Origin of the sequence: Streptomyces sp. NBC_01190 (assembly GCF_045039895.1) — a bacterium.
Lineage (GTDB): Bacteria > Actinomycetota > Actinomycetes > Streptomycetales > Streptomycetaceae > Actinacidiphila.
This window is the reverse complement of sequence record NZ_CP108580.1, coordinates 1380900-1438570: the sequence shown is the minus strand read 5'-3', so window position 1 is coordinate 1438570 and position 57671 is coordinate 1380900. Positions and strand designations below refer to the sequence as shown.

The following is a 57671-nucleotide window of genomic DNA, read 5'->3' as shown; positions in this document are numbered from 1 at the left end:
CGGGCGACTACTCGCTCTACGCGAAGGCGTACGACAGCCTGGGCGCCTCGGCCGAGTCCACCCCCGTGGGCCTGCACGTGGCCGCCGGGCCCTCGGTCGTGGCCAGTCCCTCGTCGGTCGCGGTGCAGCAGGGCAAGACCGGCACCTTCGCGGTGAAGCTGTCCGGCGCGCCCGCTTCGAGCACGACCGTCACGGTGGCGCGTACGGCGGGCAACAGCTCGCTGTCCGTACAGTCCGGCGCGAGCCTGACCTTCACCCCGGCCAACTGGAGCACCGCGCAGACCGTCACCGTGGCGGCCGCGGCCACCGGCACCGGGGCGGCCACCTTCTCGGCGACCGCCACCGGCTACGCCGCGGCGAACGTCACGGTCACCGAGATCGCCGCGACCAGTGACTACGACGCCCGGTTCCTCACGCTCTACGGGAAGATCACCGACCCGGCCAGCGGGTACTTCTCCCCGCAGGGCATCCCGTACCACTCGGTGGAGACGCTCATCGTGGAGGCCCCTGACTACGGTCACGAGACCACCTCGGAGGCGTACTCGTACATGATCTGGCTCCAGGCGATGTACGGCCAGGTCTCCAGTGACTGGTCGAAGTTCAACGCGGCCTGGGCGACCATGGAGAAGTACATGATCCCCCAGCACGCCGACCAGCCGACGGGCGCTTCCTACGACCCGAGCAAGCCGGCCACCTACGCCCCCGAGCACCCGCTGCCGTCGGACTACCCGTCCAAGCTGGACAGCAGCGTCACCTCCGGCGTGGACCCGATCGCCAACGAGCTGAAGACGGCCTACGGAAACTCCGACATCTACGGCATGCACTGGCTGGAGGACGTCGACAACATCTACGGCTTCGGCGACACCCCCGGCGGCGGTTGCGAGGCCGGTCCGAGCGCGGCCGGCCCCTCCTTCATCAACACCTTCCAGCGCGGTGCGCAGGAGTCGGTGTGGGAGACCGTGCCGCAGCCGACCTGCGACGCCTTCAAGTACGGCGGCAAGAACGGCTACCTCGACCTGTTCACCGGCGACTCGGCCTACGCCAAGCAGTGGAAGTACACCGACGCACCCGACGCCGACGCGCGGGCGATACAGGCCGCGTACTGGGCGGACACCTGGGCCAAGGCGCAGGGCAAGAGCGCGGACGTCGCGGCCACCGTGGCGAAGGCCGGCAAGATGGGGGACTACCTGCGGTACTCCTTCTTCGACAAGTACTTCAAGAAGATCGGGAACTGCACCAGTCCGTCCTGCCCGGCGGGCACCGGCAAGGACAGTGAGCACTATCTGCTGTCCTGGTACTACGCCTGGGGCGGCTCGAGCGACACCTCGGGCGGCTGGTCCTGGCGGATCGGGGACGGCGCCTCGCACTTCGGCTACCAGAACCCGCTGGCCGCCTACGCACTCACCACCGACTCGGCCATGGCGCCCAAGTCGGCCACCGGCAAGGCGGACTGGACCACCAGCCTGAGCCGGCAACTGGAGTTCTACCGCTGGCTCCAGTCGAGCGAGGGCGCGATCGCCGGCGGTGCCACCAACAGTTGGAACGGGGCCTACGAGCAGCCGCCGTCCGGCACGCCCACCTTCTACGGGATGGCGTACGACTGGGAGCCGGTCTACCACGACCCGCCGTCGAACCAGTGGTTCGGCATGCAGGCGTGGTCGATGGAGCGGGTCGCGGAGTACTACCAGCAGACCGGTGACGCCAAGGCCAAGGCGGTCCTGGACAAGTGGGTGACCTGGGCCATCTCGAAGACCACCATCAACGCGGACGGCACCTTCCTGATCCCGTCCGACCTGCAATGGAGCGGCGCGCCCGACACCTGGAACGCCTCCTCACCGGGCGCCAACACGGGTCTGCACGTGACCGTCTCCGCTTACGGCAGCGACCTGGGCGTCGCGGCGGCCTATGCCAAGACGCTCGCCTACTACGCCGCCAAGTCCGGCAACACCCAGGCGCAGAGCACGGCCAAGGCGCTGCTCGACGGCATGTGGAACAACTACCAGGACCCGCTGGGCATCGCCGCGCCCGAGACCCGGACGGACTACAGCCGGTTCAACGACCCGGTCTACGTCCCCTCCGGGTGGACCGGCACCATGCCCAACGGCGACAAGATCAGCTCCGCGTCCACCTTCGCCGAGCTGCGCTCCTTCTACAAGAACGACCCCAACTGGTCGAAGGTCCAGGCGTATCTGAACGGAGGCACCGCGCCGTCCTTCACCTACCACCGCTTCTGGGCACAGGCGGACATCGCGATGGCGATGGGCGCGTACGCGCTCCTCTTCAACGCCTGACCCCCTCACCCTCCGGGGCACCCGGCTGAAGAAGTCGGGTCCCCCGGTCCACCGCGCGGCCGGGTCCAGCCTGTTCCCGGCCGCGCGGCCATGGCCGGGGTGCCACGCAGCTTGGGCCCAAGGGTTTGCGTACAGAGTTCACGTCTCCGATCAAGAGCCGCAATCCTGCCTGCCATCGCTCATAACCGGACATCAACCCGATTATGGGACCTGGCGGGAGGTTCGCGTTCATATGGTGATCCAGAGCGTTGGCTTCGGCGGGCGCCGCGCCGCTGTCCCGCGCACCCCGGATCCCCTGGAGACTCCTTTGGAAGCACGGTCCACCAACCCTTTCCTCGCCCGGCGCGAGGAAATTCCGCCCTTACCTGACACCGGCACGCCCCGTGCGACAACCTCGTTGCTACCACCGGCACATACGTCGGCAACGGGATTATTACTCGACGCGTTCGACGCCCAACTGTTCCGTGAGAACGCCGGGACGGCCGCGGCCAAACTGCACGACCATCTCTCCGAACTCTCCATCAGGGGACTCGACCTCATCGACCCGGCCACCTTGTCCGAGGCGGCCAGGGCCCTGATGACCGAAGAGCGGGAGGAGGCGGCAGGACTCGACGAGAAGAAACTCGCGGCGATCATCGATCTGTACGTCAGGACCGGAATCCCGGTCCACTCGCCCGGTTACATGGGCCGGCAGTTCTCCGGAGTCGTACCGCTCGGCGGGGTCATCGACTTCGTCAGTTCCGTGGTCAACCAGCCGTCGTCCTTCTACGAGGCGGCCCAATTGCCCAATGTGGCCGAACGCATCATGGCCGACGAGCTGAACAGGTTCATCGGCTGGGATCCCGACCGCTTCGCCATGGTGACCACCTCCGGCGGGTCGCTGGCCAATCTGACCGCCCTGCTGGCGGCGAGGAACCGGGCCTTCCCCGACTTCTGGGCGGCGGGCAACCCGGCGCTCGACGGAGCGCCGCGTCCCGCCATCGCGACCGGAGCCGACGCGCACTACAGCGTCTCCCGGGCGGCAGGCATCATGGGCATCGGCGAGGCGCAGATCGTCCGGCTGCCACTGGACGCCGAACAGCGGATCGACCTCGACCAGGTGGGTCCGGCGCTGGCGGCGGCCGAACAGCGGAACCTGAAGGTCTTCTGCCTGGTCGCCTCGGCCGGCAGCACCGCGGTCGGAGCCTTCGACCGGATCGACGCGCTCGCCGACCTGGCCCGGGAGCGGGGCCTGTGGCTGCACGTCGACGGCGCGCACGGCGCGAGTCTGCTGGTGTCGGACAAGCTCCGGCACAAGCTGAAGGGCATCGAGAAGGCCGATTCGCTGGCCTGGGACGCGCACAAGATGATGTTCGTGCCGGCCCCCTGCACGCTCCTGTTCTACCGGGACAAGGAAGCCGGCCTCGGCGCGTTCCGGCAGAACGCCAGCTATGTGTTCGACGAGAAAACCGACCCCTATACCGAACTGGACAGCGGGGACAAGAACTTCGAGTGCACCAAGCGCCCGATGATCATGCCCCTGTGGTCGCTGTGGGCCCTCTACGGCCGAGGTCTGTTCGCCAAGAAAATCGAATACCTCTGCCGGCTCACCGACGACGCGCACCGGATTCTCTGCGCCGAGCCCGACTTCGCCGCGGTGCACCGCCCGGAGGCGAACATCATGTGCTTCCGCTATCTGCCGTCCGGCCTCCCCGACGGGAATGTGCACGGCCTGCAGAAGGCGATCAGGGACCGGATCAAGCGGCAGGGGAACTTCTTCATCTCGAAGGTGGATATCGACGGCGTCGCCGCACTGCGCGTCGTGATGATGAACCACCGCATCACGACCGACCACTTCACGGCGCTGCTCAGCGAGATTCGCAGGGTCGGCGCGGAAGTGCTCAGCGGCGATTCCGGCGCCGGGCTCTGACCCGCCGGGCCGCAGCGGGCCGGAAGAAAGCCGCCGTGAATCTGAAATGAATCCGCCCTGAAATCCGCCATGAATCCACCAGAAATTCGCAAGAAGGCTGCCCGAAAGCCGGCAGAAGCCGAGAAAAGAGAACCGTACATGACGTCGACGATCGTCCCGCAGGCCCGGATCTCCCCGCACGCGGCGGCCGAACTGGCCGCCCATCTGATCCCGGAGGCGGAGCTGGCGCCCGGATCGGTCTCCGCGGTCGCACATCTCCCCTCCTTCGCCGACAAGATGCGCGAGAGCGAGCGCGTCTACGGCACTCCGTACAGCGAGCTGGCACACGAGATCCAGGACGCGCTCGTGCTGCGCCGGCTCCAGCAGATGGTCAACACGGTGCTGCTCAACCCCCTGTGGCGGGACCGGCTGAAAGCCGCCGGAGTGACGGGTGCGCCGCGGACCATGAAGGACTGGCAGCGTATTCCGCTGTCGGACAAGGACGTTCAGCGTGACTTCTTCATGGAGTCGCGTCCCGGCATGGTGGTACCCCTGAGCCGGGGCGGGTTCGAGATCGTGGCCAGCGGCGGCACCAGCGGAGGCCGGCCGCTGGAGACCGTCTACTCGCTGCGGGAGCTGCGGGACACCTATGAGGTGGCCGGCCGCTTCATGGGCACCTACCAGCTCGGCCGCTTCCTCACCGGCACCGACCCCAAGTGGCTCTGCACCACACTGGCGGACTACCAGATGTGGAGCAGCGGCACCATGGTCGGCGGCGTGCTGCAGAACGTGCCGGGCGTCAACTACATCGGCGCGGGACCGGTCACCGCCCCGGTGCTCGAGCACATGTTCAGCTACCCGGGTCCCAAGGCGCTGATGGGGATCTCGGCCGGTATCGCCATTCTCAGCGACCTCGGCGCCGGCATGAGCCAGGAGGCCAGGGAGAGCTTCCGGGTCGCCCTCTACGGAAGCGGGGTGCTTCCGCAGCGCAAGCGGGCCGAACTCCAGGCGCTGTACCCAAACCTGGTCGTCCTCAGCTATTTCGCGGCCACCCAGGCGGAGACCATCGGGCTCCAGCTCACGCCTGACTCCCCTTACCTGACCTCGGTACCCGGCCTGCACCTGGTGGAGATCGTCGACGAGCAGGGCCGCCCGACCGCCGAGGGCGAGGAGGGGGAGCTGGTCGTCACCCGGCTGCACGCGCACGAGACCCCGCTGCTGCGCCTCAAGCTGGGCGACCGGATGATCCGGCGGCCGGCGCTGAGCGGCCCCGGCCTCAACGCGCAGCAGTTCGAGTTCGCCGGTCGCACCGGTGACGTACTGCACCTCAACGACAGTCAGTACTCGGCCAGTCGCGCGTACGCCTCGCTGCGCGACGAGTTGCGGGCGGCGCGGGCGCTCGACCTGGACGAGGTGGCCCACGAGGTGCAGTTCGTGAACCACCGCGAGAGCCGGACCATCACCCTGCTCGCCTCGGTCGACGACGTGCCGGGCCTGACGTTCCACCTGGAGAGCGCGCTGGGTCCGCTCGGCCTCCGGCGGGTGTTCGTCAACGCCCTGCCCGCCTCGCTGTCGTTGTTCAACCACGGCGAGGCGAACGCCGCTTCGATCGAGAAGACCGGCTACAGCTTCCAGGTCCGGCTGGTGCACCGGCTGTCGCCGGAGATCGAGCGGACGGACGTGGGAAAGGTGCCGCTGGTACGGGACCGGGGCTAGCCGAGCCGAATCCGGGCCGGCGGCCGCTATCGGGCGGCGTGCCTGCCACCAGCAGAACAGGAGCGGGAATGAAGGAAAAAGTGAACATCGTCGTCATCGTCGACGTCATCGGGGCGCTCTCGGACGGCTCATTGCTCAACGGCAATCTCTCCCTGGTCGACGACGGCTCGTTCGACAGCACGGGACAGGGAACTCCGGAGCTGTGCACCGTCGTCCAGCCCGGCCAGGTCGTCGAGTGGTCGGCGCTGGCGATCGACCTGCAAACGCCGGTCGAGATCAAGAACGTCACCTTCCTCGGCGCGGCCGAGGAGCCGCCGGACGCGGCCGGGAGCCCCGCCGACGACGGGCGGCTCGACCTCAACGTGTGGTCCGGCGTGGTGCCTTGTATGGCGCCGGGCATCCCCTTCCCGTACCGGCTGGAACTCCAGATGTACGAAGGCGGCCACAGCGTGCTGGGCGTCGAGTCCCCCGCGTTGATGTGCCGGTAGCCCGGCACCCCCACGAGCGAGTCCATCAGGAGGCAGGCCCATGGGCCAACAGCTGGCGATCATCGTGCTCGTGGACACCGGCAACGCGCTGGAGTCCAGGACGCTGGAAGGCAACACCTATCTGTTCGACAACATGAAACTGCAGGGATCCGAGGGCGAGGGCACCGGTGACCTGGTGACCGCCGTCAACAGCTCAACCTGGAGCGACGGTTCACAGGCCAGTGAGGCGGTGCTCAACTGGCTGCCGTACAGCCTGGGTTCGATCCCGCCGACGGTGCCGCGGAGCTATCAGGCGGACCGGGCCCGGCAGAGCGACCAGCAGGCGCTCGACGCCCTGTCGACCCTCGCCGACCGGCCGGCGACCTCCACCGCCGAGACCGCCTCCGAACTCAGCCGGATCCAGCGGACGGCCGGCACCCGGGTCAGGTCGACAGCCCGCTCCCGGAACCCGTCCGGGCACAAGCTCCTCGATGTCACCGGCAACATCGTCACCGACCAGGGCGCGGGCGCGCACAGCTATCCGCCCCCGGTGATCACCGACATCACCGGCGAGGCGGTGGATCTGAAGATCATCTACCCGGCCGAGTACGGCTCACCCGATCTGGTGACCGACGGCTGGTACTGGTCCGCGACCGTCGACACCTCGCGGCCGGGCACCTACGCCTACACCATGCACATCCAGCTCCATGAGCTGGTGCACCGGGCGGAGGACTGGCTCTGGGAGCCGGTGACCCTCCAGGTCGACTCCAATCTCAAGATCACCTCGGAGCCGAAGCGCAACGCGTTCACCAAGGCGGGCCTGGGTCTGCTGCCGCTGCCGCTGCCGCTGCCGCTGCCCGCCCCGCCCGGTCTCGCGTAAGCAACCGGCGACTCAGCCGGCACGAGGAGGAAGAAGATGACCGCCAAACCGAGGCAGTCGCGGACGGCCGCGGCCGCCGCCACGACCGCGAAGCGACCGATCTCGATCACCGCCGTCGTGGACTGCGTGGGAGCGCTGGCCGCGCAGGACATGCACGGCAGTCTCTACCTGTACGACACCAACAAGGCCGGCGGTTCCACCGGCTTCGGCACCGACGAACTGCGGACGCGGGTGCGCGGTGGCGACCAGTTGCTGTGGACCGCGCTGGCGCTGGAGTGCGAGGCGTTCGTCAGCATCGACGCCGTCGTCATCGACACCGACGTCTGCGAACCGGAGCGGAAGGTGTTCCCGGGCACCGATGTCTCCTACTGGATCGGAACGGTGAAGAAGGACACCGCCGACGCCGTCCCGTACCAGCTCAGCTTCCGGCTGGGCACCCGGACCGAACCGATCACCACCACGGTGCCGCTGATCCTGGACGCCGACGGCGCCGGACCTGCCTGACCCGCGGCGAGCGCGCAGAGGAGCGTTGATGAGCGCAACGACGACCACGACGGCGACCACGTCGACCCAAACGACCAGGGCGACTAAAACGAACACGGCGACCAGGGCGAACCCGGCGACCGCGAGTACTGAGGAAAAGCAGAATCCAGGACAGCTCAACTCCGTCCAGCTCAACGTCGTCACCCTGGTGAACATGGAGCGGGCGACGGCCTCCGGCTCACTGACCGACTCCATGTACATGATGGACAACAGCATCGGCGGCTCGGGACAGGGCACCTCCCGGCTGGAGACGGTCTGCAAGCAGGGACAGGTGATCAACTGGATCATCCGCCCCATCGACATGGAGAAACGGCTGGACGGCAGCTGGCCGCCCATGCCCAAGATCAACAACATCGTCTTCCTCGACACCGAGGCGGGCGACGACGAGGACGTCGCCGAGCACAAGCTCTGCACCGAACTCAAGATCTACGGCATGCCCGACCGGATGCGTTCGCCGCTGACACCGGTCTACTACTACTGGGCCGGCGTCGTCCTGAGCACGGCGAAGCCCGGTCTCTACCACTATCGCCTGCTGCTTGAACTGGAGCAGGAGCACAGCAAGGAGAAGGTCTACCTGAACACGGTCCAGCACCCCGCCCTGCGGGTGATCGGCATCTGACGCCAACGGCCGCGGTGCGGGGCGGCGCCGATCGGCGCCGCCCCGCACCGCGCCTCCCGTTCGACCGGGCCACCCGGCTCAGGAGGGGGTGGTGACTACCGCGTCTCGTAGCCGTTTCGTCCTGGACGGCCGCCGCCGCGGCGCTGGCCCTGGCGGCGGCACCCGCGTCGGCCTACGGCCCGTCGTACCGCAACGCCTCGACGTGCAGCCTGTCGATCTCGTCGAACACGGGCGGAATCTACTTCGAGATGCCCCGGCTGACCGCGGTGAGCATGGTCTGTTGGACCGACAGCCAGCAGTGGAACGGCACGAACCGCTGGTTCAAGGTCAACTCGGGGTACGGCACCGGCTACCTGATCGCGACGCAGGTGTCGAACCAGACCTCCGTAGGACACTGCTGATGTGACGGGGCGGCGCCCGCATGAGGGCCCTCCCCGCGGCCGGGGCCGGGTGCCTACGGGGGTTCAGGCGCCGGCGCCGCGGTCCGCGGGGAGGGTGCGGGCGAGGAGCAGGGCGGTGTCGTCGTCGGTCGGTCCCTTGGGCACCATCGTGTCGATGACCGACGCGCACAGGTCGTCCAGGGCGGCGAAGGGGCGGCCGAGTGCCGTGCGCAGGCGTTCCATTCCCTGGTCGATGTCGCTTGTGCGGGTCTCGATCAGGCCGTCGCTGTACAGCGCGAGGACACTCCCCTCCGCCAGCTCCATCTCGGTCGACTCGAAGTCCCCCAGACCCACGCCGATCGGCGCGCCCGGGGACAGCCGGGCGAAGTCGACGGAACCGTCCGGGGAGACGATCGCGGGCGGGGGGTGGCCGGCGCTGGCCAGGGTGCAGCGCCGGGTGGCCGGGTCGTAGACGATGCACAGGCAGGTGGCTCCGACGCTGACCTTGGTGAGGTCGGTGTCGTCGGCGGGGTCCTGCTCAAGTTCCAGGACGAGTCCGTCCATCCGGGTGAGCAGCTCGTCGGGCGGGATCTGGAGGGTGGCGAGGGTGCGGACCATCGTGCGGAGCCGTCCCATGGTCGCCGCCGCGTTGATGCCGTGGCCGGCGACGTCTCCGACGACCAGGGCGACCCGGCCGCCGGACATCGGGATGACGTCGAACCAGTCGCCGCCGACGCCGCCGTGGGTGTCGGAGGGCAGGTAGCGGAAGGCCACCTCGACCGCACCCTCACCGGTCAGGTGGTGCGGCAGCAGATCGCGCTGGAGCGCGAGGGCGGCGGTTCGCTCACGGGTGTAGCGAAGGGCGTTGTCGAGGCTCAGGGACGCCCTTTTGGCGAGCTCCTCGGCGAGGACGAGGTCGGCCCTGGTGAACGGGGCCGGGTTCTCGGTACGGACGAGGACGACGACGCCGAGCATCGATCCGCGGGCCTGGAGCGGGACGATTATCAGGGAGTGCATCCCCGTGGCGTGGATGACCCGCGCCCGGTCCGGGTCGTTGTCGAGCCAGGTGCCGGGAGAGGTGTCGAGGACCGGTTCGAAATGGGAGGTCCGGCTGTGCAGCACGGCGGTGAAGGGGGACGTCGGCGGGACGAAGACCGGTGTGCCGCGGGCCCAGAGCGACTCGCGGAGATCGGCGTGGATCGACGCGACTCCGGCGCGGTAGAACCCCGGAATACGGGTGTCGGGGGACTTCAGGTGTTCCAGCGGCTCCCGCCCGAGCGGAATGGCATCGGCCAGGTCGATCGTGGTGTAGTCGGCGAGGTACGGCACCATGGTCTCCGCCAGTTCCTGCGCGGTGGCCATGGGGTCCAGGTTGGCGCCGACGCGGCTTTCCGCCTCGGTGAGCAGACCGAGCCGGCCGCGCACGCCCACGCCTGGGACGTCCACCGGCGCCGAGCACGGCCCGAGCGGCCGGCCGTCCGGCCCCTCAGTCCGGGGGTCGGGCGCCGCCCAGACCAGCCAGCCCGCGCTCCCGTCCCCGCCGTGCAGGGGTGTGACCCGCAGGGTGGCGACCGCTTCCCGGCCGTCGCCACGCCTGATCGGCACCCGTCCCGACCAGGAGGTGCTCGCGAAGAGGTCGCCCACGGCAGGACCGCCCGCGGCCAGCAGGCGCGCGGCAAGTCGACGCCGCACCTCCTCGGCCGGATGGCCCCACAGGCGCTCGGCGGCTCCGGTCCAGGCGGTCACCCTCAGGTTTGAGTCGATCACCAGGAGTATGTCACTGGGCTCCGGCCCGGTCTCCGTCTCCTCGGGTGTCATGAAGACAGCTTTGCGCATATCTCGTATATTCCGCATATCATGCACATGCGCTGGATGCCGTGGCTGCTGATGACGCCTTACGCCATCGGTGAGCCGTCCCGGCCGGAGGTGAGCCGTCCCGGCCGGAGTGGCACCGCACCCGCCACACCGCGCGCCTGATCCGGCTGAGGACGTCCGAGGAATCGGCGGCTCCGCCGAGGTGATCGGGTACCGGTCGGGACCGGGAAGCCGTACGGGCGCGGATCACGTAGCGTGGTGAGTGCCCGTACTCTCTCGTCGCCTGCGGGGAGCTGCCATGGATCTGCCGGTCGCCGGCCTCGGTGAGCAGGGCTTCGTCCTGGGCGCGCTGGCCGTCGCCGTGGTGGACGGCCGGGGTGTGGTGACCGGATGGTCGCCTCAGGCCGCCCGGCTGCTCGATCAGCCGGCTTCCGCTGTCTTCGGCCGCCCCTTCCGGGACCTGTACGTCCCGGCGGGGCGCGACCCCGCCGGCGCCGTGACCCCGGGGACGGTACCGACCGAGGGCAGGGTGACACTGCGCCGCGGGGATCAGGGAAGCATCGAGGTCGACCTCTGGGCGGTGCCCCTCACCGATGACGACCGCGCGTACGCGGTGATGTTCGCCGACGCCGCGGCGACGGGCGAGTGGGGGCAGGCGATATCCCTGCTGCGGACGGTCCTCGCCCAGCGGCACTTCGGTCTCGCCGTCCACGCCATGGACCTCAGCCTCGTCTTCAGCAACACCGACCCGGAGACGTTCGGCGCGTTCGGCAGCCGGCTGGACACGATCCTGTCACCGCAGGACGCACGGGACGCGGACGAGACGCTCCGGCGCGTGCGGGACACCGGAATCCCCGTGATCGCGGAGATCCGGCACGTGCGCTTCCGGCAGGTGCCCCATGCTCAGCGCACCATCTCCCTGACCGTGTACCGCCTACAGGACGCCCGCGGTGATCCGAGCGGAGTCGTCGCGATCGTGCACGACGTCACCGAGGAGCAGCGGGCCGGCGCCCATCTGGACCTGCTGCACTACGCCGCCGAGCGCATCGGCTTCTCCCTCGACATCGAGCGCACCGCGCAAGCGCTGGCGGATGTGGTGGTCAGCGGATTCGGCGACCTGTGCACGGTCGACCTCTCCATCTCCGTCATGCGGGGCGACGAGCCCGCGCCGATACGCGGCGGCGGCGACGTGGCGCTCCGCAGGATGGCGACCGGCTCGTCGACCGGGGTGTGGCCGGAGCCGGTGCTGCCCGTCGGATCGCAGTACCCCGTCCTCCCGGACAGCCAGCCGCTCGTGCGGATCCAGCGGGGCGAGACCGTCGTCATGAGCCGGGATGAGGTCCTCCAGGCCGTCGGCGAGGGCCCGAACATCGCGTTGATGGTCCCCGAAGGCGCCCACTCACTGGTCGTCGCCCCCCTTTTCGCCCGCGGCCTGCTCCTGGGCACGGTGACCGCCTGGCGGGTGGCCCAGCCGCGCCCCTTCGACGCATCCGAGGCGGGCCTGCTGACGGAGATCGGTTCGCGGGCCGCCCTCGGCATCGACAACGCCCGCCGCTACACCCGCGAACGCAATGCGGTCCTCACCTTGCAGGAGAGGCTGCTGCCCCGGGCCGTCACCGAATCGCTCGCCGCGCAGACGGCCGGGGTGTACCGTCCGGCCGGCGGAAGCTCGGAGCCCAGCGGTGACTGGTTCGACGTCATCACACTGCCCTCCCTCAGAGTGGCCTTCGTCGTCGGCGACGTGATCGGACACGGACTGCGCGCGGCGGCGGACATGGGCCAGTTGCGGACAGCGGTGCAGACCTTCGCCAATCTGGAGCTGGAGCCCGGCGAAGTCCTGGCCCACATGGAAGACCTCGTGCAGCAGCTCGCCGCCGGATCCCCCGAGGACCGGACCGACTCCATCGGGGCGACCTGCCTCTACGCCGTCTACGACCCGACCACCCGTCAGTGCGCCTTCGCCAGTGCCGGACATCCGCCGCCGGTCATCGTCAACCCGGACGGCACCTCGCGGCTGGTCGGCGTCGAGCCGGGACCGCCGCTCGGGGTCGGGGGAGTGCCCTTCCAGTCCAAGAGCGTGCACGTCACACCGGGCAGCATGATCGCCATGTTCACCGACGGCCTGCTGGATCTGCGCTCGCTGCGGGACGACGGGGCCGACACGGCCGCTGGGAACGGTGGGGATGGCGGGGCCGCCGGGGACGGCTTGGAGCGACTGCAGGAGAGGCTGCGGGTCCTGTCCACCCCGGAACGGCCGCTGGCGGAGATCGGCAACGCGCTGGTGGCCGAGGCGGCCGAGCAGCCCCCGCGCGACGACATCGTGCTGCTGCTGACCAGAACGCGCGTGGTCCCCTCCCGCAACGTCGCGTCCTGGGAGTTCCCGGCCGACCTCTCGGCGGTGGGGGAGGCCAGGGCGGCAGCCGCCCGCCAGCTCGCCGACTGGGAGCTGGACGACCTGGTGTTCACCACCGAGCTGGTGGTCAGCGAACTGATCACCAATGCGGCACGCTACGCCGGCGGCCCCGTCCAACTGCGGCTGATCAGGAACTCGGTGCTCATCTGCGAGGTGTCCGATCCGAGCAACACCCAGCCCCGGGTGCTCAGGGCAAGCTCCATGGACGAGGGAGGCCGCGGCCTGTTCATCGTCGCGCAGTGCACCACCCGCTGGGGCTGCCGCTACGGCCAGCAGGGCAAGACGATCTGGACCGAGCAGCCCCTCAGCGGGCGGACGGCCCAGCTGGCGCCGGTGTACGAAACCCCCTGACCCCCGCCCGGCCCGGCTCACCCCGCGCCCCGTCGTCGTTCGCCGGGCTGTGTGCGGGGGCGCGAGGTATTGGTGACCGGTAGCGCACGGTCAGCAGGTAGGTGCCGCCGGGCGCGGCGTCCGCGGGCTTCGCCGAGGCGGCGGGCGCGGACAGGGCGCCCGCCGCGACCCGGCTCCGCGAGCCCCGTGCGGAGATGGAACCGGCAGAGACTAGCGGCCCATGATGCCGCTCATCCGGCGCATCATCGCCGTGCCGCGGCTGAAGGGGCGCTGCTGCTCGCCGTGCAGGGCGTTGAGGATCACCAGGCCCGCGGTGAGGGCGGGGACCACCCATTGCATGACGCTGAGCTGGCGCTTCGCCTGGTCGGGGTCGCCGGGGGCCTTGGCGGACATCTCGCGCTTCTCGGGGTCGTCGGAGCTGGCGAGGTCCACCTTCTTGCCCAGCACGCGGGTGTAGGCGGTCGCGGCCAGCGCGGCGCCGGTGAGGAGGGTCTTGGCCGCGGTCGAGGCGGTGACCGCCGCCTGGTTCCTGACCCGGTCCTTGTTGGCGTTGAGGAGCCCGGCCCCTCCGACGAGGTGCGCTCCCACCGCGGCGGCACCCAGCGGTGCCCACTTCCCCCAGCCGGTGCTGGCGATCCGCGCGGTGTCCCGGTCGGTGCTCCCCATCTGCCGTGCGGCGCCGTTCACACCGACCGCGCCCATCAGGGCGCCGCCGAACCAGGCGGCCAGGCCGAGGTCATGGACGCTGCGCAGGACAGTGTTTCGCTCAGACATGTCGATCCTCTTCTTGACGTGGGGCAGCCGTGGCGGCGCCGGGCTCTCCGGATCAGTCTTCGCGAGGACGCGGTACCGCGCGAGGCGGGTGGTACGTCCGGGCACCGCCGCGACCGTACCGGCGAGTGCCCCGTCACGGTTCGAGCCGTTCCTCCAGCTGCTCCCGCTCCTTGTCGCTCCACGAGCGGGTGTCCCGCGGCCTGACGTACGGCTCGGCGTCCGCGGGCAGGCCGCCGGCGATCGCGCGCTGGCGGGCCAGTTCCGCGTCGAACTCCAGACCGAACAGGATCGCCAGATTGGTCAGCCAGAGCCACACCAGGAAGACGATGACGCCGGCCAGCGTGCCGTAGGTCCGGTTGTACGAGCCGAAGTTGGCCACGTACAGGGCGAAGCCGGCCGAGACCAGCAGCCAGAGGAAGAGCGCCAGCAGACTGCCGGGAGTGACCCAGCGGAAACCCCGGCCCTTGGCATTGGGGGCCGCCCAGTACAGGATCGCGATCATGATCACCACGATCACCACCAGCACCGGCCACTTGGCGATCGACCACACCTTCAGCCCCGCGTCGCCGACGCCCAGCAGGGTGCCGGCCTGATCGGCGAGCGCGCCGGTGAAGACCACGATCAGGGCGCTCGCGGCGGTGAGCACCATCAGCACGATCGTCAGCAGCAGCCGCAGCGGGGTGACCTTCCACACCGGCCGGCCCTCGGGGATGTCGTAGACCGCGTTCGACGCGCGGATGAACGCCCCCACATAGCCCGAGGACGACCAGACCGCGCCCAGCAGCCCCACCACGGCCAGCACCGAGCCGGTGCCGCCGCTGTTCTGGAGCTGCTGCACCGCGTGGGTGATGATCTCGCGGGCGGACGCCGGGGTGAGCTGGCTGAGGTTGTCCAGGATCTTGTGGGTCGCCGTCTCCCCGGCCGCGCCCAGCAGCGACACCAGCAGCAGCAGGGCCGGGAAGATCGACTGCACGGCGTAGTACGTGAGCGCCGCGGCCCGGTCGCTCAGCTCGTCCTGCTGGAACTCGGACACGCTGCTGCGGATCGCCGCCCACCACCGCCGGCCGCGCAACTGCGTCGGCTGATCGGGCCCGGCCTCCGTCGCCGCCTTGATCGTCTGCCGCCGCGTATGTCCCTCAGATCCCCCACTGCCGATACTCATGCTGCTCGGCTTGCCGCGATCCCGCCAAACGAACCGATCCGCCGCCCCGGGGTTCCGGCCCGATCGTCGCCACTTCCGCGGGGCGCGCCCGGCGAGGGTCCCTTCGGGTGCCGGCGGAGCACGTCCCGCCTGCCACCGAGGACCGGGCCGGCCTCTTCCGGACACTGCTGGACCAGCGGCGGTTACTGGGGGCCCGAGGCGCGGGTCGCGGCGTAATAACTGACCGACCCGAAATCCCCGATCACCAGGTCCGCGGCGATCAGTGCCTGGCGCCAGCCGGCCAGCGGGTCCACCAGCGCCAGGCCCGCGCGCCGGGCCCTGTCCAGCCAGAGCCGCACCTGCCCGGGGCCGTGCCCGGCCCAGATGTTCGGGTGCAGCACGGCCGCGGTCCGGTACTCGTCGATGGGCAGCTCCGACGTCAACCGCCGCAGGATCAGGGGCAGTACGTCGTCAGATCCGCGGTCGCCGAACAACGACGAGGGGTTCCAGGTGGAGTTGAGGAGGATCAGCCGCTGCCGAGCGTGCACACCGAGCCCTGCGGTACCGCTCCCGGTGGCGCCGGGCCGCCAGGATCCGGTCGAACCAGGGGTCACCGCCGAGCACGGCCGTCGGCACCGCCTCGGGACAGGCGACGCCCAACCGCTCGATCTGCTCGGGGTGCGAGAAGACCAGCGCGTCGGCGATCGGCGCGCCGTCGGCCAGTAACCAGCCCGGCGCCAGACCGAAAACGGCCGGCTGCCGGGCCCCGGCGGTCGGCGCCACCGTCTTGTTGTATCCGATTCCGTGCGATATGACGGCCAATGTGCCCTTGATGCCCGGAAGTCCACTGCCCAGGCTGGCTGACAGCGCGAGGTCCACCGGGGTGTTCACGGCCTGGTCCCAGGGAAGCACCGGAACACCCGCCGCGTCGAGCAGTTCGGCCACGCCCGCCTGGAAGGGCGAGGATCCCGTGCAGGCCGCGAGCAGTTGGACGCGCAGGTCGTCCCGGAACAGCGGAAGCACGTCGAGGAGGCGGGTCGCCGCGGTGACGTTGTGCACCACGAGCAGGACACGTCGGCACCGCCACCGAGTACCCACCGGCTCGCGTCCGCGCCCACCGGTACCCGCACCCAGCCGTCGCCTGGCTCCGCCACCCCGCCCACGCCCACCCCCTCCACCACGGTCCGGTGCCGCCGGCTCGACCTATCCGTTGCCGCCGGGAGCCTTCATCGGATCTGGCCGGGGGCCGTTGGGCCGCGCCTCGTTGTCAGTGGTCCTTGCGATGATCGACGGGCACCTCACCACCGTACGACCGCCCAAGTCCGCCGCCCGGAGGCCCCCATGGACGTAGCGCTACGCGAAGTGGAAGACAGCGATCTGCCGGTCTTCTTCGCTCAGATGAACGACCCCGCGGCGATACGGATGGCCGCGTTCACCGCCGAGGACCCGGCGGACCGGGCCCGTTTCGATGCCCATTGGGCGCGGATCAGCCACGATCCGGTGATCATTCAGCGCACCGTGGTCGATGGGAGCGGCCGGATCCTCGGCCATGTGGGCGTCTTCGGGCCGCCCGAGGAGCGTGAGGTCACCTACTGGATCGGCCGTGCGCACTGGGGCCGTGGCGTGGCGACGGCCGCGTTGCGGGAAGTGCTCGCCGTCGAACCGCACCGCCCGCTGCGCGCCCGCGCCGCCGCGGACAACGCGGGCTCCGTCCGCGTCCTGGAGAAATGCGGCTTCGTGGTGACCGGCACCGGGCGGGGTTTCGCGAACGCCCGCGGCGAGGAGATCGACGAGGTGACCCTCCTGCTGCCCCGCTGAGATGCCCGGCCCGGGGCGGTGGTGGCGCGGGGTCGCCCGCCGCCACCGCCCCGGGCCCCGCGACCGTCGTCCGTTGCCGCGGTGCCGCGGTGTTCTTCTGCTCAGCTGGGCCGTACGGGGTCGGTCGGCGGCGGGTTACCAGGTGCCGCTGGCGCCCCCACCGCCGGAGCTGCCGCCGGCGCCCCCGCCGAACCCGTCGGAATCGGCGGCGGCCGGTCCGGCCAGCAGCGCCAGCCCGGCGACCGCGGCGCTCAGCGTGATGGCCGCGGTTCCGGCGAGGCGGAGCAGCCGCCGGCTCAGAGTCCTCTTGCGCATGAATGCACTCCCTCGGCTATGACCGGTGGGTACGCGCCCGCCTTTGACGCCTGCGATGGCGGGCGGCGGGTGCGCACACGGTTCCTTGTGCCGAGGATTCTTCCGCAACCCGACCTTCGTGGGTATCGGGAAACCACGCATCCGCCCCCACGCGATTCCCCGGCCCCAACCGGGCCACCCCGTACGGCCGAGGCACAAGGGGGCACAGCGCGGCCGCCGGCTGCCTCTGGGAAGCGGACGGGGCGGACCTGGCCTGACAAGGGCATCGCCTGGCCGGGGCGCCGCCGATGACACGGATCACACCCGGCCGCGGGATGTCGATAATTTTGGTTGGCATGGCCGGTGTGAAGGGGGGCAGACGGCTGCTCGGAGGTTGATAACTATGGGACCGTTGCTTCTTGTTCTTCTGCTCGCACTCATCCTTTTCGGCGCGGGTTTCGCGCTGAAGATTCTCTGGTGGGTCGCTGTCATCGTTCTGATCGTGTGGGTACTCGGCTTTGTGATGCGGGGCACCCACTCGAGTGGCGGCCGCAACCGCTGGTATCGCTGGTAACACATACGCCCAGCTCAACTGGTGCCCCGCCGGAATCCCCGGCGGGGCACCCCGCATTGCGTCATCGCGTCATCGGGGCCCCGGACAGCGGCACCACGGCGCGGGCCGGAAACGGATAGCGCGCGCCGAGGGGGGTAGACGCGTCAAGGCCGGGATGGCTCCGGAATTGCAGCGGACGTGCAACCTCCAACCGGGGTCATCCCGGCCCCGACCGGTCGCACGGGAATGCGCGGCCGGAAATCCGGCACCCACCCCCTGCTTTCCCGCCCCCTTCAGGCACCAACGCGCGGGTTTCACCGCCGACCGACGGGGCACCGCTCTTCGGCTGGAAGGGCGGCGGTTAGAATCCACTGCCCCTCGGCCAGGGGCGGGCCGCACGGATCGAGGGGACACAACCCATGGCGAAGAGCCGCGCCGAAGCCCGGACCAGACATCCCCGGCACGAGCGCCGCGGCGAGCCCCGGCTGCCCGGCGTCATCGCCACCCTCGTCGCGATCGCCCTCTATCTGGTCCTGCCGCAACAGCTCCTGATCGCGCCGCGCTATGTCCTTCCGGCCCTGGAAGTGCTGCTCCTCATCCCGCTGATCGCGATCAACCCCCGACGGCTGACCCGGCAGACCAGGACCTTCCGGATCCTGTCCCTCACGCTGGTCCTCGTCATCGCGGCCAGCAATCTGATCGCGCTGGGCATCCTCGTCCACGATCTGGTCTCCGCGGGGGTCAAGGACGGGCACTCCCTGCTGGTGGCCGCCCTCCAGGTCTGGCTCACCAACATCATCGTCTTCGGCCTGGCCTACTGGGAGCTCGACCGCGGCGGACCCGTCGCCCGCACCCAGGCGCCCCGCAAGGACCTGCCGCTGGCCGACTTCCGCTTCTCCCAGGACGAGAACGACGGCGCCGTGCAGGAGGTCGCCGACGGGGCCAGCACCACCTCCGACTGGGTACCGACCCTGGTGGACTACCTGTACATCTCGGTGACCAACTCGACCGCCTTCAGCCCGACCGACACCATGCCGCTGTCGTCCCGCGCCAAACTGCTGATGAGCGTGGAGAGCGTCGCCGCCCTGATGACCTCGCTCCTCGTCATCGCCCGCGCGGTGAGCGTCCTCCACTAGCGGCCCCCGTCCCGCCGCCGCCCCGTCCTCACCCGCACCCATACCCGCACGCCGGGCCGGCGAGGTCTGTCCCGGTGACGCGGTGCGCCCCGGCGGCGTGGCTGGTCCGTCCCACCGGACCGGTTTGCCAAGGTGAGCGAGGCCTCTTCGGGGGCAGGCCCCAGAGGACCCGCAAAGGACTCCAAGGACTCCAAGGACCCCGACGGGCGACCGACAGAGATGAGGCGACGGTGCAGATCGGCTACAAGCTGGCCACCGAGGGATTCGGGCCGCAGGAACTCGTACGGCAGGCGGTGCTCGCCGAGCAGGCGGGGTTCGACTTCGTCGAGATCAGCGACCACTACCACCCCTGGCTGGACAACCAGGGTCACTCGCCCTTCACCTGGACCGTACTCGGCGCGATCGCGGCGAAGACCGAACGCATCGCGCTGGCCACCGGTGTGACCTGCCCCACCGTCCGGTATCACCCGGCGATCATCGCCCAGGCCGCCGCGACCCTCGCGCTCCTGTCCGACGGCCGCTTCACCCTCGGCGTCGGCGCCGGGGAGCGGCTCAACGAACACGTCGTCGGCCGCGGCTTCCCCAACTCCGTACCCGAGCGGCACGCCCTGCTGCGGGAGGCCCTGGAGATCATCCGGCTGCTGTGGCGCGGCGGATACCAGTCGTACGAGGGCCGGCATCTGCGCCTGGACGACGCCCGGGTCTTCGACCTGCCGCCGGAGCCGCCGGCGATCGCGGTGGCCACCAGCGGTCCCGCCTCGGCCCGGGTCGCCGCCGAACTCGGGGACGCTCTCTTCGCGATCGAGCCGAAGAAGGGCATCGTGGACGCCTACCACTCGGCCGGCGGCAGCGGACCGCGCTACGCCGAGGTGCCGATGGCCTGGGCCGAGGACGAACACACCGCCGCGCACGCGGCATGGGAGACCTCCCGATGGCTGGTCACCGGCTGGAAGGTGATGAGCGAACTGCCGAACCCGGCCAACTTCGAAGCCGCCGCCACCGCCATCCGCGAGGAGGACGTGCTGGCCCACTTCGCCTGCGGCAACGACCCGGCGCGCTACGCCGAAGTCGCCCAGCCCTACGTGGACGCCGGATTCGACCGGCTGGTGATGCAGAACGCGGGACCCGACCCAGACGGTTTCATGGACTTCTACCGCAGGGAGCTGGACGGGACGATCCGCGCGCTCACCCCGTCCGGCTGAGCCACCGGGTCGGCGGGTCAGCCGGTCGCCACCTCGGCCCAGACGGTCTTGCCGCGGCCGTTGGGCGAACTCCCGAAGGCCGAGGCGAGCGCTTCGACGATGATCAGCCCGCGCCCGTGCTCCGCCTGCCCCGCCTCCTCGTCGGAGGTCATCATGAACGACGGGACCGGCGCCCAGGCGCTGGAGTCGACCATCTCCACCGTGATGTGGTCGGTGAACTCACGAAGCCGCAGTTCGACGTCGCTGTCGGCGTGGACCAGGGCATTGGTCGCTAGCTCCGAGACGATGAGCTCCAGCGGACTGGCGACCTCGCCCCGATCCCAGCTCGTCAGTTGCGCCCGCACGAAGCGACGGGCCGTCGCCACGCCCTGGAGATCGCGGCGCTGGATCCGCATCCGGCCGAGCCGCCGGGACGCGCTGAGCCGCGCTCCCTCGTAGCGGGCCAGCAGCAGCACGGCGTCGTCGGTCCGCGCGGCGCCGGGAAGGGCCGCGACGAGCTGGTCCGCCTTCTCCTCCAGATTGCGCGGCGCGTTCTGGCCGAGCGAGGAGAGCTGCTCCTCCGCGTAGGCGACCGCGTCGAAGAGACCGCCGCCGGCGAGGCCGTTGGTGTAAAGGAGCAGCAGCGAGCCGGGCAGGAGGTCGCTCTCGAAGTCCTGGTAAGGGCGGCTGGACTGAACCCCCAGCGGCACGCCGGGCTGCGCGTCAAGGGGTTCGGTGCGTCCGTCAGGTCCCCGCCGCACCGGCGGCGGATGCCCGGCCAGGCAGCAGGTCACGGTGCCCGCGGTGCCGTCGAGGAAGACGACACAGCAGGTCGCGAGGAGTTCGGTGTCGAGTTCGGTGAGCAGCTTGCTCGCCCGCTCCATGATCGCCCGCGGCCGGTGCCCTTCACTGGCGTAGGCGAGGACCGAGGCGCGCACCTGCCCCATGACGACCGAGCTCTCGACGCTGTGCCCCTCCACATCGCCGACGATCAGGGCGATCCGGTCCTCGGCGAGTTTGACGACGTCGTACCAGTCGCCGCCCGCGCTCGCCGTCGACGCGGCCGGCAGGTACCTGGCCGTCACGACCGCTTCCGGCAGATCCGACAAGGTGCTGGGGAGCAGGCGCTTCTGGAGGCTGCCGGCGAGCGAGCTCTCGTTCTCCCGCTGGGAGACCCGCTCCAGGGCCGCGCCGATCCTGGCCGCCATCATCATCATGACCGACCGTTCCCGCGCGGGGAGTTCGCGCGACCGGCGGAAACCGAGGCCGCAGACACCGATGTTCTCCCGGTCCCCCTTGAGCGGAAGGTACGCCCACGACGCCCACTCGTCGTCGGGCAGATCCGGGTACCTGGCCCGCTTCTCGGCCCGGTCGCGAAGGAACGTCGGCTGTCCGCGCAACGCGTCCGCCGTCGGATTGGACTCGTTCAGACCGGAGCCCTGGAGCTTGCCCACGGTGGCGGCCGGCGGCCCGCTGTGGCCGACGACCCAGAGCCGGCCGTCGCCCTTCGTGGTGAGGGTCATCTCCTGGGCGTCGAAGGGCACCATGAGGTGCGTCCGCGCGGCCTCGGCGACCTCCTCCCGGGTCAGCGCGCGGCTCAGCGACCGATCGAGCCGTCTGATCTGGTACATCAGACTGAGTCCCGCGGAACCGGCCACGTCCGGCAGACCCCAGCCCATGTCCGCCGAGACGCGGGACTCCTGATCGGCCCCGGCCAGCAGGACGACGGCGGGCCGCGGCGGCGGCGTCAACGAGGCGCCCTGCTGGGCCAGCGGCGCCAGGTCGGTGGCGAGCCGGCGGGCCCGGCCGCCGAGCCAGGTCCGCTGCGCGGTCCGCGCGTCCTCGGCGACCGGCACGGTGACGACGGTCAGCACACCCATCCGCCGGTCGCCGTCGGTGATCGGGGCCGAGGAGACGGCGTAGGCGCCGAGCAGCGCGACCAGGTCGTCCTCGTTCCGGTCGAGCCGCGGTCCGTCGGCCACCACCGTCCGCTCCGTCTGGAACGCCTTCGCCGAGGTGTAGGAGTAGTCGAGCGGGATCCGCTCCGGCACGGAAAGCAGCGCGGGGGAGGCGCCGCCCAGCATGACGGCGCCGAGTGCCGCACCGCCCTCCTCGGCGAAGTAGACGGCACAGACCACGGCCTCCAGCCGCTCGACGGTCTCCCGAAGCACCTGGTGGAGGAGCCCCTGGAGCGCCGTGGCGCCGTTGTGGCGGGCGAATCCGGGGCTCTCGATCCAGGATCCGTCCTCTCCGGCCTCGCTCATCGTGTCGCCGCCCCTTTCCTCAGGACGCGGGGGCGGCACCGCGCGGGCGCCGCTCGACGGTCTGATCGGCCCAGATGACCTTCCCGGTGGCCGTGGACCGGGTCCCCCAGCGCCGGCTGAGCTGCGCCACCAGCAGCAGCCCGCGGCCGCCCTCGTCGTAGGCGCGGGCACGGCGCAGGCGCGGGAAGGTGTCGCTGCCGTCCGACACCTCGCATATCAGGGTGGTGTCCTCCAGGATCAGTCGCAGTTGGATCGGGCCCGAGGCATGGCGGATGCCGTTGGTGACCAGTTCGCTGACGACGATCTCGGTGGTGAAGACCGCCTCCTCCAGGCCCCATTCGGCCAGCTTGTGGGCGGCGTGCTCACGCGCGGTGGCCACCGCCTCCGGATCCGAGGGCAGCTCCCAGGTGGCGGTGTTGGCCGGGCCGAGCACCCGGGTGCGGGCCACCAGCAGGGCCACGTCGTCGGCCGGCGGCTCGCTGCGCAGCAGCCGGGTCAGCACGCGGTCGCAGGTCTCCTCGAGCGAGGACGAGGGCGCGGCGAGCCGCTGCTGCAACTCCGTGAGGCCCTCGTCGATGTCCCGCTCACGGGATTCGATGAGGCCGTCGGTGTAGAGCGCGAGCAGGCTGCCCTCGGGCAGTTGCACTTCCACCTTCTCGAACGGCAGGCCGCCGAGGCCCAGCGGCGGTCCCGCGGGTACCTCGATGACGTCGACGCTGCCGTCCGGCAGCACCAGGGCGGGCGGCGGATGGCCCGCGCGGGCCAGCGCGCACCAGCGGGTGACCGGGTCGTACACCGCGTAGAGACAGGTCGCGCCCGCGTCATTGTCCGACGGCTGCCCCTCCGCGGGGGCGAAGGGCCGGTCGATCAGGCCGTCGAGCTGGGTGAGCAACTCGTCCGGCGGCATCTCGATGTCGGCCAGGGTCCGCACCGCGGTCCGCAGCCGGCCCATGGTCGCCGACGCGTGGATGCCGTGACCGACGACGTCCCCGACCACCAGCGCGACCCGCGCGCCGGAGAGCGGGATCACATCGAACCAGTCCCCGCCCACACCGCCCCGCACATCCGACGGCAGATAGCGGCTCGCCACCTCGACGGCCGCCTGCGGGGGCACGTCGTGCGGGAGCAGGCTGTGCTGGAGGGTGAGGGCCGTGACGCGCTGGCGGGCGTAGCGCTGCGCGTTGTCCAGGCAGACCGCGCCCCGCGCGGTGATCTCCTCGGCGAGCAGCAGGTCGTCGCTGTCGAAGTCGTCCGGCCGCTGGTGGCGGTAGAAGCAGACCACCCCGAAGGTGCTGCCCCTGGCGCGCAGCGGCACCACCATGCCGGAGTGGAAGCCGAAGAGCTTCCCCCGGCTGGAGCGCTCGGCGTGCAGCCCCGCCCACTGGTCGACCCTGGGGTCCCCGACGATCGTGGTGATGAACGACCTACCGGTGGCCAGCGCGTTGGCGTTCGGCGAGTGCTCGTCGTATGTCTCGGTGTCCCCGGGCTTCAGCACCGACTCGGGGGTGCCTTCCAGGACGGAACTCTCGGCGAGGCGGCGCAGCACGGCCGGGCCCTCCGGCTCGCGGAACGGCTCCTCGTCGGCGAGCACCGAGTCGAGCAGGTCGACGGTCACGAAGTCGGCGAGTTCCGGCACCACGACCCGGGCCAGCTCCCGCGCGGTGGTGCGGGTGTCGAGGGTGCTGCCGATGGTGGCGCTGGCCCGGTTCAGCAGGTCGAGACGCCGCCGCGCGGCGAGCTCGCGCGAGGTCTCGATGCCCAGCGTGTACACACCCCGTACCTCCCCCGCGGGATCCTTCAGCGGTGTGTTGTGGATCGCCCATGAGCGGGTGCGAAGGCCCCGCTCCTGCTTGGCCTCGTAGACGCTCGCCTCGCCGGTGCGCAGGGCCCCGAGGATGGACTCCAGGAACTCGTCCGTACTCCCTTCCGGCCGGTCCTCCAGCACCGTCCTGCCGAGCAGCCGGTCGGCCGGGATGTCCCACAGCCGGCGCGCGTAGTCGTTCAGATGCAGATAGCGGGCGTCCGTGTCGAAGATCGCGCCGATGACGGGCACCTGGTCGAGCGCCCACGACTTCAGCGTCTCCTCCATGTCCCGCTCGACGGGCAGCCCGGTGGCCACCACGAGCCGAAGCGGTGTCCCGTCGGCGCCCGCGCGGACGCTGCACAAGAGCTCCACCGTGACGGGGTGGCCGGCCCGGTGGCGCATCACCACGTCAATGGCGCCACCGATCCCCGCCAGCAGCCGGTCCCATACGTCGGGCGGCACATCGGGGTCGAGCAGCGTGCCCAGCGGCCGGCCGACGATGTCCGTGCGCGGATATCCCAGCAGCCGGGCGGCGCCCGGGGTCCACTCCAGCACGATCCCCCGCGCGTCCACGATGGCGGCCGCGAGGTGCCTGGCACCCCGCAGTACCGCCTGACGGTCGGTCTCGACGTCACGTGGATCCATCGTTGCTCTCTTCGCACAGGGGAAGATGGCGGGCAGGGGTTGACTCGGTTCCCGATCGGGAGGACATACAGGACGCTTTCCCTATCAAGTGTACGGATCGGTCTGATAGTGCACATCGGCTCATTCGGGACCAACGCCCGGTGTGATCCGCCGCTGCCGGGCCCCCGCGAACCGATCGCGCGGACACCCCGTGCCGTTCCTGGGTGTGACCCGATCGCCGGTCGCTCTCGGTAAGGGGTCATCGCCTTGTGTGGTCACCGGCGCCGATCCCGTCGCCCCGCTTCCGGTAAACCTTGACGTCGGGGCGGGGTCGAGCAGGATGAGCACATGCCCCTTGACGTCACGAAGATCCGCAGCGAATTTCCCGCCCTCGCCGAGGGAGCGGCCCACTTCGACGGGCCCGGGGGCTCGCAGGTCCCGCTGCCGGTGGCGCGGGCGGTGGCGGACACCCTGTGCGGCGGCATCTCCAACCGCGGCTCGGTCACCGCCGCCGAACGGCGGGCCGGGTCGGTGGTGACCGAAGCCCGCTCGGCCGTCGCGGATCTGCTGGACTGCCGGCCGGAGGGCGTGATCTTCGCCCGGTCGATGACCCAGGCGACCTACGACATGGCCCGGGCGCTGGCCAAGGAGTGGGGCGAGGGGGACGAGGTGGTCGTGACCAGGCTCGACCACGACGCCAACATCCGCCCCTGGGTGACCGCCGCCGAGGCCGCCGGCGCGACGGTCCGCTGGGTGGACTTCGATCCGGCCACCGGCCTGCTCCCGGTCGACGCCGTCCGGGCCGCGCTGTCCCCCAGGACCCGGCTGGTGGCCGTGACGGCCGCCTCCAATCTGCTCGGCACCCGGCCGGACGTCCCGGCAATCACCGAGGCCGCCCACGCCGCCGGCGCGCTGGTCTACGTGGACGGGGTTCATCTGACCCCGCACGCCACGGTCTCCGTCGCCGACCTCGGCGCCGACTTCTACGCCTGCTCGCCCTACAAGTTCTTCGGGCCGCACCACGGCGTGCTGTCCGCCGCCCCCGAACTGCTCGACACGGTGCACCCGGACAAGCTGCTGCCCGCCGCCGATCTCGTACCGGAGCGATTCGAGCTCGGCACCCTGCCCTACGAGACGCTGGCCGGGACGACGGCCGCCGTCGACTTCATCGCCGCACTGGGCGAATCGGGCCAGGGCGGACCGCAGCCGGGCGGATCGGGCGACCGGTCCCGGCGGAGCCGGCTGGTGGCCTCGATGCGGCAGGTGGAGGCATACGAAGAGGAACTCTTCGCCCGACTCGTCGACGGCCTGGCGGCGATCTCCGGAGTGACCCGCTACGGCTCCCCGGAGCGCCCCACCCCCACCGCGCTCTTCTCCGTCGCGGGCCACTCGCCGCAGGAGGTCTATGAGCGCCTGGGCGCCGCGGGGGTGAACGCCCCGGCGGGCAGCTTCTACGCCATCGAGGCGGCCCGCCATCTCGGACTCGGCGCCACGGGCGCGGTACGGGCCGGGATCTCCCCGTACAACACCCCCGAGGACGTCGACCGGCTGCTCGCCGGCGTCAGCGAGCTGGCCCGGTAGGCGCCGCCCGCTCCCGCCTGCGGCCCGCCTGCCGCCCGCCCCCGCGCGCCGCCCGCCACCAGCAGCTCGGCAGGCCGACCCGCCACCCGCCGCCCGGGTCACGTCCGCCCCGGCCACCGCGGCCCGGCGTGGCCCGCCGCCCGGCGTTCAGCGGTCCTTGGAGAGGGCCAGCAGCTCCGCGAAGAGCCCGTTTCCCTGGACCAGCTCCTCGAAGGTGCCCTGCTCGGTGATCCGGCCGTGGTCCATCACCACGATCCGGTCGGCGATCTTGGTGTTCTCCAGTTGGTGGGTGACCACCAGGGTGATCCGGTCGGCCGCGATCGCCTTGAGCCCCTCGAAGATCCGATGCTCGCCGCGCGGGTCCATCTGCGACGTCGGCTCGTCCAGGATGAGCAGGTCGGGCCGCCGGTAGAGGGCCCGGGAGCAGACCAGACGCTGCCACTGTCCGCCGGAGAGCTCGGAGCCGCCGAACAGCTCGCGGGCCAGCAGGGTGTCGAGCCGCTGCGGCAACTCCGCTATCGCCTCCCGCATCCCGACCGCGTCGATCGCCTCCCACACCGGACCGTCGTCGTGACTGCGGGGCTGGCCGAGCGTGACGTTCTCCCGGGCGCGCAGCGGCCACTGGGCGAAGATCTGCGGGACCAGGCCGCAGCGGCCCCACACACTGTGCGGGTCGGTGTCGGCCAGATCGACGCCGTCCCAGGTGACGCTGCCCTTGTCGGCGAGGTAGATCCCGGTGATCAGCCGGCTGAGGGTGGACTTGCCCGAGCCGTTCTCGCCGACGATGGCGATGATCTCCCCGCGGCGCAGGGTGAGGGAGAGATGGTCGACGGCCGGGTGCTCCTTGCCCGGGTACTGATAGACCACGTCCGCCAGCCGGATCTCCTCAACCTGGCGGGTGAGGGTGCGCGGGCCGCGGCGGGGAGCGCGTGCGGCGGCCATGTCGAGGAAGGAGCGCATGTCGGCGAGGTAGAGGCTGCTGTGGAACATCTCCGCCCCGCTCATGACGAGTTGGGAGAGCGCGGCCAGCGCCGTCTGCACCGCGACGACGGCGGTGGCGACCACGTCGAGCCCCACCCGGCCGCTGCCGGCGAGCCAGGCGAGCGTGCCCCAGGTGCAGAGCAGGAAGAACCCGCTCAGGGCCGCGGCGGCCAGCGTGATGCGGAGCCGCTGCGGGGCGGTGGCCAGGGTGCGCCGGTCGATCCGGATCGACAGCGCCCGGTACCAGTACTGCAAGTACCCGGTCATGCCGTTGGCACGGACCTCGTCGCCGTACTTCGAGGTGGTGGCCCACCAGCGCATCATCGACCGGACGTTGCGGTCGCCGACATTGGCGTAGTGCGTCGCGTAATCCACCCGGGCGGCGAGTACCGCGCCCACCCCGGCCGGCAGGACGGCGAGCAGCAGCAGGGGGAGCATCAGCGGGCTGAGGACGGTCAGCACACCGCCCGCCGCCACCATGCGGACCAGGGCGGCGGTGAAGGTCCTGGCGTCCTGGACCGTCATCTGGGTCCGCACGACGCCCATCTCGGCGGCTTCCTGCCGGTCGGCGAAGCCGTCCTCGTCATAGGCGGCGGCCTCCACCTGGCAGACGGCGTCGACCAGCGCCGCGTCGGCCTCGGTGGTCAGGCCCGGGGTGATCCGCTCGTCGGCGTAGCCGGCCACCGACGTCGAGACCCGTACCGCGGCCGCCGCGAGGGCGACCACCACGAGGGCCGGCAGGGCCGCGTGCAGCCGGTCGGCGGCCGGCGCCGCGCCCACCAGCGGTCGCATCGCCCGTGCGGTGGCGGTCAGCAGCACGGCGGAGGCGATTCCGGTGAGGATCTGGCAGGAGAGCAGCAACAGCACCGCGCGGCGGTCGATCGTCCACGCCATCCGGGCGGTCTGCCCCAGCACCGAGGGCAGCCGGGCACAGAGGGCGCCGAAGGAGACGCCGCCGAGTGGGTTCTTGCCCCAGTGTCCGTGGAAGGTGATCTCGGCGGGCGGCGGAGGCGGCGGGGCCGTCGGGCTGTCGATCGCCGGCTGCGCGGTCACCACTCCTCCTTCGGTACGGCGGGTTTCCGGGATGCCCGGGAACCGCGGGCTGTGAGCTTCCGGACAGCGGGCATCCGAGCGGCGGAATCGAACGCTTCCGGACAGGTGAGGGGTGGGTGCGCGTACGGCAAGGCTTCTCCCAAGCTGAGCAGGTCGGACTGACGCTCGGACAACGGGGTGGCTCGACGTGCCGTTACGACCCCTCCGCCCGATTAACTCGAACGTGTCTTCGGATCTCTCAGCCGACATCGCTGTCGCGTTCCGGACGGCCCGCCCCCGTGCGGCGTTCGATTCTGTCGATGGACGCCGCGGTCTCCGCCGGAGGCGCTGCCGAGCGGGCGGCCGGTGGAGTGGCCGCGTCCGCCGAGGGCGGCAATCGCCGAAAGGCCGGCGGCGGCGACGTGAGTGGGGCGACGTCCGTCGGCGGCGCCCGACCGCTCGTCCGGCGCGGGGCGCGGCGTCACGGTCCATGGGACAAGGCTTTCCGCCGCGCCGTGCCGGGCAACGTGAGGACGCGGTCGCACTGGGGTCACGGCGGGCGGCTCCGCGCGCCGCCGCGCTCCCTCGGTCCCGGCCCCGCGCGCACCCCGCGCCCGCGCGCACCCCGCGCCCCGCAAGGGGGATCCGCACCCCTCCCCGCCGCGCGCCCGCGCCGGCCCCGCGCCCGGCGACCCGCACCCGCCCGCCCGCAGGGCCCCCGCCACCACGTGCCCCCCGGGCTCAGTGGGCCGGAAGGATGCGGCCGGTCACCTCGCCGAAGCCGATCCGGGAGCCGGCCGGTCCCGGCGCGGTGGCCGTGATCGTCACCTCGTCGCCGTCCGCCAGGAAACCGCGGCGGGTGCCGTCCGGCAGCTCCAGCGGCCGCTCGCCGTTCCAGGTGAGTTCGATGAGGGCGCCGCGGGTCAGTGGATCCGGGCCGCTGACCGTCCCCGAGGCGAAGAGATCGCCGGTGCGCAGGCTCGCGCCGTTGACCGTCAGATGGGCCAGCATCTGGGCGTAGGTCCAGTACATGGCGGCGAACGGCGGGCGCGCCACGACATGCCCGTTGAGGCGGACCTCAAGATCGATGGCGAGGCCGTACGGGGGCCGTGCGGCGCGGTCGTCGAGATAGGGGAGCGGTTCGGTGTCCCGCACCGGGGGAGCGACGCGGGCGGCGGCGAGGGCGTCGAGCGGGACGACCCACGGGGAGACGGACGTGGCGAAGGACTTGCCGAGGAAGGGGCCCAACGGCACGTACTCCCACGCCTGGATGTCCCGCGCCGACCAGTCGTTGACCAGGCACACCCCGAAGACATGGGCGTCGGCATCGGCCGCCGCGACCCTGGAGCCCTGCGGGGACGGGGTCCCGACCACGAAACCCACCTCCGCCTCGATGTCCAGCCGCGAGGACGGGCCGAAGCCGGGCGCCGGGTCGGCCGGGGCTTTGCGCTGGCCGCACGGGCGGACCACCGGCGTGCCCGAGACGACCACGGTGCCCGCTCTGCCGTGGTAGCCGATCGGCAGATGCTTCCAGTTGGGGGTGAGCGGGTCGCCGCCGGGGCGGAAGATCCGGCCGATGTTCGCGGCGTGATGCTCCGAGGCGTAGAAGTCGACGTAGTCGGCGACCTCGAACGGCAGGTACAGGGACACCTCCGCCCGGGGGACCAGACAGGGTTCGACCGCGCCCTGGTGCGCCGCCTCGGTCAGCCACGCGGTGAGCGCCGCGCGGGCCCGGGTCCATTCGGGTCGTCCGGCGGCGAGCAGCGGATTCAGCGAAGGGGCGCTGAGCAGCGCGGTCAGTCCGGCGGACGCGCCGGTGGCCCGCGCGGCGGCCCCGGCGTCCAGCACGTACTCCCCGTAGGCGACACCGAGCCGCCGCCGGGGGTCGGCCGCCGTGCTGAAGACGCCGTACGGCAGGTTGTGCGCCCCGAAGAGCGCGTCGGACGGGACGGCGAGCGGGCTCGTGGAGCGCAACGGACCTCCAGGATCATGGAAACGCCCCGAGGGTACCGCCGGGGGAGCGGGCGGCCGGGTTTGGAGCTGCCGTCCGTCCAAACGTAAAGTTCGGCCCAAAGGCCCGGGTGGACCCTGGCATACCGGGCGAAAACAGGGAGAGCAGCGGCGGGATGACGGCGACAACGCAGGACCTTCACGACCTCGGTCCGGATGAGGGCACCGGCGGCGACCGGCCGGACCTCGGGCGCGACGACCGCCTCGACGCTCCCGACGCCATCGACGCCCCTGAGTCCCTTCGGGGCCCCGCCGCCGGCTCCGGCGCCGACCCCGCCGCGTACGCCGATCGCGCCACCTACCCCGGCGTCGACCCGGCCCGGATGCGGATCTGCCTCGCCGTCCTCGCCGAGCTGGAGGACCTGCCCGTCGACCACCCCGACGCGATAGCGGTACGGCGCGCCACCGCCGGCATCTACCGCTCGGTGAAGCAGCGCCGCCGCCAGGAGCGCCGGGCCGCCAAGACCGCCAACGACAAGGCGGTCACCGAGGCCACCGCCACCGGCGCCGCCGACCGGATCGACGACGAGACGCTCGGCATCCAGCTCGCGCCGTCCGTCTCCACCGAGATCGCCGGCATCCTCGAACGCCCCCGCTCCTGTTACGTCTGCAAGACCCGCTACGTCGAGGTGGACGCCTTCTACCACCAGCTCTGCCCGACCTGCGCGGCCGAGAACCGGGCCCGCCGCGACGCCCGCACCGACCTCACCGGCCGGCGCGCGCTGCTCACCGGCGGCCGGGCCAAGATCGGCATGTACATCGCGCTGCGACTGCTGCGGGACGGTGCCCACACCACCATCACCACCCGTTTCCCCAACGACGCGATACGCCGGTTCACCTCGATGCCGGACAGCGGCCAGTGGATCCACCGGCTGAAGATCGTCGGCACGGACCTGCGCGACCCCGCGCAGGTCGTCGCGCTCGCCGACTCGGTGGCCGCGGCCGGCCCGCTGGACATCCTGATCAACAACGCCGCCCAGACCGTACGCCGTTCTCCGCAGGCCTACAGCGAACTCGTCACCGCGGAATCGGCCCCGCTGCCCGCCGGTGAGCTGCCCGCCACCGAGGTCTTCGGCGCCTTCGGCTCCGGCGCCAGGACCGCCGCCGCGCTGCCCTCGCCCCGCCGGGAGATGCTCACCGCCCAGGACATCACCGAACTGGCCCTGATCAGCGGCTCCGCCACACCGGCCCGGATCGAGGCCGGGACGGCGATCGACGCGGGCGGACTCGTACCCGACCTGGACCCCAGCAACACCTGGGTGCAGACCGTCGGCGAGGTGGACCCGGTCGAGCTCCTGGAGGTGCAGCTCTGCAATGTGACCGCCCCCTTCGTACTGATCAGCAGGCTGCGCCCGGCGATGGCCGCGGCGGCGGCCCGGCGCAAGTACGTGGTCAACGTCTCGGCGATGGAGGGCCAGTTCAGCCGCGGCTACAAGGGCCCGGGGCATCCGCACACCAACATGGCCAAGGCCTCGCTGAACATGCTGACCCGTACCAGCGCCCAGGAGATGCTGGAGACCGACGGCATCCTGATGACCGCGGTGGACACCGGCTGGATCACCGACGAGCGCCCGCACCCGGACAAGGTGCGGCTCGCCGCGGAAGGCTTCCACGCCCCGCTCGACCTGGTGGACGGGGCCGCCCGCGTCTACGATCCGGTGGTCCGCGGTGAGCTGGGCGAGGACCTCTACGGCTGCTTCCTGAAGGACTACCGGCCCTCGGCCTGGTGAACCGGCCGGGCCCGTAGAGGCGCTGGGCGGCCGGACCCGCGGGAACTCGCGGTGAGGCGCGGGAACTCGCGGTAGGGCGCGGGAACTCGCGAGAATTCGGTGGCAACCCGGGAGGGCCCACCGGGAGTATGACCGGGTGAACCAGGAGTACGGCCTGAGGCCGCCCGGGTTCTTCAGGCCGCCCGTCACGGGGGTGCGGGCGGCCTGGCCCTCCTCGGCGGACGCGCACGCGGCGGCCGCGGCGCCTACGGTGAAGGCATGTCCCTCATCGTGATCGAGCGCCGCACCGACCTGCCGCCCGCCGAGGCATGGCGGCGGCTCACCACGTGGGAACGCCACAGCGCCGGTGTGCCGTTCACCCGGATCCGGGTGGACACACCGCCGCCCCAGGGGCTCGGCACGCGGTTCACGGCGCGGACCCGGGTGGGGCCGATCAGGTTCGACGACCCGATGCGGGTCACCGTGTGGACACCGCCGAAGGGGCCGGAAGCGTCGCACCGCCCGGAAGGGCCGGCCGGCGGGGCGGGCGCCGGGTACTGCCGGCTGGAGAAGACCGGGCGGTACGTCACCGGCTGGGCCGAGATCGAGGTGGCGGCGGAAGGCACCGGCTCGTGGGTCCGCTGGCGGGAGGAACTGCGGGTGTCACGGCTGCCGCGCGCGCTCGACGGCTTGACCGCGGTCACCGGGAAGCTGGTCTTCGGCCGCGCGGTCGACACCCTGCTGGCCGACTGAGACCCCCGCCCCGGCCGACCTGAGACCCTCGCCTCGGCGGACCGAGGCACCCGCTCCGCTCGACCGAGGCACCCGCCCCGCGACCGGTCCGCCGGGGAACCGGCGATCTGGGCCGCCCACCCGCCCGCCGCCGCGCCCGCGCGTCAGCCGGAAACGCTCGGCCGGCCCGTCTCCAGGTGCCCGGTGAACCGCTGGCTCCACGTCGCGTCGGCGCTCGACGTCACCGTGAAGTCGTACCAGCCGTCGCTGTAGGCGACCGCGTTGAAGTAGTCATCGGCGCTCGCGCCGGGCCGCACGGTGTAGGTCCAGGGACCGTCCGAGCGGTAGTTGGCCGAGGTGATGGTGAAAGTGGCGGCCGAGGTACCGGAGTTGAGGAGCCTGAACCAGAGGGCGAGCTTGCCGGTGTCCGGCGCGGCGGCGTAGGAGGTGGTGACGGTGAGGTTCTTGCCCGGCTTGGTGGCGTCGCCGCGAAAGCGCCGCAGGAAGCGGTTGGGGCCGATCACCGAGAGGTCGTAGGGGCCGCCGCCGAAGCCGGTGCCGCAGTTGAAGAAGTCGCTCACGCTGCCGCCCGCGTCCACCGTGTACTGCCAGGGGCCGCCGCCGCGGTAGGCGTTGGCGTACGCGGCGAAGTGGGTCGCCTGGCCGGCCGGGGCGCCCTGGTCGGCCATGGTGATCCAGGCGGAGATCTGGCCGAGCGAGCCGAAGGTGAAGGGCGTCAGATACGCGTTCGGCTGGTACGGCAGCGCGCGGGCCGGCCGGGTGCCGGACTCCTGTTGCGGCAGCGCGTTGTTGACCGGCGCGGGGTTGGGCAGCGGCGCGCAGGTGGCCTCACCGATCACCGCGGTGGTGTCGGGCAGCGCCGGCAGCCCGTACACCGGGTGGGCGAAGTCGAAGAGCCCGGTCAGGTCGCCGCACACCCTGCGGCGCCAGGCGGAGATGTTCTGGCAGCCGGCGGGGCGGCCGATGGCCGAGGTCCAGCGTTCGAGGAAGCGCAGCACCGACGTGTGGTCGTGCACCTGCGAGTTGACCCAGCCGCCGCGCGTCCACGGCGAGACGGCGATCATCGGCACCCGTATCCCGAGGCCGATGTTGGTACCGCCGTAGAACTCGCCGTCGGTCCCGGCCGGCGCCGCGGGCGGCGGCACATGGTCGAAGAAGCCGTCGTTCTCGTCGTAGTTGAGGAAGAGCACGGTGGAGTCGAAGACATCGGGGTCGGCGTTGAGCGCGTCGATCACCAGGTGCACGAAGTGGGCGCCGTCGGCCGGTGTGGCGTAGGGGTGTTCCGAGGAGCCCTCGTCGGCGACCACCCACGACACCTGCGGCAGGGTGCCCGCGACGACGTCCGCGCGGATCGCCGCCGCGATGTCGTCCGGGGTGCGGCCGGTCACCTTCGGCACCGAGCCCATGCCCTTCACCGCCAGCGGACTGCCGGCCGGTGCGTTCGCGAACTGGTCGAAGTAGGCGAGCGCGTTGTCACCGAAGTTGTCGGCCGCGTTCTGGTAGACCCGCCAGCTCACCCCGGCCGCCTCCAGCGCCTCGGCGTACGTCTGCCAGCGCAGCCCCGACTCGTCGCCGCCGTTGTAGGCCGGGCCGCCCGCCGTGCCGCCGGGGTCGATGGTGCCGCTCCAGTGGTAGGTGCGGTTGGGGCCGGTGGCGCTGAGGATCGAGGAGAAGTAGGCGTCGCACACCGTCCAGTTGTCGGCGAGCGCGTAGTGGAAGGGGAGGTCGGCGCGGGTGAGGTGGCCGAGGGTGCGGACGTTGCCCTTGGCGAGCACCCAGGAGTCCATCTTGCCGCCGTTCCACGCCGTGTGCTGGTCGAGCCAGCTGTGCGCGAGGTCGCCGTTGCACTGCGCCAGTCGCTCCGGGTCGGCGCCGCCGGCCGGGTGGGTGGCGCTGAACTGCCACGGATACTGGCGGCCGGTGATGGTGGACTGGTTGAACACGCTGTAGCCGCCCGCTACTTGGATCGCGCTGCGGTCGGCGAAGCCCTGGACGCCCTTGAGCGTGCCGAAGTAGTGGTCGAAGCTGCGGTTCTCCTGCATGAGGATCACCACGTGCCGGACGTCGGCGATGGTGCCGGTGGCGGCACTCCTGGCGCCCGCGCTGCCCGTCGCCACCGCCTGTGCGGCCGGGGTCGCGCCCGGCAGTGATTCGAGCCCTATAGCGGCGCCGGCCGCGACGGCCGATCCGAGGAAGGTACGGCGGGTGACGGGTGCCATGGGTGAACTCCAGTCGCTGACGGCGGGGTTGCTGCTTCCGTGGGCGCCGAGGGTCGGGCCCACGGGTCGGCGCCGCGGGCATGCCGGACCGCGCCGCGGGCAACAGCCCGCGCCCAGGGGCAGCCGGGTGGCGGGCCGTCGGCGAACGCATGCTACCGGCGGGTCGGGCCGCTACCCAGGCCCTTCACCGGCCGATTCCGGCCGGTCGGAAACGGTCATGCCGAGGCTGCCCGGCCGCCACTCCCAGGCTGCCCGGCCGCCACTCCCAGGCCGCTGGGCCGCCATCCCCCGCCATCCCCCGCCATCCGCCGCGCTCAGCCGAGCGCCGACCGCAGCTCCGCCAGGTCCGGCGGGCGGGCGCCGGCCCGAGAGACGGTGAGGGCGGCCGCGGTCGCCGCCCGCCGCAGCACGATGGCGAGCGTGGCCTCGTCGGGGGCTTCGAGCCGGGGCCGGGCGGCGCTGCCCAGCAGCCCGCACGCGGCGAGCCCGTCGAGCACCGCCGACATGAAGGAGTCGCCCGCGCCGACCGTGTCGACGACCTTCGTGGGGACCGGGTCACCCGACATCCCGCCCGCCGCCGTGTACGCCACCGAGCCGTCCGCGCCGCGCGTCACCAGCACCACCGCGGGCCCCGCCGCCAGCCACGCCTCGGCGACCTGCCGCACCGTACGGCCCGGATAGAGCCAGGACAGGTCCTCGTCACTGGCCTTCACCAGGTCGCTGAGCGCCACACACTCCTCGACCCGGGCCACCGCCTCCGGGTGCGGCCCGAGCAGGGTGGGCCGGACATTCGGGTCATAGCTCACCGTCGCCCCCGGCCGCAGCCGCGTCACCACCTCGCGCACCGCCGCCGCCCCCGGCTCGGTCACCGCCCCGATCGAGCCGATGTGCACATGCCGCACCCCGGCCGGCGGCTCCACCACCGGCCGCAGCGTCCAGCGCACATCGAAGTCGTAGCTCGCGTGTCCCTGCCCGTCCAGCGTCACCACCGCGGTGGGTGTGACCGTGCCCGCCCCGAGATCGCCGAGCAGCTCCACCCCGGCGGAGCGCAGATGCCGTCCGATCAGCTCGCCCGCCGCGTCGTCGCCGAGCTGGGTGAGCAGCCCCGTCCGCCGCCCCAGCCGGGCCAGTCCGTAGGCGACATTGGCCGGACTGCCGCCGGCATGCGGTACGTCCGGCCGGCCGGGGGCCCGCACGATGTCCGCCACGCACTCGCCCACCACCAGAAAGTCACTCATGGGGCCATGCTGCCGTACTGATCGCCGAGCGGTCCCGGCCGAGACCTGGCCGATACCCGGCGGACAGCGCTTCGGCCGGAAACGATCGGATGCGGGGCCCTGTCGATCCGGGGGTGCTCACGGGATATCTTGATATCAAGCAATCTCAAGCAATCTGAATACCTGGAGCGGAGCGACCGGTGGCTGACTCGACCATCATCTATACGCACACCGACGAGGCCCCGGCCTTGGCGACGTATTCGTTCCTGCCGGTGATCGAGGCCTACGCCTCCACCGCGGGAGTGACTGTCGAGAGCCGGGACATCTCCCTGTCGGGGCGGATCATCGCCGCCTTCCCCGAGTTCATCGAGGAAGGGCAGCGGATCCCGGACGCGCTCGCCGAGCTGGGCGAGCTGGCCAAGACCCCGGCGGCGAACATCATCAAGCTGCCCAATGTCTCGGCGTCGATCCCGCAGCTCAAGGCGGCCGTCGCCGAACTGCGGGAGCAGGGCTACGCACTGCCGGACTACCCCGACGACCCCAGGTCCGATGAGGACCGGGACGTACGCGCCCGGTACGACCGGATCAAGGGCAGCGCGGTGAACCCGGTGCTGCGCGAGGGCAACTCCGACCGCCGCGCCCCCGCCTCGGTGAAGAACTACGCCAAGGCGCACCCGCACCGGATGGGCGCCTGGACGGCCGATTCCAGGACCAACGTCGCCACCATGGGCGTCGACGACTTCCGCTCCACCGAGAAGTCCGCCGTGATCACCGAGCCTGGCAGCCTGCGGATCGAGCTGCACGGCGACGACGGCACGAGCACGGTGCTGCGCGCGTCCGTCCCCGTCCTGGCCGGCGAGGTGGTGGACGCCTCCGTGCTGCGCGTCGCCGCGCTGCGCGAGTTCCTCACCGCCCAGATCGCCCGCGCCAAGGCCGAGGGCGTGCTCTTCTCGGTCCACCTGAAGGCCACCATGATGAAGGTCTCCGACCCGATCATCTTCGGCCATGTCGTCCGCGCCTTCTTCCCGAAGACCTTCGCCGAGCACGGCGCGACCCTCGCCGCGGCCGGCCTCACCCCCAACGACGGCCTCGGCGGCATCCTCAAGGGCCTGGAGTCGCTGCCCGAGGGCGCGGCCGTCAAGGCGTCCTTCGACGCGGAACTGGCCGAGGGCCCGGCGCTCGCCATGGTCGACTCCGACCGGGGCATCACCAACCTGCACGTGCCGAGCGACGTCATCGTGGACGCCTCGATGCCGGCCATGATCCGCACCTCCGGCCACATGTGGGGCCCGGACGGTCAGGAGGCCGACACCCTCGCGGTGATCCCGGACAGCTCCTACGCCGGCATCTACCAGGTCGTCATCGACGACTGCCGGGCGCACGGCGCCTACGACCCGGCGACCATGGGCTCGGTGCCCAACGTCGGTCTGATGGCCCAGGCCGCCGAGGAGTACGGCAGCCACGACAAGACCTTCGAGATCCCCGCCACCGGCACCGTCCGGGTGGTCGACGAGGGCGGGCAGGTCGTGCTGGAGCAGGCCGTCGGCGCCGGCGACGTGTTCCGGATGTGCCAGACCAAGGACGTGCCGATCCGCGACTGGGTCAAGCTCGCCGTCTCCCGCGCCCGCGCCACCGGCGACCCGGCCGTCTTCTGGCTCGACGAGGGCCGTGCGCACGACGCGGTGCTCATCGAGAAGGTCAACGCGTACCTGCCCGAGCACGACACCGACGGGCTGCGGATCGAGATCCTCGCCCCGCGCGAGGCCATCGCCTTCTCCCTGGAGCGCATCCGCCGCGGCGAGAACACCATCTCGGTCACCGGCAACGTACTGCGCGACTACCTCACCGACCTCTTCCCGATCCTGGAGCTCGGCACCAGCGCCAAGATGCTCTCGGTCGTCCCGCTGATCAACGGTGGCGGCCTCTTCGAGACGGGCGCCGGCGGCTCCGCGCCCAAGCACGTACAGCAGCTCCTGAAGGAGAACTACCTCCGCTGGGACAGCCTCGGCGAGTTCCTGGCGCTCGCGGTCAGCTTCGAGCACCTCGCCCAGACCACCGGCAACGCCCGGGCCCAGATTCTCGCCGACACCCTGGACCGGGCCACCGGCACCTTCCTCAACGAGGACAAGTCGCCCAGCCGCCGCGTCGGCGGTATCGACAACCGCGGCAGCCACTTCTACCTGGCGCTGTACTGGGCGCAGGAGCTGGCCGGCCAGAGCGAGGATCCGCAGCTCGGGGAGGCGTTCGCGGGCCTGGCCAAGACGCTCGCCGAGCAGGAGGAGGCGATCATCGCCGAGCTGATCGCCGTCCAGGGCTCGCCGGTCGACATCGGCGGCTACTACCACCCGGACACGGCGAAGTCGGCGGCCGTGATGCGGCCGTCGGCGACTCTCAACCAGGCGCTGGCCGTCCTCGGCTGAGCGGCGGCGCCGTCTTCGCGGTGCGTACGCGCCCGGTCCGTCCGGGCGCTTGACGCGGAACGGCGGTGGGCGGGACTCCCGGGTCCCGGCCACCGCCGTCGTGCGTGCTGAGGTCAGGGGTCTGACGTTCAGACGTTCAGACGTCCAGACGTCGGAGGTCAGAGTGACGTCACGGCCGGCCGGATGGCGACCGCCGCCTCCGCGGTGTGGACCATGAAGGTCAGCGTCTCCTGGAAGTACAGCTCGACGCTGGTGGCGTCATGGCCGAGATAGCCGATGGAGACGTCCTGCCCGAGCTGGAGCTCGAAGTCGCCGCCGCGGGTGGCGAGCAGGAAGGCCCCGTCGATCGCCGGCGCCCAGATGATCTTGCCCTTCAGCAGCCGGGCGAGGTGCTCGTGGATCGGGTAACCGTGGTCGGAGGTCTCGTTGACCGCTGTGTACGCCTCCGCGCTCAGCGCCAGGTCGTACGCCCCGTCCACACCGGCGAGCCGCAGCACCGAGATGGCCTGGCTGAGGGTGTCGGGGTACTCCCGTACGTCCGCGGGCAGCGTCAGCTCGGCGTTCGAGGACGCCGCCCTGATACCGGTGATGCCGCCGGCCGGGTACCCCTCGAAGACCGCGCGGTCCTCGGCGAAGGCCAGCAGCCGCGCCGCGTCCTTGACCGGCTGCCAGTCGGCGTCCTTCGCCCCCCGTTCGACATCGTCCACCTGGCCGCGGTCGACGGTGAACGGCACCCGCAGCTCCACGATGGGCTGCGAGCGCCGGGTGTACGCGAGCACGCCGTCGGCCGGGGCCGCCACCGAGGTCAGATGCCCGGTCGCCACCGCGGCCAGCTCGGGACCACCGGGCTCGGGGACGTCGACGACCCGGCGCGCGGCGATGTTGCGCTTGAAGGTCCGGGTCGCCTCCGCCTCCAGGTCGGCCCAGGCGGCGGCCGAGACGGGGGCCAGTTCGCGGTGCAGATTGTTCACGGGGTCGTGCTCCTGTTCAGGTTGCCGATGCCGAGGCTGCCGTCGGTGGGGCGCGGCGGTGGCGCGGGCGGCGCGGGAGTCGGGACCGCCGCCGGGGCTCCCGTCGCCGGCAGCCCGGGCGGGTCGTCGAGGAAGTCGGCGGACGGCACGTAGAAGAGCGTGCCCGTGATCGCCGTCGAGAAGTCGAGGATCCGGTCGTGCGTGGCGGGACCCGCCCCGAGGAACATATTGCGCAGCATCTGCTCGATGACGCCGGGGGTACGGGCGTAGCCGATGAAATACGTGCCGAACTCGCCCCGGCCCGGGCTGCCGAAGGGCATGTTGTCGCGCAGGATGTCGTGCTCGGTGCCGTCCGCGTCCACGATGGTGTTCAGCGCGACATGCGAGTCGTCCGATTCCAGCTCGATGTTGCTCGCCTTGGTGCGGCCGACGATCTTCTCCTGCGTCTCGACCGGCAGCATGTTCCAGCCGGCCAGGTCATGCAGGTACTTCTGCACGATCACATAGCTGCCGCCCGCGTGCGCCGCGTCTTCCGCGCCGATCAGCACCGCGTCCCTGGCCGCCGCACCGACCGGGTTCTCCGTCCCGTCGACGAAGCCGAGCAGGTCGCGTACGTCCAGGTGCCGGAAGCCCTGCGTCTCGTCCTGGAGTGTGACCGAACCGCGCAGCCGGTTCATGATCTCGGAGGCGAGTATGAAGCACCGGTCGATCCGGGTGGCCCGCAGGTGGAAGAGCAGATCCCCCGGCGTGGCCGGCGCCCGGTGCCGCGCGCCCGCCAGTTCGACGAAGGGATGCAGTTCGGCGGGGCGCGGGTAGTCGAAGAGCCGGTCCCAGAGGTTGGCGCCGATGCCGGTCACACAGCTCAACTCGGCGTCGGGCGCGCCGAAGCCGATGGCCCGCTGGAGCCCTGCCAGATCGCCCAGCAGATCGTGCACGGTCTCCTCGCCGCCGGGGTCGACGGTGAGGACCAGGAAGATCGAGGAGGTGGTCAGCGGGCTGAGCACCGGCTGCGGTTCGGATCCTGGCCCGGTCTGCGGCCCGGTTCCGGGGGGCGATTCGGACGTCAACCCGTTCTCCTGCTCTGTGCGCTGCGCTGTCCGCGTGATCGGATCGGCTCAGCAGGACACTACTTGCATCCGCCACGGCTCAGGTCGACCACCCACCGGGGCGGGCGCCGGGCGGCTCGGCCCGGCGGGTTCGTCGCGTCGGCCGCTATCGCCCGTCCCGAGCGCACCCGCCAGGACCGCTCGCCGCCGGCCTCGCTTGCCCCGTAGCCGCTCGCCCCGGCTGGTCGGCAGCGCCGCCGCCCCCGTACCGCATACGCTCGTCGGGAACGCCGGAACGCCGGAACGCCGGAACGCCGGAACGCCGGAACGCCGGAACGCGGACACCGGGGCCCGGAACGCCGCCATCGCCGCCAGGGAGCAGGAAGTGACCCACACGTGACCGACATCGCGGTGGTCGGCTCGGCCAACCTGGACCTCGTCGCCCACGCCCCGCGCCGCCCCGAGCCGGGGGAGACCGTGCTGGGTACCGGTTTCGAGCAGCACCCCGGCGGCAAGGGCCTCAATCAGGCGGTCGCGGCGGCCGGCCGGGCCGCCACCGCTTTCGTGGGCCACTGCGGGGACGACGACGCGGCGGCGGTGCTGCGGGACGCGCTGCGGGGCCGCGGCGTCGACACCGCCCACTTCACCGCGGTCCCCGGTGCCAGCGGGCGCGCGCTGATCAGCGTCACCCCGGACGGCGAGAACAGCATCACCGTGCTGCCCGGCGCGAACACCCGGTTGACCGCCGCCGACGTCACCGCGGCGCTCGACGCGCTGGCGCCGGCGATCGTGCTCGCCCAGCAGGAGGTCCCGGCCGCCGCACTCGGCGCGGCAGCCGAGTGGGCCGACCGCCGGGGCGCCCGCTTCGTCCTGAACGCCAGCCCCAGCGTTCCGCCCGACGAGCGGGTGCTGGCCGGCGCCGACCCGCTCCTCGTCAACCGCGGTGAGGCGGCGTATCTGACCGGCGTCGACCACCCGCCCGCCGCCGCCCGCGCGCTGGCCGGCCGCTGCCGGTCGGCGGTGATCACGCTCGGCGCCGACGGCTGCCTGATCGCGGTGGGCGACCGGATCACCCCGCTGCCCGCCCCGCGGACCACCGCCGTCGACACCACCGGAGCCGGCGACGTCTTCGCCGGCGTCCTCGTCGCCCACCTCGCCCAGGGCGTCGCCCTCACCGACGCGGCGGCGCGGGCCACCCAGGCCGCCGCCGACGCCATCCGCACGCCCCGAGCGAGCCGCTAGCCGGGCGATTTGCGTTGCCCTGGCCCCCTTGCCCCCCTGGTCCCCTTGGCCCTTGCCCCTTGCCCCTTGCCTCTTGCTCATTGCCGTCCGTCGCGAGCCGTGCCCCGGCCGGATGACAACAAGGGGTTGACATCGACAACAGGGGGTTGTCATGGTGGACGTATGGCATCCGCGAAAGACCTATCGGCACATGAACACACCTTCGCCCGTATCAAGGAGGTCAGAGAACAGGCGATCACGCACACCCGACTGGCCCGGCAGTTCGCTGCGGAACGCCGTGACCTGATGCAGGGCCTCATCGGCGAGGGCGTGTCACAGGCGGACATCGCCCGCGAGCTCGGCGTGACCCGGCAGGCGATCCAGAAAATGCTGGCCTGCTGAGACGGCGGCGGCCTCAGCGCTCGGATCCGGGGCCGGGCCCCGACCGGGGACGCGCTCGGGAGGACGGGGGGCGAAAAGGGCCCCAGGGAGTCGCCGGCCGGGTGGCGGGCCCGAGCGGCTCCGCCTGGCGTGCATCGGAGCCGATCGGTGGATATCGTCACACGTATGGCCCCTGACCGGCGATCGCGCCCGGGGACGGTTGTCGGCCCGCGGGCGCCGGGGACGCGGTCCCGAGGACCGGCGGAACCCGTCGTTCGCCGGAGCCGGCCGGCGCCGACCGTAGTGTCCGAGGCGATGTAGACGTGGGCGGGAACGCCCCTGGCCGCGCCGCCTCGGAGCTTGCCTCGGCCGGCGTGCGGCGCACCCTGGTGCGGGTCCTGGAAGCCACCGGCGCACACGTCGCGGCGGCCTACCTCCCGGTGCCCGACGAGCAGGTGCTGCGGATGGTCGCGGTCTCCGGCGTATCGGCGCGTATCGCGCGGCCGTGGTCGCGGGTGGCGATGGCCGCGCCCGTGCCGGTCGCCGATGCCGCCCGCGAACGCCGTCGGGTGTGGATTCCCAGCCACGACGAGCTGGCCCGCCGCTATCCCCGCACCGCCCTCGCGCTGCCCTACCAGGTCGCCATGGGGGTGTCGCCGCTGCTCTCGGCGGGCGACAGCGTCAAAGGCGTACTCCTTCTGCTGTGGCCGGGCACCCACCGGCCCGAACTCTCCGACCAGGAGGCCCTGGACATCGGCGACGCGGAGCGCCGGATCACCCGCTTCCTGGCGGAGGCGGAGCTGGCGGGCGATCCGCTGCGGCCCGCGCCCGAGGAGGAACCGAGCGCCGCCGAACCGCTCGCCACGGGCGGGTGGCGGCAATCCGAGATGCGCGCGGCCGCGGACCTCACGGACCGGTTCGAGGAGGGCTACTACGCGCTGGATCTGGACGGCCGGATCAGCTATCTCAACAGCCGCGCCGCCGATTTCCTCGGCTTCCTCGGCGCGGACCGCCGCGAACTGCTGGGCGTCAGGCCCTGGGAGGTCGTGCGCTGGCTGCACGGCCCCACCTGCGAGAACAGCTTCCTCGAAGCGCTCTTCAGCCGGCTGCCCACGTCCTTCAGCGCCCAGAAGCCTCCCGACCAGTGGCTCTCCTTCGCCCTCCACCCCGACGCCACCGGCGTCAGCGTGCGGATCACCGCCCTCGACCGCCCGCCGGGGGGAGAGACGGGCAGCGCCGCCCCTCCCGTACCGCCGCAGGCCGGCGTCGGCATCCTCTTCTACCTGATGCATCTGTCCGCGGCGCTGTCCGACGCCGTCGGGGTGAAGGATGTGACGGACGCGGTGACCGAGCAGATCATGCCCGTCATCAGCGCGCAGGGCGTGGCACTGGTCATCGAGCAGGCGGGCAGGCTCCAGGTGCTCGGCGCCGGTGGTTTTCCCCGGCAGGTCTGGAACCATTTCAACGGCCTCCCGCTGTCCGCTGACGCGCCGAGTGTCCGGGTGCTGGCGACCGGCACGGCCGAGTTCTTCCCCGACACCGAGGAACTCGCGCGCACCTACCCGGACCGGGCGATCTTCTACGCGCGCGGCGGCGCCCTCGCCTATCTGCCCATGATCGTCGCCGGGCGGCCCATCGGCTGCTGCGTCGTGGGCTACCAGGAACGGCGCGCCTTCCCGCCCGACGAGCGCACCGCCCTGACAGCGCTCGGCGGAATGATCGGCCAGGCGCTGGAGCGGGCGACTCTCTACGACACCACGAACCAGGTCGCGCGCGGGCTCCAGGCCGCGCTGCTGCCCCATGTCATGACCGAGATCCCCGGCCTCGACAGCGCGGCCTGCTATCTCCCGGCGAGCCAGGGCATGGACATCGGCGGGGACTTCTACGACCTGATCCGGCTCGACGAGACGACCGCGGCGGCCGTCATCGGCGATGTCCAGGGGCACAACGTCAACGCGGCGGCCCTCATGGGGCAGGTCCGCACCGCCATCCACACCCACGCCAGCTCGGGCGCGCCCCCCGGCGAGGTGCTCGCACGCGCCAACCGGCTGCTCATCGACCTGCACTCCCCCCTCTTCGCGAGCTGTCTCTACGTCCAGCTCGACCTGCGCGGCGGGCGGGCGCTGCTGGCCACCGCCGGCCACCCGCCGCCGGTCCTGCGCCATCCCGACCGGCGGACGGAGGTGCTGTCGGTGCCACCGGGGCTGCTTCTCGGGATCGAACCCGACGCCGAGTACGGGACCGTCGAGATCCAGCTGCCGCCCGGCGCGCTCCTCGCGCTCTACACCGACGGTCTCGTGGAGCGGCCCGGGGTCGATCTGGGCGAGGCCATCGAAGGATTCGCCCGGCATGTGGGCAGGGTGGGAATCCCGGGAGCGCCGGGATCACCCGGGGGAGCGGTTGCGCCGGGCGCCCCGTCCCTGGAGGAGCAGGCCGACGCGCTGATCGAACACGTCCGTACGGCCTCCGACCGGAGCGACGACATCGCGTTGCTGCTGCTCAGCAGGCGGGAGCCCACGGGGTGAGGCCGCCCGGGTCCATGCGGGCGCGGCGCCGCCTGGCCGGGAGTCGCCTGGCCGGGGGCCGCCTGGCCGGGGGCCGTGGGCCCGGGAATGCACCCCCGGGCGGATGCGTTACATCGACCGAGCCGAGAACGAGAACCACTTCCATCCTCGGTGGGATCCCCATGGAAGGGGGCAGGACCATGGCACGCAGCGAACTGCGCCCGATCGTCAAGCTTCGCTCCACCGCGGGTACGGGCTATGCCTACGTGACCCGCAAGAGCCGCCGCAACGATCCCGACCGGCTGACGCTGACCAAGTACGACCCGGTCGCCCGCCGGCACGTGCTCTTCCGCGAAGAGCGCTGACGCCGGACCGAGCCGCGCCGACCACCGCGCCGGCACCGCTCGCGCACAGGCGCCGCTGATTCTTTATCACCGCAGCAGAGAGCGAGGCCACACCATGAAGGACGGCATCCACCCCGATTACCATTCTGTGGTCTTCCGCGACAAGGCCGCCGGGATGTCCTTCCTCGGTAAGTCGACCGCGCAGCCGGACGCCAGCGTGGTCTGGGAGGACGGCAACACCTACCCGGTGGTGGACGTGGAGATCTCCTCGGCGAGCCACCCGTTCTACACCGGCGCCGCCCGCGTCATGGACACCGCCGGCCGCGTAGAGCGCTTCAACCGCCGCTACGGCGGCGGCAAAGAGGGCCGCGACGCCGCGTAACCCCACAACCCTCCACCGCCAACGCCCGTTCGCCCGCCCCTGGCCGGCGAGCGGGCGTTCGCCTTGCCCCCTCACCCCTCCGCTGAGCCGAGCAAGGCCGGGGCCCACAAGTCAGGCAGGCCACCTCAGACGTGGCCGGAGCCACCCGTCCGCCACGCGTGTCAGGCACCAACCACCCCGCGATAGGCCGCCCAACGCCGTGCGGCACCCGCCATCGCGCCCAGCCAATCGGCCGCCGGCTCCCGCTCCGCAAAGTGCTGCTGCATCCGCACGCCGGCAGCCGCGAACGCGTCAATCGCTCGTGGGTCCGCACCCTTCTTGCGCATCGCCTTGACGAAGTACGGCCCTCTCTCGCACTCGACCACCGCGGTCAAATCCGAGCCGAACCCGTACTTCGTCGGACGAACGTCGCCCACCTCACCCGTATACGGACCGATCAGCGCCCGCACATCAGGCCCCGGTGTCATCGGCTTCACCTCCTGGGGCTGCAATTCACCGGTCGTCTAAGGTCCTTGATCGGTGACTTCCACCGCGACCTACTCACTCAGGCGCCTGACGCCACGGTCGGACACGAGTGGGGCGACCGCTTCCGAACCGAATGGACTTGAATCGACGTGACCGAGCTTCGCAGGTGCACTCGCGATGATGTGCCGGCCATCAGGCAGTTGCTCATCGACGTGCATGCAGACGCCTTTGCGGACCAGATGGACAACGAGTTCCACCGGCGATTCCCATGGTTCGTGGACCAGTGGGGCAGTCGGGAAGGCTTCGTCTGCGTCATCGGCTTCGATGGCACGGAGCCCATCGGCTATGCGTACGGGGCTCCCGCGATCCAGGGGCGCGAGTGGTGGCGAGAATTCATACCCGCGCCAGAAGATCCCTCAACGTTTCACCTGTCGGAACTGATGGTCAGGCCGAAGTGGCGGAAACAGGGCAATTCCGAATTGCTGCACCGAGCGCTCCTGGACAACAGGCCCGAAGCGCTGGCCGCTCTGTCGGTAGACACCGAGCACCCCCACGTTCAGGCGCTCTATGAATCCTGGGGATACCGCAAGGCCGGCGATTCGAGGCCGTTCGCCGACTCGCCGCTCTACGCGGTGATGGTGGCCGAACTTCCACTGTCTGGACCACGAAACCCCTGATCGGAGGGGTAAGAAAACTGGTGTCCGAGGGGGGACTTGAACCCCCACGCCCGATAAAGGGCACTAGCACCTCAAGCTAGCGCGTCTGCCATTCCGCCACCCGGACGGGTGTGTCACCCCGGCCCCGAGGGCGTGGCAACGAGGTAAACCATAGCAAAGATCGGGGGGCGCTCGATCACCGCGGTGGGGGGTGGGCGGGCGGGACGAGTGGGCCGGGGAGCCTTGGGGGAGGCGGGGGTGGCGAGGGAGGATGGGAGCGGCATCGGCCGTGATCGCCGGGCGGAGACAGCGCCGACGGCGCGCACCGCCCGCACCGCACGCACGCCGTCGCGGCTGGCGCGCGGCGGACACGGCAGGCCACGGACAGTTAACGGGCAGGGCATGAGCAGGGACGAGCGAGGAGTGAACGCGTGGGCGAGTTCGAGCCAGGCAGGCCGGGCAGCGGTACGAGCGCGGGCGAGGACGAGGTCGTCGCGCTGTGCAGTGAGCTGATCCGGATCGACACCAGTAACTACGGTGACCACTCGGGACCGGGGGAGCGGGCCGCGGCGGAGTACATCGCGGAGAAGCTGGCCGAGGTCGGTCTCGAACCGCGGATCTTCGAGTCCCACCAGGGGCGGGCCTCCACGGTCGCGCGCATCGAGGGCGAGGACCGGTCCCGGCCGGCCCTGCTCATCCACGGCCACACCGACGTGGTGCCGGCCAACGCCGACGACTGGACCCGGGACCCCTTCGCCGGCGAGGTCGCCGACGACTGCGTCTGGGGCCGCGGCGCGGTGGACATGAAGGACATGGACGCGATGACGCTGGCCGTCGTACGGGACCGGCTGCGCAGCGGCCGCAAGCCGCCGCGCGACATCGTGCTGGCGTTCCTCGCCGACGAGGAGGCCGGCGGCACCTACGGCGCGAAGTTCCTGGTCGACAAGCACCCCGACCTCTTCGAGGGCGTCACCGAAGCGATCGGCGAGGTCGGCGGCTTCTCCTTCACCGTCAACGAGAACCTGCGGCTCTACCTGATCGAGACCGCGGAAAAGGGCATGCACTGGATGCGGCTCACGGTGGACGGCACCGCTGGCCACGGCTCGATGACCAACAAGGACAACGCGATCACCGAGCTCTGCGAGGCGGTCGGCCGGCTCGGCCGGCACGAGTTCCCGGTGCGGCTCACCAAGTCGGTCCGCGGCTTCCTCGACGAGCTCTCCGACGCCTTCGGTGTCGAACTCGATCCGGAGGACATGGACCCGACCCTGGCCAGGCTCGGCGGCATCGCCCGGATGATCGGCCCCACCCTGCGGAACACCGCCGCCCCCACCATGCTCGGCGCCGGCTACAAGGTGAACGTCATCCCCGGCCAGGCCGCCGCGCACGTCGACGGACGTTATCTGCCCGGCCACGAGGAGGAGTTCCTCGCCGACCTCGACCGGGTCCTCGGCCCCCGCGTCAAGCGGGAGTCGCTGCACACCGACACGGCGCTGGAGACCGACTTCGACGGCTCGCTGGTCGACGCGATGCAGGCGGCGCTCAAGGCGGAGGACCCGATCGCCCGCGCCGTGCCGTACATGCTCTCCGGCGGCACCGACGCCAAGTCCTTCAGCCAACTGGGCATCCGCTGCTTCGGCTTCGCGCCGCTCCAGTTGCCGCCCGAGCTGGACTTCGCCGGGATGTTCCACGGCGTCGACGAACGGGTGCCGGTGGACGGGCTGCGGTTCGGGGTACGGGTGCTCGACCGCTTCATCGACAACTGCTGAGAGGCGAAGCGGTACGGGACTTCGCGGGGCGGGGACAGAGCTGATCCGGGCTGATCCGGGCTGATACCGGCCCACGGGCCGATACGGGCACTGTCCCCGCCCCGCCTCGTTCACCTGTACCTATCGCGGCCGGCCGCGTCCCCGGTACGAGTGAATGAACCAATGCTTTCGTAGCTCTAATTCCTCCGGCTTCGTTACGACGTGTGTGGTCCGCGGCTTGGACCACATGTCCCAAGGAGGAGGAAGTAATGATCAAGAAGGTCGTCGCCATCGCGGCAGCCACCGGCGGTCTCGTGCTGGCAGGTGCGGGACTGGCCGTCGCCGATTCCGGTGCCCAGGGCGCCGCGGCGCACTCACCCGGCGTGCTGTCCGGCAACGCGGTGCAGATCCCGGTCCATGTGCCGGTGAATGCCTGCGGTAACACCGCTTCGGTGATCGGGCTGCTCAACCCCACTTTCGGCAACTCCTGCCTCAACGGGTAGTCCCGCGCCGGCCACCAACGGCCGGGACGGCCCCGGGGTGCGATGTCGCGCCCCGGGGCCGCGCGTCGTGAAGGAACGAAAGGCAGGGATGTCGGCAGTCATGCGACAAGTCATCAAGATCACAACGAAGAGCCTGCTCACCGTGGTCGCCACGGGAGGGGTGCTGGCCGCGGGCGGCGCCGGAGTCGCGTACGCGGACGCCGGCGCGGCGGGTGTGGCCGCCGGATCGCCGGGCGTGCTGTCCGGCAACGCGGTGCAGATCCCGGTCCACGTGCCGGTGAACATTTGCGGCAACACGGTGAATGTCGTCGGGTTGCTCAACCCGGCGTTCGGCAACTCCTGCGGCAACGTGGACGTCCACCCGACGCCCCCGCCGCCGCAGGGCACGCCTGGCACGCCGGCCACGCCTGGCACTCCCGGGACCCCGGGCACTCCCGGCACCCCGGATTGCCCGGGCACCCCCGGTACGCCTGGCACTCCGGGTAACCCTGGCACCCCGGGTAACCCCGGTACGCCGGGTACGCCGGGTACGCCCGGAAACCCTGGTACTCCCGGTATCCCGGGAACGCCCGGCAACCCCGGCACCCCGGGCACGCCTGGCAACCCGGGCACTCCGGGTACCCCCGGAAACCCCGGCACTCCCGGTAACCCGGGCACGCCCGGAAACCCCGGCACCCCGGGTAACCCCGGCACTCCCGGTAACCCGGGCACGCCTGGCAACCCCGGCGGCGGCACCACCCCCGTCTCGTACCCGGGTACCGGCTCCGGCTCCGGCACGCTCGCGCACACCGGAGCGGACGGCACCGGGATGGAGGCCGCAGCGGCCGGCGCCCTGCTGCTCGGCGGCGGTCTGCTCTACCGCCGCGGCCGTACCGGCCGTCGCTGACCGCACGGCACGCACGATCCGTACGACCGGCGCGTCACCGACGACGCCGGCGTCACCGTAGAACCCCGCGGGCCCAGCGCCCGTGGGCCTCTTGCGACCGGGCGGCAAAGACCCGCCGCCCGGCCACCCCACCCTGCCCCGGGGCGGCCGCCCAGGCGGCCGCACAGCCCGCCGCAGGCGGTCCCGGCACCGCTCGTCAGGGTGCCTGGTCAGGGTGCCGACGGCGGCGCACCGGGCGGGGCCGCGTTCCACGTCGGGCGGGGCTGGCGGATGATGCGGCGGCGCAGGCGGACGCGCCGGCTGCCGTCGGGGTAGAGCCGCACTCGGTCGAGTTCCCAGTGCCTGTACTCCGCCTCGTCGGTCAGCAGCCGTGTCGCTTCCTTGCGGGAGACCCCACGCGGCACGTACATCTCTCTGAATTCGTATTCCGGCATCGCATCTATTGTGCAAGCAACGCCCCGGTGCGGATAGCGTCTGCCTCATGTCTGATGACGTGCAGCCCACCGTGGCCGAGGTTCGCGCCGCGGTCGAGGCGTTCAAGGCCGCGCTCGACCGTCACCTCGACGCGATCGAGAACCGCGCCGGCGGGGAAGACCCCGCCGTCTACGCGGCGTTCGAGGCGCTCGCCTCGGCCGCCGAGGTGTATGACGAGTTGCTGTACGAGAGCTATGACGAGGTGACGCCCTTCGAAGTCCCGTCCGGCGAGTCGATGCCGGAGTACGCGGGACCCGAGGAGCCGGAGGCGATCAGCGTGCTGATCCGCCGCGACTACACCATCGTCGAGCCCGACCGGCTCTTCGCGCAGGCCAGGAGAGCGGGCGAGGCCGAGGAAACGGAGAGCAGCACGGTCAACGCGGCGATCGGGGTGATCTTCGGGGAGTACGAACCCGACGAGATCGCCCAGCGCCACAAGGAGTTCGGCCTGGAGGAGGGCGACTCCACGCTCTGGGTCTCCGCGGTGGAGCCGGCGGAGCCGGGGGAGTGGCTCGACGCCCCCTTCGACCAGGCCGATCCGCAGCTTGTGGTGTGCCGCTTCGACGTGAGCGCGGTCTTCGACGACGAACTGGGCGTGCTGGACCCGGACTGAGCGCCGCCACGGCTCGGCGGGCGGGGGCCGGTCCGGTCCCCGCCCCGGGCCGATCCCGGTCCCCGGTCGGTCCCAGCTCCGGCCCGATCCCCGGCCCGGCCTGATCTCGCCCCGGCCTGATCCCGCCCCCGGTCGGTCCTGGGCTGACCTCCTCCCGGGCCCGCCTCCGCCCAGCGGCGCTCACCCCTCTGCCGCGAGATCCCGCAGCACCCCCGTCAGCCTCGTCGTCCGCTCCTTCGCGGCCGGTCCCGCGACCGCCTCGGCCAGGCCCTGCTCGGCGCCCCGCACCACCGACAGATGCCGCTCGCCACGGGCGAAGGCCGTATAGACCCAGGACCGGGTGAGCAGCGGCCCCGCGTCCCCCGGCACCACCACGACCACCGCCGGCCAGCGCATGCCGGCCGCCTGGTGCCCGGTGACCGCCCAGCCGTGCCGCACCTTCCCGGCCACGTCCTCGCGCGGTACGAGAACGCTGCCCGTCTCGCACGCCAGCCGCAGCCCCTCGGCCTCCGCCCCGACCACCGTGCCGGGCAGCGTATGACCGGGCGCCGGGACGTAGACCACCCGGTCGCCGGGGTCGAAACCGCCGAACCGGCCGGGGCCGGGGTTGAGCCGCTCCTTGAGCGCCGCGTTCAGCGTCCGGGTGCCGACCGGGCCGCCGTGCGCGACGGTGATCACCTGGGTCTTGTCCGCGGGGACGCCGATCGCCCGCGGCACCGAGTCGGCGACGAGCTGGACCGTACGGTGCAGGGCCTCCTGCGGATCGCGCACCGGGACCACCACGACCTCGCGGTCCGGCGCCGCCACGGCGGCGAGCTCACCGATGCTCACACACGAGGTCAGTTCGCCGATCGGACCCGGGTCCGGGGTGCGGGAGGTGACCCGCGGGCACACCTTGGCGGCCAGCAGATCGGCGAAGGCGCGGCCCGGGCCCGCCGACCACAGGGCGTGCGGATCGCCGCTCAGCACCAGCCGGGCGCCGTCCGGCACCGCCTCCACCAGATCGGTCGCCTCCTCGACGGACAACTGCGGAGCGTCGAGCACCGCCAGCAGGTCGAGCGCGAGGCTGCCGTCCTCGGCGCGGCCCGGCCCCTCCTGCCCGTCGAGCAGTCCGGCGACGGTCAGGGCCGCGTCCTCGCCCACCGCGTCGGCGAGGCGGCGCCGGCCGTTCCCGGTGTAGGCGGCGGCATAGGCACGCAGACCGGCGGCGCGAGCGGCGACGACAACCGCGGCGGGTTCGGCGCGGGCCGCCTCGCCGCCCGCGTGGAGCACCAGCCCGCTGCCGGCCACCGCGCGGATCAGCTCGGCGGCGGAGGAGGAGGGCGCGTCGGCGGCGGCCTTCTCCCAGGCGACCGGGGTGCCCGAGCCGCCGCCCGGCGCCCCCTCGAAGGAGCGGAGCAGGCGGATCAGACCGTCGGCGAGGCTCTCCTCGGCCAGGGCGTAGCGATCCAGGCCCAGCAGCAGCGGTACGTCCGCCTCGGCCCGGTCGGAATCGTCCTCGGCCTCGTCCGGGTCCTCCTCGGCGCCCGTCCCGGCGTCGGTACCGAAGGCCAGCAGCGTGCCGTCCTCGACCGCCGCGGCCACGGCGGCGTCCGGGTCGGGCACCGAGTGCCGGGCCAGCGCGGCCTTGAGGGTGTCCGAGGTGAGGGCGGTGTGGCCCTGCTCCGCGGCCCGCTCCAGCAGATACCCGACGAGGGCCCTGGCCCGCCGGGCGTCCCCTGGGCCGCAGGCGTCACCGAGCACCGCCCGGGCGAACGCGTCGGCGTGCTCCACCCGGACCCCGGCGAGCCCGAGCACGCGCCACGGATCCTCCCGCAGCGCCTCCCCGGCCCGCTCGCCGAGCCCCCGTACGGCCTCCGCCGCCAGCTCTCCGGGCGCCCCGCCCGCCAGCAGCACCCGCCGGGCCTCCTCGACGGCGGCGGGGTCCATGGCGGCCGGACGCGGCGCGGCGCCCCGGTCAGCGGCGGCCCGCCCGCGCACCGGCGCGGCGGTGGCGACCCCGGCGGGCGCCTCGGGCGGCGTGGGGAGAACGGTCCGTGCGGCCAGCTCCGAGGCGTCGGCGCCGGCCGCGGGGGAGGACACCCCGACTCCCCGCTCGGCGTCCGGCTCGGCCGTGCCGTCCTGGTCCGCGTCCCGAGCCGCGCCCGGGTCGCCTCCGCCATCGGGCCCGGCGACCCCCGCCGGCTCCGCCACTTCCTCCGACACATCCGGCGCCCCCGGGGCCGGTACGCCCGCCACCTGCGCCGCCTCGGCGGCCTGAAGCGCCGCGGCCTCCGCCGCCATCGCCTCCCGCCGCTTCCGCCGTGCCTCGGCGGCGTCCCCGCGGGGCGCCGGAGCCGCCGGATTCTCACCCCGCTCGATCGACCGTACGGCCGCCGCCAGCCCGGCCAGGCCCGCCTGGGGCCTCGGCCTGGCCGCCTCCGGTCCGCCCGCCTCCTGAGCGGGACCACCGGAGGCGGCGACGGGCACGGCCTGCCCGGGGCGTCCGTCCTGCGACGACTGCGACGGCCGCGCGGGCCGCGGGATCGGCGGGTGGGCCGGGATCGACGGGTCTGACGGGGTCGGCGGGGTCGGCGGGGTCGGCGGGATCTCGGTCACTGCGGGGGCCTCCGTGGAGCGGCGCGACCACGAGTCAGAGCGTGCTCCAGTCGTGGTCCGGATAGCGGTGCAAAGGCGCCGAGACATCGTCCAGCGCCAGGCAGATCTCTTCCGGAAGCGTAAGGGCCTCCACCGACAGAGCCGCGCTGAGCTGTGCGGCGTTGCGCGCGCCGAGGATCGGGGCCGTGACACCGGGCCGGTCGCGTACCCAGGCGAGGGCCGCCTGCAACGGGGAGACGGCAAGACCGTCGGCCGCTATGGCCAGCGCGTCCACGATGTGACGGGCCGTCTCGTCGAGGTAGGGCGCGACGAACGCGGACATGTCCTCGGAGGCTCCCCGCGAGTCCGGCGGCGTGCCGTTGCGGTACTTGCCGGTGAGCACCCCGCGGCCGAGCGGTGACGACGGCAGCAGCCCCACCCCGAGGTCCAGCGCGGCAGGCAGCACCTCGCGCTCGACGCCGCGCTGGAGCAGCGAGTACTCCATCTGGATACTGGCCAGCGGGGTACGGCCGGGCGCCGCGAGCTGCCAGGCCGCCGCCTTCGCGAGCTGCCAGCCGCAGAAGTTGGAGACCCCCACGTAGCGGGCGCGGCCCGAGCCGACCGCGATCTCCAGTGCCTGGAGCGTCTCCTCAAGGGGGGTGCCGGAGTCGAAGGCGTGCACCTGCCAGAGGTCGACGTAGTCCGTACCGAGGCGCTGGAGCGAGGCGTCGAGGGCGGACAGCAGATGGCCGCGGGAGGTGTCGAACCGGCGGTAGGGGTCCGGCACGCTGCCCGCCTTGGTGGCGATCACCAGGTCGGCCCGCGGCACCAGGTCCTCTATCAGCCGCCCGAGCAGATATTCGGCACCTCCGTCGGAGTAGACGTCCGCGGTGTCGACCAGCGTGCCGCCGGCGTCCCAGAACGCCTTCAACTGGTCGGCGGCGTCGCGTTCGCCGGTGTTGCGCCCCCAGGTGAGCGTGCCGAGCCCCAACCGGGACACACGCAGCCCGGTGCGGCCGAGGTGCCTTTGCTCCATGGACGCTGAGGCTAGCGCCCGTACCCGCCGAATGGGCGGCAGTGACGTACCTGACAGGCGCTGGTGGCGCGGTAGTTCGCTACAGTCCGGGGGGACGACGACGTTACTCGCCAGTACGGCGGTGGGGCGCCGGACCTCCGGCACGGCGGCGCCGTCACATCAGGTGACTTCAGTGACTTCAGTGACTTTCGGCAACTTCGGCAACTTCGGCAAAGGGGAGCGGTATGCGGCTCGGGATCAACCTCGGCTACTGGGGCGCCGGCATGGACGCGGACAACCTCGCCGTGGCGCGGGAGGCGGACCGGCTCGGCTACTCCGTCTGCTGGGCGGCCGAGGCGTACGGCTCCGACGCCCCGACCGTGCTCGCCTGGGTCGCGGCGCACACCGAGCGGATCGACGTCGGCTCGGCGATCTTCCAGATCCCGGCGCGCACCCCGGCGATGACCGCGATGACCGCGGCGACCCTCGACTCGCTCTCCGGCGGGCGGTTCCGGCTCGGGCTCGGCGTGTCGGGGCCGCAGGTGTCGGAGGGCTGGTACGGCGTCAAGTTCGACAAGCCGCTGTCGCGCACCCGGGAGTACGTCGAGATCGTCCGCAAGGCGATGAGCCGGGAACGGCTCGCCTACGAGGGCGAGCACTGGACGCTGCCGCTGCCCGGCGGCCCGGGCAAGCCGATCAAGCTGACCGTGCACCCGCAGCGCGAGCACATCCCGCTCTACATCGCCGCGATCGGCCCGAAGAACCTGGAGCAGACCGGGGAGATCGCCGACGGCGCGCTGCTGCTCTTTCCGTCGGCCGGCCGGCTGGAGGAGACGGCGATCCGGTATCTGCGGGCGGGGCGGGAGAAGGCGGGGCTGACGATGGAGGGATTCGACGTGAGCCCGACGGTGCCGCTGGCGCTCGGTGACGACGTCTCGGCGCTGGCCGATGTCTTCCGGCCCTACACCGCGCTGTACGTCGGCGGGATGGGCAGCCGCAAGCAGAACTTCTACAACCAGCTCGCCCAGCGGATGGGTTACGAGAAGCAGGCGGCCGAGATCCAGGAGAAGTATCTGGCCGGCGACAAGAAGGGGGCGGCGGCGGCCGTGCCGCTGGAGCTGATCGACTCGACCAGCCTGCTCGGCTCGGTCGAGCGGATCGCCGACCGCATGTCCGCGTACGCCGCGGCGGGCGTCACCACCCTCAACCTCAACCCGGCCGGCTTCACCCTGGAAGACCGGCTGGCCGGCCTCCGAGCCGGCGCCGAAGCGGCAAGCCTGGCCGGCCTGGCTTAGCCGCCGGAGCCCCCGCCGCCGAGCCGTCCGCCGAGCAGCCGCCCGAGCCGCCCGAGCCGCCTGCCGGGCACGCGCCGGGGCGACGCAGCGGGGCGGGGGCCTCGGAGGGAGTCGTCAGGGGGGAATCAGGCGGCCCAGGAGGCGGCCGAAGGTGATGAGGCGGGCTATTTGGCCGGGGCCGCCGTCGTCGAGGGATTTGCTGAAGCGGAAGGCCTCGGGGCGGAATTTGGCGGCGGCGACCGGGAGGGGGGAGTCGGGGTCGGCGGGGATCGCGCTCAGCTCGTGCGGCATCGCGGTGGCCAGCACGACATAGACCCCGCGGTCGATCCGCCGGCCCTGCTCGTCCCGCCCGACCAGCGTGCGCATCCCGACGTGCTCGATCGACTCCAGCGGCAGCACCTGCACCGACGAGTCCAGCACCATCCCGCCGGGCGCCTTCTCGTCGGCGAGTTCCTCGCTGTGCCACAGGATCAGCCGGCGCCCGTCGCAGACCGCCGCCTCCTGCCACACCGAGGCCCCCGCCTCGGTGAGGTCCACCACCCGCTCCAGCGTGAAGCCCCGCACCCGGCGGCGCCCCAGCACGCCCTTGATGGCGTCGAGCGCGATGTCCGCGTGCAGGAAATACGCCCCGGCGGCGTCTTCGAGACGGCCGTGCGGAGACCAGTCCGCTCCCGCCGGACCCGTCCCCGAGACGACCGGCGGACGGCTCCCCGTCGCCTTGCTGAACATCCCCACCCGCTTCGCGCAGCCGATTCCCGGGTCCGTGACGACCCCTGAAGCACCTTACCCAGGGGGTCGGACGGCGAGGAGTGCGCGGAGGACAGCGGATCGCCAAATTCCGCGGCCGTGGTGGGGGCTCGGGGGGATCCTCCCCGCCATGGCCGTCACCCAGCACAACGCCCGGCCCCGCGAAGGGTTACGGTGGCGGGCATGCCCACCGTGATCCTCGTCCGGCACGGCCGTTCGACCGCCAACGCCGATGGAGTCCTGGCCGGCTGGAGCCCCGGTGTCGCCCTCGACGACACCGGCCGGGCCCAGGCCACCGCACTCGCCGCCCGCCTCGCCGTACTGCCGATCGCCGCCGTGGTCAGCAGCCCCTTGCAGCGCTGCGAGGAGACCGTACGGCCGCTGCTCGACACCCGCCCGGAGATCCCCCGGCACACCGACGAACGGGTCGGTGAGTGCCACTACGGCGACTGGACCGGCCGCAAGCTGAGCGAGCTCGCCGACGAACCCCTGTGGGCCACCGTCCAGCGGCACCCCTCGGCCGCCGTCTTCCCGGGCGAGAAGGGCGAATCGCTGCGCGCGATGCAGGCCCGCGCGGTGGACGCGATACGGGACTGGAACGACCGGATCGAGGCGGCGCACGGCGCCGACGCGATGTACCTGGTCTGTTCGCACGGCGACATCATCAAGTCGCTGGCCGCGGACGCCCTCGGCATGCACCTCGACCTCTTCCAGCGCATCGGCACCGACCCCTGCTCGGTCACCGTCATCCGCTACACCGCCCACCGCCCGTACCTGCTGCGGCTCGGCGACACCGGCGACCTCACCGGGCTGGTCCCGCCGCCCCGCCCCAAGGAGGAGGCGCACCGGCCGGACGACGCCGTGGTGGGCGGCTCCACCGGCGTCTCGTGATCAGCTTCCGCAGTAGGGTGGGGGACCGGCAGCGTAGTCGCTGAGAAGCGCATTTCGGACGAGCAAACGGAGCAAGGC

At 71.9% G+C, this 57671-nt stretch carries 46 protein-coding genes, 1 tRNA gene and 1 pseudogene (1 of these 48 only partly in view); 29 read left to right on the top strand and 19 right to left on the bottom strand.

What is annotated here, in order from left to right; translation table 11 throughout:
* The 8 genes from OG519_RS06055 to OG519_RS06020 all read left to right on the top strand — a co-directional run.
* On the top strand, positions 1 to 2291 hold the 3' portion of the coding sequence (locus OG519_RS06055; protein ID WP_405579634.1) for a glycoside hydrolase family 48 protein. Its footprint begins 628 nt before the window's first position; only the last 2291 of its 2919 coding nucleotides appear in the window; its start codon lies beyond the left edge, outside the window; its stop codon occupies positions 2289 to 2291.
* 397 nt (positions 2292 to 2688) lie between these two features.
* Positions 2689 to 4200: a pyridoxal phosphate-dependent decarboxylase family protein gene (locus OG519_RS06050; RefSeq protein WP_405579632.1), complete on the top strand. Its 1512-nt coding sequence runs from the start codon at positions 2689 to 2691 to the stop codon at positions 4198 to 4200.
* 138 nt (positions 4201 to 4338) lie between these two features.
* Positions 4339 to 5895, top strand: a complete 1557-nt coding sequence (locus tag OG519_RS06045; RefSeq protein ID WP_405579628.1) for a hypothetical protein — start codon at positions 4339 to 4341, stop codon at positions 5893 to 5895.
* A gap of 68 nt (positions 5896 to 5963) precedes the next feature.
* A complete protein-coding gene (locus OG519_RS06040; protein ID WP_405579625.1) occupies positions 5964 to 6383 on the top strand; it encodes a hypothetical protein in 420 nt (139 codons plus the stop codon).
* A gap of 40 nt (positions 6384 to 6423) precedes the next feature.
* Positions 6424 to 7242, top strand: a complete 819-nt coding sequence (locus OG519_RS06035; protein ID WP_405579622.1) for a hypothetical protein — start codon at positions 6424 to 6426, stop codon at positions 7240 to 7242.
* Positions 7243 to 7278: 36 nt separating this feature from the next.
* Positions 7279 to 7746, top strand: a complete 468-nt coding sequence (locus tag OG519_RS06030) for a hypothetical protein (protein ID WP_405579620.1) — start codon at positions 7279 to 7281, stop codon at positions 7744 to 7746.
* A 28-nt stretch (positions 7747 to 7774) separates the two neighbouring features.
* On the top strand, positions 7775 to 8404 hold the full coding sequence (locus OG519_RS06025) for a hypothetical protein (protein WP_405579617.1): 630 nt from the start codon (positions 7775 to 7777) through the stop codon (positions 8402 to 8404).
* 248 nt (positions 8405 to 8652) lie between these two features.
* Positions 8653 to 8805: a hypothetical protein gene (locus tag OG519_RS06020; protein WP_405579614.1), complete on the top strand. Its 153-nt coding sequence runs from the start codon at positions 8653 to 8655 to the stop codon at positions 8803 to 8805.
* A gap of 63 nt (positions 8806 to 8868) precedes the next feature.
* Here the strand turns inward: OG519_RS06020 and OG519_RS06015 are convergent, their stop codons facing one another.
* Positions 8869 to 10620: a SpoIIE family protein phosphatase gene (locus OG519_RS06015; RefSeq protein WP_405579611.1), complete on the bottom strand. Its 1752-nt coding sequence runs from the start codon at positions 10618 to 10620 to the stop codon at positions 8869 to 8871.
* 277 nt (positions 10621 to 10897) lie between these two features.
* Here OG519_RS06015 and OG519_RS06010 point away from each other — a divergent pair, with 277 nt between their 5' ends.
* Positions 10898 to 13363, top strand: coding sequence for a SpoIIE family protein phosphatase (locus OG519_RS06010; RefSeq protein ID WP_405579608.1), 2466 nt, complete (start codon positions 10898 to 10900; stop codon positions 13361 to 13363).
* A 210-nt stretch (positions 13364 to 13573) separates the two neighbouring features.
* Here OG519_RS06010 and OG519_RS06005 read toward each other — a convergent pair whose 3' ends face one another.
* The 3 genes and pseudogenes from OG519_RS06005 to OG519_RS05995 all read right to left on the bottom strand — a co-directional run.
* Complete coding sequence (locus tag OG519_RS06005; protein ID WP_405579605.1) at positions 13574 to 14137, bottom strand: hypothetical protein; 564 nt, start codon at positions 14135 to 14137, stop codon at positions 13574 to 13576.
* 133 nt (positions 14138 to 14270) lie between these two features.
* On the bottom strand, positions 14271 to 15299 hold the full coding sequence (locus OG519_RS06000; protein ID WP_405579602.1) for a YihY/virulence factor BrkB family protein: 1029 nt from the start codon (positions 15297 to 15299) through the stop codon (positions 14271 to 14273).
* Between the two features lie 206 nt (positions 15300 to 15505).
* Positions 15506 to 16432 (bottom strand): annotated as a pseudogene (locus OG519_RS05995) (hypothetical protein); the annotation flags it as partial.
* 187 nt (positions 16433 to 16619) lie between these two features.
* Between OG519_RS05995 and OG519_RS05990 the strand changes: the two are divergent.
* Positions 16620 to 17096, top strand: coding sequence for a GNAT family N-acetyltransferase (locus OG519_RS05990; protein ID WP_405579599.1), 477 nt, complete (start codon positions 16620 to 16622; stop codon positions 17094 to 17096).
* A gap of 135 nt (positions 17097 to 17231) precedes the next feature.
* Here OG519_RS05990 and OG519_RS05985 read toward each other — a convergent pair whose 3' ends face one another.
* Entirely contained in the window at positions 17232 to 17411 is a 180-nt protein-coding gene (locus OG519_RS05985) for a hypothetical protein (RefSeq protein WP_405579596.1), read from the bottom strand.
* A 382-nt stretch (positions 17412 to 17793) separates the two neighbouring features.
* Here OG519_RS05985 and OG519_RS05980 point away from each other — a divergent pair, with 382 nt between their 5' ends.
* From OG519_RS05980 to OG519_RS05970, 3 genes are all read left to right on the top strand, one after another.
* The gene (locus tag OG519_RS05980) at positions 17794 to 17964 is read left to right on the top strand and encodes a hydrophobic protein (RefSeq protein ID WP_093735357.1); all 171 of its coding nucleotides are present in this window, start codon (positions 17794 to 17796) and stop codon (positions 17962 to 17964) included.
* Positions 17965 to 18362: 398 nt separating this feature from the next.
* The gene (locus OG519_RS05975) at positions 18363 to 19079 is read left to right on the top strand and encodes a hypothetical protein (RefSeq protein ID WP_405579592.1); all 717 of its coding nucleotides are present in this window, start codon (positions 18363 to 18365) and stop codon (positions 19077 to 19079) included.
* A 230-nt stretch (positions 19080 to 19309) separates the two neighbouring features.
* Positions 19310 to 20281 (top strand): TIGR03557 family F420-dependent LLM class oxidoreductase, encoded by a 972-nt coding sequence (locus OG519_RS05970; RefSeq protein WP_405579589.1) that lies wholly within the window; start codon positions 19310 to 19312, stop codon positions 20279 to 20281.
* 17 nt (positions 20282 to 20298) lie between these two features.
* On the opposite strand, the gene OG519_RS05965 is transcribed toward OG519_RS05970, so the two are convergent.
* Together OG519_RS05965 and OG519_RS05960 are read right to left on the bottom strand one after the other, a co-directional pair.
* Positions 20299 to 22524 carry a SpoIIE family protein phosphatase gene (locus tag OG519_RS05965; RefSeq protein WP_405579586.1) on the bottom strand — a complete coding sequence of 742 codons (2226 nt, stop codon included), beginning with the start codon at positions 22522 to 22524 and terminating at the stop codon, positions 20299 to 20301.
* Between the two features lie 19 nt (positions 22525 to 22543).
* On the bottom strand, positions 22544 to 24973 hold the full coding sequence (locus OG519_RS05960; protein ID WP_405579584.1) for a SpoIIE family protein phosphatase: 2430 nt from the start codon (positions 24971 to 24973) through the stop codon (positions 22544 to 22546).
* 327 nt (positions 24974 to 25300) lie between these two features.
* Here OG519_RS05960 and OG519_RS05955 point away from each other — a divergent pair, with 327 nt between their 5' ends.
* The gene (locus OG519_RS05955) at positions 25301 to 26533 is read left to right on the top strand and encodes a cysteine desulfurase-like protein (RefSeq protein WP_405579582.1); all 1233 of its coding nucleotides are present in this window, start codon (positions 25301 to 25303) and stop codon (positions 26531 to 26533) included.
* A 147-nt stretch (positions 26534 to 26680) separates the two neighbouring features.
* Here the strand turns inward: OG519_RS05955 and OG519_RS05950 are convergent, their stop codons facing one another.
* Entirely contained in the window at positions 26681 to 28567 is a 1887-nt protein-coding gene (locus OG519_RS05950) for an ATP-binding cassette domain-containing protein (protein WP_405579579.1), read from the bottom strand.
* Between the two features lie 720 nt (positions 28568 to 29287).
* Positions 29288 to 30520, bottom strand: coding sequence for a fumarylacetoacetase (gene fahA, locus OG519_RS05945; protein ID WP_405579577.1), 1233 nt, complete (start codon positions 30518 to 30520; stop codon positions 29288 to 29290).
* A gap of 359 nt (positions 30521 to 30879) precedes the next feature.
* Between fahA and OG519_RS05940 the strand changes: the two genes are divergently transcribed.
* Together OG519_RS05940 and OG519_RS05935 are read left to right on the top strand one after the other, a co-directional pair.
* The gene (locus OG519_RS05940) at positions 30880 to 32286 is read left to right on the top strand and encodes an SDR family NAD(P)-dependent oxidoreductase (RefSeq protein WP_405592494.1); all 1407 of its coding nucleotides are present in this window, start codon (positions 30880 to 30882) and stop codon (positions 32284 to 32286) included.
* Positions 32287 to 32544: 258 nt separating this feature from the next.
* Positions 32545 to 33018, top strand: a complete 474-nt coding sequence (locus OG519_RS05935) for an SRPBCC family protein (protein WP_405579574.1) — start codon at positions 32545 to 32547, stop codon at positions 33016 to 33018.
* Positions 33019 to 33161: 143 nt separating this feature from the next.
* Here the strand turns inward: OG519_RS05935 and OG519_RS05930 are convergent, their stop codons facing one another.
* Together OG519_RS05930 and OG519_RS05925 are read right to left on the bottom strand one after the other, a co-directional pair.
* Entirely contained in the window at positions 33162 to 35237 is a 2076-nt protein-coding gene (locus OG519_RS05930; RefSeq protein WP_405579572.1) for a phosphocholine-specific phospholipase C, read from the bottom strand.
* A gap of 314 nt (positions 35238 to 35551) precedes the next feature.
* Positions 35552 to 36475: a carbohydrate kinase gene (locus OG519_RS05925; protein WP_405579569.1), complete on the bottom strand. Its 924-nt coding sequence runs from the start codon at positions 36473 to 36475 to the stop codon at positions 35552 to 35554.
* Between the two features lie 179 nt (positions 36476 to 36654).
* Here OG519_RS05925 and OG519_RS05920 point away from each other — a divergent pair, with 179 nt between their 5' ends.
* Positions 36655 to 38874, top strand: a complete 2220-nt coding sequence (locus OG519_RS05920) for an NADP-dependent isocitrate dehydrogenase (RefSeq protein WP_405579568.1) — start codon at positions 36655 to 36657, stop codon at positions 38872 to 38874.
* A 158-nt stretch (positions 38875 to 39032) separates the two neighbouring features.
* Here the strand turns inward: OG519_RS05920 and OG519_RS05915 are convergent, their stop codons facing one another.
* Positions 39033 to 39845, bottom strand: coding sequence for a family 1 encapsulin nanocompartment shell protein (locus OG519_RS05915; protein ID WP_405579565.1), 813 nt, complete (start codon positions 39843 to 39845; stop codon positions 39033 to 39035).
* Positions 39842 to 40912 (bottom strand): Dyp-type peroxidase, encoded by a 1071-nt coding sequence (locus OG519_RS05910; RefSeq protein WP_405579562.1) that lies wholly within the window; start codon positions 40910 to 40912, stop codon positions 39842 to 39844. The genes OG519_RS05915 and OG519_RS05910 overlap by 4 nt, the downstream gene beginning before the upstream one ends.
* Before the next feature lie 375 nt (positions 40913 to 41287).
* On the opposite strand from OG519_RS05910, the gene OG519_RS05905 reads away from it, so the two are divergent.
* The 5 genes from OG519_RS05905 to OG519_RS05885 all read left to right on the top strand — a co-directional run bounded on the left by OG519_RS05905 (position 41288) and on the right by OG519_RS05885 (position 45723).
* Entirely contained in the window at positions 41288 to 42133 is an 846-nt protein-coding gene (locus tag OG519_RS05905) for a ribokinase (RefSeq protein ID WP_405579560.1), read from the top strand.
* A gap of 162 nt (positions 42134 to 42295) precedes the next feature.
* Entirely contained in the window at positions 42296 to 42514 is a 219-nt protein-coding gene (locus tag OG519_RS05900; RefSeq protein WP_405579558.1) for a TrfB-related DNA-binding protein, read from the top strand.
* A gap of 302 nt (positions 42515 to 42816) precedes the next feature.
* Positions 42817 to 45018 carry a SpoIIE family protein phosphatase gene (locus OG519_RS05895; RefSeq protein WP_405579555.1) on the top strand — a complete coding sequence of 734 codons (2202 nt, stop codon included), beginning with the start codon at positions 42817 to 42819 and terminating at the stop codon, positions 45016 to 45018.
* 179 nt (positions 45019 to 45197) lie between these two features.
* Positions 45198 to 45362, top strand: a complete 165-nt coding sequence (gene rpmG / locus OG519_RS05890; protein WP_405579552.1) for a 50S ribosomal protein L33 — start codon at positions 45198 to 45200, stop codon at positions 45360 to 45362.
* Positions 45363 to 45456: 94 nt separating this feature from the next.
* On the top strand, positions 45457 to 45723 hold the full coding sequence (locus OG519_RS05885; RefSeq protein ID WP_405579549.1) for a type B 50S ribosomal protein L31: 267 nt from the start codon (positions 45457 to 45459) through the stop codon (positions 45721 to 45723).
* Positions 45724 to 45884: 161 nt separating this feature from the next.
* On the opposite strand, the gene OG519_RS05880 is transcribed toward OG519_RS05885, so the two are convergent.
* The gene (locus OG519_RS05880; protein ID WP_405579546.1) at positions 45885 to 46199 is read right to left on the bottom strand and encodes a hypothetical protein; all 315 of its coding nucleotides are present in this window, start codon (positions 46197 to 46199) and stop codon (positions 45885 to 45887) included.
* 189 nt (positions 46200 to 46388) lie between these two features.
* On the opposite strand from OG519_RS05880, the gene OG519_RS05875 reads away from it, so the two are divergent.
* Entirely contained in the window at positions 46389 to 46865 is a 477-nt protein-coding gene (locus OG519_RS05875; protein WP_405579544.1) for a GNAT family N-acetyltransferase, read from the top strand.
* An 18-nt stretch (positions 46866 to 46883) separates the two neighbouring features.
* On the opposite strand, the gene OG519_RS05870 is transcribed toward OG519_RS05875, so the two are convergent.
* Positions 46884 to 46971, bottom strand: a tRNA-Leu gene (locus OG519_RS05870).
* Between the two features lie 304 nt (positions 46972 to 47275).
* On the opposite strand from OG519_RS05870, the gene OG519_RS05865 reads away from it, so the two are divergent.
* The 3 genes from OG519_RS05865 to OG519_RS05855 all read left to right on the top strand — a co-directional run bounded on the left by OG519_RS05865 (position 47276) and on the right by OG519_RS05855 (position 49981).
* Entirely contained in the window at positions 47276 to 48613 is a 1338-nt protein-coding gene (locus tag OG519_RS05865; protein ID WP_405579541.1) for a M20/M25/M40 family metallo-hydrolase, read from the top strand.
* Between the two features lie 248 nt (positions 48614 to 48861).
* Positions 48862 to 49095, top strand: a complete 234-nt coding sequence (gene chpH, locus OG519_RS05860; protein WP_405579538.1) for a chaplin ChpH — start codon at positions 48862 to 48864, stop codon at positions 49093 to 49095.
* 100 nt (positions 49096 to 49195) lie between these two features.
* Positions 49196 to 49981 carry a chaplin gene (locus OG519_RS05855; protein ID WP_405579536.1) on the top strand — a complete coding sequence of 262 codons (786 nt, stop codon included), beginning with the start codon at positions 49196 to 49198 and terminating at the stop codon, positions 49979 to 49981.
* 209 nt (positions 49982 to 50190) lie between these two features.
* On the opposite strand, the gene OG519_RS05850 is transcribed toward OG519_RS05855, so the two are convergent.
* Positions 50191 to 50415, bottom strand: coding sequence for a DUF5703 family protein (locus OG519_RS05850; protein ID WP_405579533.1), 225 nt, complete (start codon positions 50413 to 50415; stop codon positions 50191 to 50193).
* A gap of 47 nt (positions 50416 to 50462) precedes the next feature.
* Here OG519_RS05850 and OG519_RS05845 point away from each other — a divergent pair, with 47 nt between their 5' ends.
* Positions 50463 to 51068, top strand: a complete 606-nt coding sequence (locus tag OG519_RS05845; RefSeq protein WP_405579530.1) for a hypothetical protein — start codon at positions 50463 to 50465, stop codon at positions 51066 to 51068.
* A 180-nt stretch (positions 51069 to 51248) separates the two neighbouring features.
* Here OG519_RS05845 and OG519_RS05840 read toward each other — a convergent pair whose 3' ends face one another.
* On the bottom strand, positions 51249 to 53666 hold the full coding sequence (locus OG519_RS05840; protein WP_405579528.1) for a helix-hairpin-helix domain-containing protein: 2418 nt from the start codon (positions 53664 to 53666) through the stop codon (positions 51249 to 51251).
* Positions 53667 to 53700: 34 nt separating this feature from the next.
* Positions 53701 to 54681 carry an aldo/keto reductase gene (locus OG519_RS05835; protein WP_405579525.1) on the bottom strand — a complete coding sequence of 327 codons (981 nt, stop codon included), beginning with the start codon at positions 54679 to 54681 and terminating at the stop codon, positions 53701 to 53703.
* 224 nt (positions 54682 to 54905) lie between these two features.
* Here OG519_RS05835 and OG519_RS05830 point away from each other — a divergent pair, with 224 nt between their 5' ends.
* Positions 54906 to 55955 (top strand): LLM class F420-dependent oxidoreductase, encoded by a 1050-nt coding sequence (locus OG519_RS05830; protein ID WP_405579523.1) that lies wholly within the window; start codon positions 54906 to 54908, stop codon positions 55953 to 55955.
* 114 nt (positions 55956 to 56069) lie between these two features.
* Here the strand turns inward: OG519_RS05830 and OG519_RS05825 are convergent, their stop codons facing one another.
* Positions 56070 to 56684, bottom strand: coding sequence for a hypothetical protein (locus OG519_RS05825; RefSeq protein WP_405579520.1), 615 nt, complete (start codon positions 56682 to 56684; stop codon positions 56070 to 56072).
* 201 nt (positions 56685 to 56885) lie between these two features.
* On the opposite strand from OG519_RS05825, the gene OG519_RS05820 reads away from it, so the two are divergent.
* The gene (locus OG519_RS05820) at positions 56886 to 57593 is read left to right on the top strand and encodes a histidine phosphatase family protein (protein WP_405579518.1); all 708 of its coding nucleotides are present in this window, start codon (positions 56886 to 56888) and stop codon (positions 57591 to 57593) included.
* Positions 57594 to 57671: the final 78 nt, after the last annotated feature.

Excerpts from the sequence above, each read along its gene's own strand:
- OG519_RS05935 (WP_405579574.1), top strand. The coding sequence starts at position 32,545 with ATGTCCCTCATCGTGATCGAGCGCCGCACCGACCTGCCGCCCGCCGAG.
- OG519_RS05925 (WP_405579569.1), bottom strand. The coding sequence starts at position 36,475 with ATGAGTGACTTTCTGGTGGTGGGCGAGTGCGTGGCGGACATCGTGCGG.
- rpmG (WP_405579552.1), top strand. The coding sequence starts at position 45,198 with ATGGCACGCAGCGAACTGCGCCCGATCGTCAAGCTTCGCTCCACCGCG.
- OG519_RS05985 (WP_405579596.1), bottom strand. The coding sequence starts at position 17,411 with ATGCGCAAGAGGACTCTGAGCCGGCGGCTGCTCCGCCTCGCCGGAACC.
- OG519_RS06005 (WP_405579605.1), bottom strand. The coding sequence starts at position 14,137 with ATGTCTGAGCGAAACACTGTCCTGCGCAGCGTCCATGACCTCGGCCTG.
- OG519_RS06000 (WP_405579602.1), bottom strand. The coding sequence starts at position 15,299 with ATGAGTATCGGCAGTGGGGGATCTGAGGGACATACGCGGCGGCAGACG.
- OG519_RS06010 (WP_405579608.1), top strand. The coding sequence starts at position 10,898 with ATGGATCTGCCGGTCGCCGGCCTCGGTGAGCAGGGCTTCGTCCTGGGC.
- OG519_RS05885 (WP_405579549.1), top strand. The coding sequence starts at position 45,457 with ATGAAGGACGGCATCCACCCCGATTACCATTCTGTGGTCTTCCGCGAC.
- OG519_RS05855 (WP_405579536.1), top strand. The coding sequence starts at position 49,196 with ATGCGACAAGTCATCAAGATCACAACGAAGAGCCTGCTCACCGTGGTC.
- OG519_RS06040 (WP_405579625.1), top strand. The coding sequence starts at position 5,964 with ATGAAGGAAAAAGTGAACATCGTCGTCATCGTCGACGTCATCGGGGCG.
- OG519_RS05975 (WP_405579592.1), top strand. The coding sequence starts at position 18,363 with ATGGCGAAGAGCCGCGCCGAAGCCCGGACCAGACATCCCCGGCACGAG.
- OG519_RS06045 (WP_405579628.1), top strand. The coding sequence starts at position 4,339 with ATGACGTCGACGATCGTCCCGCAGGCCCGGATCTCCCCGCACGCGGCG.
- OG519_RS05835 (WP_405579525.1), bottom strand. The coding sequence starts at position 54,681 with ATGGAGCAAAGGCACCTCGGCCGCACCGGGCTGCGTGTGTCCCGGTTG.
- OG519_RS06020 (WP_405579614.1), top strand. The coding sequence starts at position 8,653 with ATGCCCCGGCTGACCGCGGTGAGCATGGTCTGTTGGACCGACAGCCAG.
- OG519_RS05820 (WP_405579518.1), top strand. The coding sequence starts at position 56,886 with ATGCCCACCGTGATCCTCGTCCGGCACGGCCGTTCGACCGCCAACGCC.
- OG519_RS05930 (WP_405579572.1), bottom strand. The coding sequence starts at position 35,237 with ATGGCACCCGTCACCCGCCGTACCTTCCTCGGATCGGCCGTCGCGGCC.
- OG519_RS05825 (WP_405579520.1), bottom strand. The coding sequence starts at position 56,684 with ATGTTCAGCAAGGCGACGGGGAGCCGTCCGCCGGTCGTCTCGGGGACG.
- OG519_RS05845 (WP_405579530.1), top strand. The coding sequence starts at position 50,463 with ATGTCTGATGACGTGCAGCCCACCGTGGCCGAGGTTCGCGCCGCGGTC.
- OG519_RS05960 (WP_405579584.1), bottom strand. The coding sequence starts at position 24,973 with ATGGATCCACGTGACGTCGAGACCGACCGTCAGGCGGTACTGCGGGGT.
- OG519_RS06015 (WP_405579611.1), bottom strand. The coding sequence starts at position 10,620 with ATGCGCAAAGCTGTCTTCATGACACCCGAGGAGACGGAGACCGGGCCG.
- OG519_RS05980 (WP_093735357.1), top strand. The coding sequence starts at position 17,794 with ATGGGACCGTTGCTTCTTGTTCTTCTGCTCGCACTCATCCTTTTCGGC.
- OG519_RS05990 (WP_405579599.1), top strand. The coding sequence starts at position 16,620 with ATGGACGTAGCGCTACGCGAAGTGGAAGACAGCGATCTGCCGGTCTTC.
- OG519_RS05850 (WP_405579533.1), bottom strand. The coding sequence starts at position 50,415 with ATGCCGGAATACGAATTCAGAGAGATGTACGTGCCGCGTGGGGTCTCC.
- OG519_RS06035 (WP_405579622.1), top strand. The coding sequence starts at position 6,424 with ATGGGCCAACAGCTGGCGATCATCGTGCTCGTGGACACCGGCAACGCG.
- OG519_RS05955 (WP_405579582.1), top strand. The coding sequence starts at position 25,301 with ATGCCCCTTGACGTCACGAAGATCCGCAGCGAATTTCCCGCCCTCGCC.
- OG519_RS05900 (WP_405579558.1), top strand. The coding sequence starts at position 42,296 with ATGGCATCCGCGAAAGACCTATCGGCACATGAACACACCTTCGCCCGT.
- OG519_RS05940 (WP_405592494.1), top strand. The coding sequence starts at position 30,880 with ATGCGGATCTGCCTCGCCGTCCTCGCCGAGCTGGAGGACCTGCCCGTC.
- OG519_RS06030 (WP_405579620.1), top strand. The coding sequence starts at position 7,279 with ATGACCGCCAAACCGAGGCAGTCGCGGACGGCCGCGGCCGCCGCCACG.
- chpH (WP_405579538.1), top strand. The coding sequence starts at position 48,862 with ATGATCAAGAAGGTCGTCGCCATCGCGGCAGCCACCGGCGGTCTCGTG.
- OG519_RS05965 (WP_405579586.1), bottom strand. The coding sequence starts at position 22,524 with ATGAGCGAGGCCGGAGAGGACGGATCCTGGATCGAGAGCCCCGGATTC.
- OG519_RS05830 (WP_405579523.1), top strand. The coding sequence starts at position 54,906 with ATGCGGCTCGGGATCAACCTCGGCTACTGGGGCGCCGGCATGGACGCG.
- OG519_RS06025 (WP_405579617.1), top strand. The coding sequence starts at position 7,775 with ATGAGCGCAACGACGACCACGACGGCGACCACGTCGACCCAAACGACC.